Origin of the sequence: Thermus composti (assembly GCF_014647535.1) — a bacterium.
GTDB classification, from domain to species: domain Bacteria; phylum Deinococcota; class Deinococci; order Deinococcales; family Thermaceae; genus Thermus; species Thermus composti.
In genome coordinates this window covers 1-50018 of the sequence record NZ_BMPJ01000015.1, presented here as the reverse complement: position 1 = coordinate 50018, position 50018 = coordinate 1, and the positions used below count along the sequence as shown (strand labels likewise).

Here is a 50018-nt window from a genome sequence, read left to right as displayed (position 1 = left end):
TACCAGATACGGGCTGCGCCCGCAAGGGGAGATTTACCACGAAACGGAGATGTGGGTAAAGTCCTGGTCCAGAAGGGCCCTTTTTCGGAGTCGGCACGGAGTTTAGCGGGCCCGGCGGATGGGGGCCACCAGGAAGGCCCCGAGGAGAAAGAAGCCGCCGGCCAAGAGGAAGAGGACCAGGTACCCAAGGCCCGCCTCCTGGGCGTTTAGGAGGTCCAACGGCCTCCCGAAGGCCCCGGCCAGCACCTGGGGCACCACGATGGCGGTCTGCCAGAGGCCCATGTCCGTGGCGTGGGCCTCGGGGTCCTTGAGGACGTCCGCCACCAAGGCCCAGTCCACCGCCAGGTAGACCCCGTAGAAAAGGCCGAAGAGGAGGGCGAGGGAGAGGAGAAGGTCGTAGCGGGGGAAGAGGAGGATCAAGGGCATAAGAAGGCCAAGCCCTACCCCCGAGAGGTAGATGAGGGGCTTCCGCCCCAGCCGGTCCGAGGCCCGCCCCGCGGGGACGCTGGCGAGGGCAGCCCCCAAGGAGATGAGAAGCCCTAGGAGGGCCACCGCCTGGAAGGGCGCTTCCGTGAGGGTCCTTCCCAGGGCCTGGAAGGTCTTCACCACGTCGGCCAGGTAGTACTGGAGGTAGGTTTGGGCCAGGTAGAAGCCCAGCATCACCAGAAAGCGGGTGAGGTAGACCAAAAGAAAGTCCCGATCCTGCCAGGGGGCGGCCATGGCCCTGAGAAAAGGCCTCGGGTTGGCCCTGGGAAGGCGGTCGGGGACGAGGGAGAGGCTTAGGGCCGCCCCCAAGAGGTTGAGGAGAGCGGCCAGGTAGGCCTGGGGGGCGAGGGGAAGGAGGAAGCCCACCGCGCCCGCCAGAACCTGCCCCAAAACCTGGAGCACCCCCATGTACCCGGAGGCGGTCCCCCGCTCCCCCTTGGGCACCAGGTCGGGGATGAGGGCGCTATAGGGCCCCGTGGCCAGGTCGTCCGCCACCTGGAGGAGGAGGTAGGCGAGAAGAAGCGCTCCGTAGCTCGGAGCGTGGACCAAAAGGAGAAGGGCCAAGGCGGTGAGGAGGCTTCCCCAAAGGAGAAAGGGCCGCCTCCGGCCGAGGCGGTCCGAGAGGTAGCCCATAAGGGGCGGTCCCAAAATGGCCATCACCGCTCCCAGGCTGAAGAGGAAGCCGAGCCTTGTGGCCTTCTCCTCGGGAGGGGAAAGCTCGGCCACTTTGGCTGGGAGGAGGACCAGAAGGACCACAAACCACTTGAAGCTGGTGGCGAACCAGTAGGCGGAAAGGCGCAGAAACCAGCCCGGTCCGTGGCGCATGGGGCCTACCTTACCAGACCGTGGCCTCGGGGACGATAAGGAGGGGAAGCTCCGCATGCTTTAAGGCCCCCTCCACCATCTGCCCCAGGCGGTGGCGCCAGGTGCTCTTGGCCTTGGAGCCCAGAACCAGAAGGTCCACCTGGACCCGCTGGGCTACCTCCAGGAGGTCCTCCGGGTTTTCCCCCTTGAAGACCTGGACCCCGGGGTACCGCCCGCTCAGGTGGGCCTCCGCCTGGGCCAGGACCTGGGCCAGGCTAAGGTTTTTGGGGTCCAGGTAGGTGGGGTAGCAGCACCCTCCTTCCCCGCTCACCAGGTGGAAGGCCTGGACCTCTGCCCCAAGCCGCTTCCCCCAGGCTTCGGCCAGGCGGAAGGCGGCCAGGGCGGCGTCGCTTTCGTCCACCCCCACGCCGATCCTCCGCACTTGGGTGAGGGGCTTCTCGGCGGGGACCAGAAGGACCGGCGCCTCTCCCCGGTGGAGGAGGTAGCGGGCGATGCCACCCCGGGCCAGGCGCTCCAGGGGAGCTTCGCCCACCTGGCCCAGGATCACCAGCTTGGCCCGGTGGGCTTCCCCGCCTACCACGAAAGCGGGAAGCCCCCTCAGGACCCAGGCCTTAAGCCCCGTGGCCCTAAGGGCTTCCTCCACCCGGGCTTCCACCTGGGCGAGGACTTCCTGGAGGGGCTTCTTCAGCTCGGGAAAGTGCCGGGCGAGGCCTTGGAAGTAGGGGTCGGGGACCACGTGGAGGAGGAGGGGTTCTAGCCCCAAGGCTTCCCCCAAGGCCTTGGCCGTGGCCACCACGCTCCCGTGGGTGGCTCCGAAATCCACCGCCGCCAGAAGCCGCATAAGGCCACTATAATCCAAGGCGTGCTACGGCTAGACGGCAAGGTCTTCTCCCTGGAACGCCCCCTCCTTATGGGGATTCTCAACCTCACCCCGGATTCCTTTTCCGACGGGGGGCTTTACCTGGACCCGGAAAAGGCTTTGGAGCGGGCCCGGGAGATGGTGGCGGAGGGGGCGGACATCCTGGACCTCGGGGCCGAGTCCACCCGCCCTGGGGCGGACCCCGTGCCCGTGGAGGAGGAGAAGCGGAGGCTTCTTCCCGTCCTCGAGGCGGTCCTCTCCTTGGGGGTGCCGGTGAGCGTGGACACCCGCAAGCCCGAGGTGGCCGAGGAGGCCCTAAAGATGGGGGCCCACCTCCTGAACGACGTCACCGGGCTTTGGGACGAGCGCATGGTGGCCCTGGCGGCCCGCTACGGGGTGCCGGCGGTGGTCATGCACATGCCCGTGCCCGACCCCAAGGCCATGATGGCCCACGCCCGCTACCAGGACGTGGTGGCCGAGGTGAAGGCCTTCCTCAAGGCCCAGGCGGAAAAGGCCCTTGGGGCGGGGGTGCCCCAGGTGGTCCTGGACCCGGGGTTTGGCTTCGGCAAGCTTTTGGAACATAACCTCGCCCTCCTCCGCCGCCTGGACGAGATCGTGGCCTTAGGGCACCCGGTTCTGGTGGGGCTTTCCCGCAAGCGCACCATCGGGGAGCTTACGGGGGTGGAAGACCCCGCCCAAAGGGTCCACGGCTCCGTGGCCGCCCACCTCTTCGCCGTCCTCAAGGGGGCGAGGATCCTCAGGGTCCACGACGTGCGGGCCCACCGGGAGGCTTTAAGGGTCTGGGAGGCCCTCTGGGGGTGAGGGGTGGGGACCATCGCCCTTTTGGGGTTGGAGTTCTACGGGCGCCACGGGGTGATGCCCGAGGAGGGGCGGCTTGGGGCTCGGTTCGTGGTGGACCTGTGGCTTTCCGTGCCCTTTGAGGGGCGGGGAGACCGGTTGGAGGAGACCGTGGACTACGCCGCCGTCTACGCCCTGGTGGAGGAGGCGGTGCGTCACCGCCGCTTTTACCTTATAGAGGCCCTGGCGGACCACCTGGCGGAGGAGCTTTTGAAGGCCTTCCCCAGGCTTCAGGCCGTGCGGGTCCGGGTCCACAAGCCCCACGCCCCCATCCCCGGGGTCTTCCGCGACGTCTACGCCGAGGTGGAAAAGGTCCGGCCTGGGCCTAAGGGAAACCTTTAACCCGGCGGGCTTGACAGGGCCTCGAGGGGTGCTTTAGGCTTGGGGCCATAGGCGCCTCAGGGAGGAAGCATGATGCCTATAGGAAGAGCGGTTTGGCTTCTAGCAGGGTTTTTGGCTGTGGCCGGTGTGGCCAGCGCCCAGACCTTCGTCTGGCCCCAGAAGTGGACGGTGGCTAAACCCTCGGAGGTGAAGCGGGGGGGTACGCTTAGGAATTACACCCTCTCTGACTTTCGCACCTTTAACCCCTTCCTCACCGCGGAGGCCGGGAGCGTTCCGGAAATCATCTCAGGGGACTACGGCCTCGTCCGCCGCGACCCCACCACCGGGGACTGGATCCCCTACATGGCGGAGTCCTTCACCGTAAGCCCCAACAAGCTGGACATCACCTTCAAGATCCGTCGGGGCATGAAGTGGTCCGACGGCCGGCCCATCACCGCCGACGACTGGGTCATGACCTGGCGGATCCACACGGACAAGGCGGTGGGCTCCAACAGCTACGATTCCTTCTTCCTTGACGGCAAGCCCATCGTGGTGCGGAAGCTGGACGACTACACCCTCCGCATCTCCTACCCCAAGACGGACGCCGAGGCCTTCGCCGTGGCCAGCTTCACCCCCTGGCCCGCCCACATCTTCGGTCCCGTGTACCAGCGGGAGGGGGCCGAGGGCATCAAGAAGATGTGGACCCTGAACGAGAGGCCCGGGAACATCGTCTCGGGCGGGCCCTGGCTCATTGAGAGCTACCGCCCCGGGGAGCGGCTGGTGCTTAAGCGCAACCCGGCCTTCGGCGAGTGGAACAAGGACGAGGCGGGGAACCCCCTGCCCTACCTGGACCGGTACGAGATCCGGATCGTCAAGGACGTGAACGCCGCCTTGGCGGAGTTTTTGGCGGGGAACATTGACGTCTTCGCCCCCAGCACCGTGGACCACATCTCCCAGATCCGCCAGGCCATCCAGCAGGGCCGCCTGGACGCCACCCTGAAGCTCAACGCCTCTCCCGTGGCCAGCAACCAGTTCATGGTCTTCAACTGGAACAAGGCCTCGGACCCCTTCAAGCAGAGCCTCTTCCGCTCGGATAAGTTCCGGAAGGCCATGAGCCACCTGGTGAACCGCCAGGCGGTCATAGACATCGTCTACGGGGGCCTGGGCACCCCCATGTACACCAGCGTTTACCCGGTGTTCACCCAGTGGCTGAACCCCAAGGTGCCCAAGTACGAGTACAATCCCCAGCAGGCGGCAAAGCTTTTGGCCGAGCTGGGCTTCACCCGGAAGGACCGGGAGGGCTACCTGGTGGACGCCAGGGGGCGGCGGCTTGAGTTCAACCTCGCCACCAACGCCGGCAACAACCAGCGGGAGCAGATCGCCAAGCTCTTCGTGGACGAGGCCAAGAAGGTGGGGGTCAAGGTCAACTTCCAGGCCATTGACTTCAACACCCTGGTGGGCCAGCTCCTCTCCTCCGGTCCCGACCGGCCCTTTGACGCCATCATCATCGGCCTCACGGGTGGAGGGTTGGACTGGCCCTTCGGCTCCAACGTGGTGCCCTGCAAAGGGAACCTTCACATGTGGAACAAGTCCGGCCAGTGCTTAGACCCCAGGGAGACCCAGCTGGACGCCCTCTACTCCCGGGGCCGCACGGAGCTGGACTTCAAGAAGCGGGTGGAGATCGGCTACCGCATGCAGGAGATTGAGGCGCAACTCCTTCCCATCATCTACATCGCCGGCCCCAACTACCACCCCGCCTGGAACAACCGCCTGGGCGGCGAGCACCCCGACGCCATCATCTCCAGCATCTGGGGCGCTAGGGAGCTGGAGCTCACCTTCATCAAGAAGTAGCTCCCCCGCCTTTCCCCCCTGGGCGAAAGCCCAGGGGGGATTTTGGAGGCCCATGACCGCCTATATCCTTCGCCGGATCCTCTACCTCGTCCCCACCTTCTTCGGGGCCACCTTCCTGGCCTTCCTCATCATCCAGATGGCCCCTGGGGACTACCTCACCCAGCTGGAGCTAGACCCCAAGGTAACCCCCGAGACCATCGCCCGGCTCCGGAACCAGTTCGGCTTAGACCGCCCCTTTCACGAGCAGTACCTTCTCTGGATGCACAACCTCCTTCACCTCAACCTGGGGTACTCCTTCGCCTACCAGGCCCCGGTGCTGGAGATCGTCTGGCCCAGGGTCCTGAACTCCATGGTTCTGGTGGTTCCCTCCACGATCCTTCTTTTCCTTATCGCCGTGCCCGTGGGCGTCTACGGGGCTTTGCGCCAGTACTCCTTGGGGGACCGGGTGGTCTCCTTCCTCGCCTATTTGGGCCTCGCCATCCCCAACTTCTTCCTGGCCCTCATCCTCATGTACCTGGTGCTCCAGGTCTACTTCCGCACGGGGGTTATGGTTTTCCCGGTCTCGGGGATGACCTCCAGCGGGTTTGAGCAGTTTTCCTTCTGGCAAAAGGTGGTGGACGTGGCCTGGCACGCGGTTTTGCCTATTCTGGTGCTCACCACCAGCGACATCGCTGGCTTTTCCCGGGTCATGCGAGGCCAGATGTTGGAGGTCCTCACCCAGGACTACATCCGCACCGCCCGGGCCAAGGGGCTGGCCGAAAGGGTGGTGGTCTACAAGCACGCCCTGAGGAATGCGGTGATCCCTTTCGTGGCCAACATCGGGGGTATCCTGCCCACCCTGATCTCGGGGGCCGGCCTTGTGGAGGTGGTCATGGCCTGGCCTGGGATCACCCCCCTTCTCCTGGACGCCATCTCCCAACAGGACCTCTACGTGGTCGCGGGCTTCCTCACCATGGGCTTGGTGCTCCTTATGATCGGCAACCTACTTTCGGACCTGCTTCTCGCCTGGGTGGACCCCAGGATCCGCTACGAGTGAGCTATGACGGTCCAAGCGTCTTCCCAAAGTCAGTTCCAGATCGCTCTGCGCCAGTTTCGCAAGCACCCTTTGGCGGTTTGGGGTCTGCGCATTCTCTTCGTCTTGTACACGGTGGCCGCCTTCGCCGGGTTCTTCAGCCCCTACGACCCCAACTACTACGAGCTTTACCCCCCGAAGGGGTACCACCCGCCCACACGGATCCACTTCGTGGACCCGGAGACGGGCGGGCTTTCCCGTCCCTTTGTCTACGCCACCCGGCGCACCCTGGACCCGGTCTCCCTCCAGCCTAAGTACGAGGAGGACCCTTCCCAAGGAAAGTTTTACATTCGCTTCTTCGTGCGCACGCCGGACCAGCCCTACACCCTCTTCCGCGTCTTCCGCTCGGACCTACGCCTTTTCGGGGTGGACCCCCCGGCCAGGATCTTCCTCATGGGGACCGATAACTTCGGGCGGGACCTTTTTAGCCGTTTGATCTACGGGGCCCAGGTATCCCTCACCATCGGTATCCTTTCCGCCTTGGTCTCCTTTGTCCTGGGGATGGTCCTCGGGGGAATCGCCGGGTACTACTCGGGCCGACCCTTCACCCTCTCCTTGCCCCTTAGGGCCTGGCGGGGCCTAGGCCTTCTCTTGGGCCCCCTTTCCTGGGCCTTATGGGGAGGGCTTGGCCTTGGAGCCTTGTACCTGGCCTGGAGCTACTACCGGCTCACGGGGCTCGGTTTTTTCCAGGTTCTGGCCTTTTTGGCGGCGGCGTGGGTGGGGGTGCGCCTGGTTCTGACCCTCCCTTTCCGCCCCATCCGGATTGACGCCGATGACCTGGTGATGCGGGCCGTGGAGATCATCGCCGCCATCCCCACCCTTTTCCTCCTCATCTCCTTGCGGGCCGTTTTCCCCACCAACGTGGACCCTCTTACCACCTTCTACCTGGTGGTGGGGCTTCTCGGCTTCATCGGCTGGGGCGGGCTTGCCCGGGTGGTGCGGGGCATCGTGCTTTCCGTGCGGGAGATGGACTACGTCCAGGCGGCGCGGGCCATGGGGGCCTCGGACGCCCGGATCCTCTTCCGACATGTTTTGCCGGCCACAGCCAGCTACGTCATCGTGAGCCTTTCCCTAACCATCCCCGGCTTCATCCTGGCCGAGTCGGGCCTGTCTTTCCTTGGCCTTGGGGTCACGGAGCCCTACACCAGCTGGGGCCTCCTTCTTCAAGGGGCGCAGCAGGGGGGGTTTGCCAGCTTTGTGGACCGCCCCTGGGTGCTCTGGCCGGGGTTTTTCATCTTCGTCTCCATCATGGCCTGGAACTTCGTGGGTGATGGCCTGCGGGATGCCTTGGACCCCAGGCGCCGGCGGTAGACCCTTCTCTTTTGCGGGGGTATGGCGTATAACGGTTGAGGTGTCTTAAGGGCAGCGCCCGAAGGAGTGCTCATGGACGAGAAGCGGCTACTGGAGGTGAAGGACCTCAAGGTCCACTTCTTCACCGACGACGGGGTGGTGAAGGCGGTGGACGGGGTCTCCTTCCACGTGAACCGGGGGGAGACCCTGGCGGTGGTGGGGGAGTCGGGGAGCGGGAAGAGCGTGACCTCCCTGGCCATCATGCGGCTCATTCCCTCGCCGCCCGGCCGGATCGTGGGGGGGGAGATCCTCTTCCGTGGGAAGGACGGGAAGGTTCGGGACCTCACCAAGCTCTCCGAACAGGAGATGCGGCGGATCCGGGGGAACGACATCGCCATGATCTTCCAGGAGCCCATGACCTCCCTGAACCCGGTGTACACGGTGGGGGACCAGATTGCCGAGGCCATCATGCTCCACCAGGGGAAAAGCCGCAAGGAGGCCATGGAGCTTGCCGCCCACATGCTGGAGCTGGTGGGGATCCCCGAGCCCAGAAAGCGGCTTAGCAACTACCCTCACCAGATGTCGGGCGGGATGCGCCAGCGGGTGATGATCGCCATGGCCCTCTCCTGCAACCCCTCCCTGCTCATCGCCGACGAGCCCACCACCGCCTTGGACGTGACCATCCAGGCGCAGATCCTGGAGCTCATGAAGAAGCTCCAGGAGGAGCTGGGGATGGCCATCCTCTTCATCACCCATAACCTGGGGGTGGTGGCGGAGATGGCGGACCGGGTGGTGGTGATGTACGCCGGGCGGGTGGTGGAGCAGGCGGACGTGGTGCCCCTCTTCCAGGAGCCCTTGCACCCCTACACCCGGGGGCTCCTCCGCTCCGTGCCCCGGCTGGACCTGGCGGCGGAGCGCAAGGAGCGCCTCGAGGCCATCCCCGGCAACGTCCCCAACCCCCTCTACCTGCCCCCGGGGTGCGCCTTCCACCCCCGGTGCAAGCACTTCGTGGCGGGGCTTTGCGACGCCGAGGTGCCCCCCTTGGAGGACGCCGGGGACGGGCGGCAGGTGCGGTGCGTGCGCTGGCGGGAGATCCGGGAGGTTAGGGCATGAACGGGGTTCTCCTCGAGGTCAAGGACTTAAAGAAGCACTTCCCCATCCGGGGCGGGGTGCTCTCCCGGGTGGTGGGGAGCGTGAAGGCGGTGGACGGGGTTTCCTTTTCCATCCGGAAGGGGGAGGTATTGGGGCTTGTGGGGGAGTCGGGAAGCGGCAAGACCACGGTGGGCCGCACCGTGCTCCGCCTCATTGAGCCCACGGGGGGGCGGATCCTCTTTGACGGGCAGGACATCACCGAGCTTCCCCGGGAGAAGCTCAGGCCCTTCCGCCGCCGCATGCAGATCATCTTCCAGGACCCCTTTAGCTCCCTGAACCCCCGGATGACCGTGGGGGACATCATCGCCGAGCCCCTCCTTATTCACGGGATCGGCAAGACGCCCAAGGAGCGCACGGAGCGGGTGGCGGAGCTTTTGAAGCTGGTGGGGCTTTCCCCGGACCACATGCGCCGCTACCCCCACGAGTTCTCCGGCGGGCAGAGGCAAAGGATCGGCATCGCCCGCGCCCTGGCCGTGGCCCCGGAGTTCATCGTGGCCGACGAGCCGGTCTCGGCCCTGGACGTTTCCATCCAGGCCCAGGTGGTGAACCTCCTCCAGGACCTCAAAGAGGAGCTCGGGCTCACCCTCCTCTTCATCGCCCACGACCTGGCGGTGGTGGAGTACATCTCCGACCGGGTGGCGGTGATGTACCTGGGGAAGGTGATGGAGCTCGCTCCTGCCCGGGAGCTTTACCGCAACCCCAAGCACCCCTACACCGAGGCCTTGCTTTCGGCGGTGCCCATCCCCGACCCCACGGTGAAGCGGGAAAGGATCGTCCTCCAGGGGGATATCCCTTCCCCCATCAACCCGCCCTCGGGGTGCGTCTTCCGCACCCGGTGCCGCTACGCCCTGCCCGAGTGCGCCCAGGTGGTCCCCGAGCTCAAGGAGGTGGCCCCGGGCCACTACAAGGCCTGCATCCGGGACGACATCCTCTGACGCCGAACGTCCTAGGGCCCCGAAAGCCGGGGCCCTTTCGCCGTATACTGGGCCCATGCTGGTAAAGGACGTGATGAAAAGCCCCGTCCTCACCGTGGGGCCGGAGACGACCCTCGAGGACGCTTACCGCTTCCTCCTGGAAAAGGGGATCCGGCACCTCCCCGTGGTGGAAGGGGAAAGACTTGTGGGGATCATCACCGACCGGGACATCCGCCTGGCCACAAGCCACCTGAACCCCCAAGGCCCCTGCCCCACCTGCGCCCCGGTGGCCGAGGTGATGACCCGGGGGGTGGTCACCGCCCACCCCCTAGACCCCGTGGAGGAGGCGGCCCGCCTCATGCGGGAGCGGAAGATCGGGTGCCTGCCCGTCTTGGAGGACGGGCGGCTCGTGGGCATCGTCACGGGGATTGACCTCCTGGACGCCCTCCTTAGGCTCACGGGGGTCACGGAGCCCTCGGGCCGCCTCGAGGTGCGCCTCCCCGACCGCCCGGGGGAGCTCGCCCGGCTCACCGGGTTTCTGGCGGGGCGGGGGGTGAACATCCACTCCCTCCTCTCCTACCCCGAAGAGGAGGAGGCCGTGCGGGCGGTGGTGCGGGTGAAGACCATGGAGACCCATCTCCTGGCGGAGGCCCTGCGGCGGGAAGGGTTTCAGGTCCTCTGGCCCCCCAAGAAGCCATGGTGATCTACCGCGAGGAATACCGCCTCTACAACTTCGGCCCCCACCACCCCTTTAGCCCGGTGCGCCTGGAGATGCTTACCTCCCTCCTCCAGGCCCTCGGGGTGTGGAAAGCCCCCCTTTCGCCCCCGGAGGCCACCCGGGAGGAGGTGCTCACGGTCCACTCCGAGCGCCTGGTGAAGCGGGTGGAGGCGGCAAGCCGGGGGGAGCTTTTCCCCGACCTGGAGCACTACGGCCTGGGCACGGGGGACACCCCCGTCTTCCCCGGGATGGACCGGGCGGCCCGGATCCTGGTGGGAGGGACTTTGGAGGGGGCGCGCAGGATCCTCGCCGGGGAGAAGCGGGTCTTGCAGCTTGGGGGCGGCCTCCACCACGCCCAGTACGACCGGGCCTCGGGGTTTTGCGTGTACAACGACCTTTCCGTGGCAATCCGCCACCTGACGGGGGCCGGGCTTCGGGTGGCCTACCTGGACATGGACGTCCACCACGGGGACGGGGTCCAGTGGATCCACTACGAGGAGGGGGAGGTCCTCACCCTAAGCCTCCACGAGTCCGGCCGCTACCTCTTTCCCGGCACCGGGCACGTCCACGAGATCGGCCGGGGGGCGGGCCTGGGCAAAAAGCTCAACCTCCCCCTGGAGCCTTTCACCGAGGATGAAAGCTACCTCGAGGTCTTTGAGGCCCTGGTCCCCTGGGCCCTTCAGGCCTTCCGCCCCGATGTCCTGGTGGTCCAGGCGGGGGCGGACGCCCACTTCCTGGACCCCTTGGCCGACCTCCTCCTCACCACCCGGGCCTACGAGCGGCTTTTCCGCCTTATCCTGGAGTACGCCGAGGCCTATGCGGGAGGAAGGGTCCTCTTCACCTTGGGGGGCGGGTACAGCCTGGACGGGACGGTGCGGGTCTGGGCCCTCCTTTACCACATCTTCCACGGGCTTCCCCTGCCAGAGCGCCTTCCCGAGGGGTGGCTTAGGGCCTGGGAGGCGCGGCTTGGAAAGCCCCTCACCCCCACCCTCCACGACCCCGAGGGGGCCTACCCGGAGATCCCGAGACGGGAGGAGATCGCCAAGCGAAACCGCCTAACCCTAGAGAGGCTCACGGAGCTCTTGGCCCCCCACCTGCTACACTAGCGGGGTGAAGGTGATTCTGCGCCTGCCCGAGCGCAAGGAGGTGGAGGTCAAGGGAAACCGCCCCTTGCGGGAGATCCTGGCCGAGCTTGGGCTCAACCCGGAGACGGTGGTGGCGGTGCGGGGCGAGGAGCTCCTCACCCTCGAGGACGAGGTGCGGGAGGAGGACACCCTAGAGGTCCTCTCCGCCATCTCGGGAGGCTAGCATGCGCTGCAAGGTCTGCGGAGAAAAGGCCCAGGTGGAGGTGCGCTCCCGGGGGCTTGCCTTCTGCAAGGCCCACTACCTGGACTGGTTCGTCAAGGAGACGGAGAAGGCCATCCGCCGCAACCGGATGCTAAACCCTGGGGAAAGGGTTTTGGTGGCGGTCTCTGGAGGGAAGGACTCCTTGGCCCTTTGGGATGTGCTAAGCCGCTTGGGCTACCAGGCGGTGGGACTCCACATTGAGCTTGGCATCGGGGAGTACTCCAAAAGGAGCCTCGAGGTCACCCAGGCTTTCGCCCGGGAAAGGGGCCTAGAGCTTCTCGTGGTGGACTTGAAGGAGGCCTACGGCTTCGGGGTCCCGGAGCTCGCCTCGCTTTCCGGGCGGGTGGCCTGCTCGGCTTGCGGCCTTTCCAAGCGCTACATCATCAACCAGGTGGCGGTGGAGGAGGGTTTCCGGGTGGTGGCCACGGGGCACAACCTGGACGACGAGGCCGCCGTCCTCTTCGGGAACCTTTTAAACCCCCAGGAGGAGGCCCTTTCCCGGCAGGGGCCCGTCCTGCCGGAAAAGTCCGGCCTCGCCGCCCGGGTCAAGCCCTTCTACCGCTTTAGCGAAAGGGAGGTCCTCTCCTACACCCTCCTTCGGGGGATCCGCTACCTCCACGAGGAGTGCCCCAACGCCCAAGGGGCCAAAAGCCTCCTCTACAAGGAGGCCCTGAACCGGGTGGAGCGGGAGATGCCCGGGGCCAAGCTCCGCTTCCTGGAGGGCTTCCTGGAGAAAATCCAACCCCGCCTCAAGGCCGAGGAGGAGGTGGCCCTAAGGGAGTGCGAGCGCTGCGGCTACCCCACCACGGGGGGCGTCTGCTCCTTCTGCCGCATGTGGGAGGCGGTCTACCGCCGGGCCAAGAAGCGGCGGCTTCTCCCCGAGGAGCGGGTTTTCTCCCCTAAGGTCCCTGTGGCCCGGGGGTAGCCTTGGCTTTTTCCCGCCAGCGCTCCAGGATCCGCCGCCGGGCGGGCTTTTCCTCCCGGTGGAGCTGGGCCTCGGCCCAGGCGACCATGGCCTCGGGCCAGCCTTCTTCCGAAAACTCCAGGGCGGTGTCCCGGTAGGCGGAAAGGAGGGCCCCTTCCACCAGGAACTGGGCCGCAAGCCCGGGAAGCTCCGGGTGGGCCCCTTCCAGGTCCTCCCAGGCCAGCTCCACCGCCCGCTCCAGGTCGTAGGCCAGCCGGGCTAGGTCCATGAGGGGGCTTCCTTCCTCCTTGGGCCCCAGGGCCAGCAAATAGACCTCCCCCTCCAGGGCCAGGAAGGCCCCAAGCCCTCGGTTGAGGAGGGAAAAGCCCCCTTCCACCTCGGCCAGGCTGCGGTGGAGGAGGGCAAGCCGCACCCCAAGAAGCCGGGCCAAGGCCTCCAGCTCCCTCAAGGCCTCGGCCAAAAGCCCGGGGCTCAGCCCCTCCGGGGGGTGGCCCTGGAGCCGGGAGAGCCCCTCGGCCGCCAGGGCCTGGGCCAGGGCGAAGGCCTCCTTGGGCTCCCCTTCGGGGAGGTCCCCCGTGAGGGCCAGGACCCGCCGCTCCTTGCCCCGCTCCCAAAGGAGGCGCCCCTTGGGGGGGAGGACCCAAGGGAGGTCCAGCCGGGGGAGGACCTCCAGGGTCCGGTCCAGCCCCCCGTCCTGGACCAGGCCCACCTGGAGCCAGACCCCCTCCCCGGCGGCAAGCCCCGGGCGCAAGAGGGTGAGGTTTTGGGGCAGGGGCCCGGGGTGGCTTCCCCGGTAGTAGGCCTTGAGGCTTCGGGCCTCGAGGCCCTCCTTGAGGCGTTTGAGGAGGTAGGCGTAAAATCCCGGGTCCTGGGAGAGCTCGTAGAGGTAGCCTTCCCGGGGGCGGGTGCGGGCGAAGAGGCCTGGGGCCTCCTCCCGCCTGGGGCTGTAGCGGATGGGCAAGAGGGCGGTGCGCCGGGTGTGGTTTTCTAGCTCCAGGAGGGTGAGGTAGAGGGGCGGGTCCTTCTCCAGGCGGATGGCGTCCAGAACTTCTACCCGCTCGGGCTTTAGGGGAAGCCAGCTCCGGTCCCGGAGCACCTGGGCCAGGGCCCGGAGGAAGGCCCGCTGGGCCCTTTCTTCCTTCATGGTTTCCACGAAGAGGACCTCGGGGCCTTCCTCCAGGGGGACCAGGGGCACCTCCTCCGGGGGGGCCTCCTCCGCCCAGTCGGGGGTCTGGACCCGGATGGCCTCCTTGGGGGTGAGGGCGAAGAGGGCGAAGCCGTGGGGGCCTAGGGTGAGGCGGTAGGGGCCCTCAACGGGGGGAAAGGGGCTTTGGGAGAAGAGCTCCACGGGGACGAGGCCTTGGGCCTCCTCCAAGGGGAGGTCCAGGGCCTGGGTGTAGCGGGAAAGGTTGGCCACCACCAGGATCCTTTCCCCCTCGTGCTCCCGGAGGTAGGCCAGGATCCTGCGGTTCTCCACCGGAAGAAGCTTCAGGCTTCCCCGGCCGAAGGTCTTGGCGTGCCGCTGCCGGATGGCCAGGAGGCGGCGGACGAAGTTCAGGTGGGAGTGGGGGCTTTGCTCCTGGGCCTCCACGTTGACGAAGTGGTAGCTGTAGGGCCCCTCGCTCACCGGGGGGAGGAAGAGCCTGTGGTAGGGGGCCCGGGAGAAGCCGGCGTTGCGGTCGGCGGACCACTGCATGGGGGTCCGGACCCCGTTCCGGTCCCCCAGGAAGGGGTTGTCCCCCATGCCGATCTCGTCCCCGTAGTAGAGGATGGGGGTGCCCTTGAGGGTGAAAAGGAGGGCGTGAAGGAGCTCAAAGCGCCTGCGGTCCCCGCCCAAAAGGGGCATGAGGCGGCGGCGGATCCCCAGGTTGATGCGGAAGCGGGGGTCGGGGGCGTAGACCTCCCAGAGGAACTCCCGCTCCTCCTCGGTGACCTTTTCCAGGGTGAGCTCGTCGTGATTGCGGAGGAAAAGGGCCCACTGGGCGGTCTCGGGGATCCCCTCCGTCTCCTTGAGCATGGTCTCAATGGGCCCCCGGTCCTCCCGCCTCAGGGCCATGAAGATCCGGGGCATGAGGGGGAAGTTGTAGGCCATGTGGACCCCGTCCCCGTCCCCGAAGTAGGGGAGGGTCTCCTCGGGCCACATGTTGGCCTCGGCGAGGAGGACCTTGCCGGGGCCGTAGCGCTCCTCCAGGGCCTTTCTCAGGCGCTTCACCGCCTCTATGGTCTCGGGGAGGTTCTCGCAGGAGGTCCCCTCCCGCTCGTAGAGGTAGGGGATGGCGTCCAGGCGGAAGCCGTCCACCCCGAGGTCGGCCCAGAAGAACATGACCTGGTGCATGGCCTTTTCCACCTCGGGGTTGTCCCAGTTGAGGTCGGGCTGGTGCCAGTAGAAGCGGTGCCAGTAGTAGGCCCCGGCCACGGGGTCAAAGGTCCAGTTGGAGGTCTCAAAGTCCTGGAAGATGACCCGGACCCCCTTGTACTTCTCCGGGGTGTCGCTCCAAACGTAAAAGTCCCGCATGGGGCTATTGGGCTTCCGGGCCTCCTGGAACCAGGGGTGGTCTATGGAGGTGTGGTTCAGGACGAGTTCAATGATCACCTTCATCCCCCGGTCGTGGGCCTCGTCCAGGAAGCGCTTGAAGTCCTCCAGGGTCCCATGGACGGGGAGGATCTGGTAGTAGTCCGAGATATCGTACCCGTCGTCCCGCAAGGGGGACTGGAAGAAGGGCATGAGCCAGAGGGTGTCCACCCCCAGAGCCTCGAGGTAAGGGAGCTTCTGCCTTAGCCCCTCAAAGTCCCCGTAGCCGTCGTTGTTGGCGTCAAAGAAGGAGCGGACGTGGAGCTGGTAGATGACCGCGTCCTTGTACCAAAGGGGGTCCACGGCCTAAAGGCTAGAGGGTCGGAGGTAAGTTTTCAAGTAGGTCAAGACCTCCTCCACGTCCCTAAGCCGGCCTTGGGCTGCCGTGGGGCCTTCCCCCACCTTGAAGGTGAGGCCCTGCCCCCTTAGGGCTTGGAAGGCCGCCTCGTCGGTGGTGTCGTCCCCGATGTAGATGGGGGTGTGGCCCGGGTGGCGCTTTAGGAGCCTGAGGACCGCCTGGCCCTTGTCCACCCCTTTGGGCTTGAGCTCCAGGACCTTCTTGCCGGGGAGGGCCTCGAGGCCTAGGGCCTTAAAGAGCCCCTCCGCTTTCTTAAGCCAGGCCTCGAGGCAGGCCCGGGCCTTCTCCTCGTCCTCCGCCCCCCGGTAGTGCAGGGCCAGGGCGAAGCCCTTGTCCTCCACCCGCACCCCGGGGCAGGAGGGAAGCCTTGCCCGCAAGGGGCCTAGGTCCACGGGGAAAAGGGGCCGCACCTCCCCGAAAAGCGTCCCTTCCTCCAGGCCGTGCCCCCCCACCACCCGAAGCCCGGGGAGGGGGAGGAGGGGCTCGAGGTCCTTCACCCTTCTTCCCGTGACCACGTAGACGGGGTGGCGTTCCATGAGGGCCCGGAGGACCCTAAGGGCCTCGGGGTGGGGGAAGGCCGACTCGGGCCTTTCGGCGATGGGGGCCAGGGTGCCATCGTAGTCCAGGAAGAAGACGGGGTTTTCCGCCCTCATCCTTCCTCCAAGGAGGCCAGGAAGCGCTCCGCCCAGCCCTGCACGTTCAAGGCCTCAATGCGGGCCTTCAGGGCGGAAAGCCTTTCCCGGCGTTCCCCCTCCGGCATGCGCAAGGCTCGGTCCAAGGCCTGGGCCATCCCGTCCAGGTCGTAAGGGTTGACCAAGAGGGCCTCCTTGAGGTACTCCGCCGCCCCCGCCAGGTTGGAAAGGACCAGGACCCCGTCCTCCGTGGTGTAGGCGTACTCCATGGCCACCAGGTTCATCCCGTCTCTCAAGGGGGTGATGAGGGCCACATCCGCCGCCCGGTAGAAGGCGGCCAGCTCCTCCTGGGTGTAGGTCTGGTAGAAGTAGCGCAAGGGTACCCAGTCCTCCCGGAGGAAGCTTCCCATGATTCGCCCCACCACCTCGTCCACCCGGCGCTTGAGCTCCCGGTAGGCGTGCACGCTGGTGCGGCTCGGGGTGGCGATCTGGAAGAAGGCCACCCGGCCCCGCCACTGGGGGTAGGACTGGAGGAGGCGCTCGTAGGCCAGGAGCCTTTCCAAAATTCCCTTGGTGTAGTCCAGACGGTCCACCCCCAGGATGAGGCGCTCCGCCCCGGCGAGCCGCTTGAGGGCCCGGGCGTGGAGGCCGATATGGGGGTCCTGGGAAAGCTCCCCGAAGCGCCCCGTGTCTATCCCCAAGGGGTGGGCCTCCACCCGCACCCACCTTTCCCCTACCCGCACCCGGTTCCCTTCCACTTGGTAGCCGTAGTAGGCGGCAGTCCTCAGGAAGTTCTCCACATACTCCGGGGTGTGGAAGCCGATGAGGTCGGCTCCCAAGACCCCCTCCACCAAAGCCCGGCCCCAGGGCAGGATGCGGAAGACCCCGCTGGAGGGCCAGGGGATGTGGAAAAAGAAGCCGATTTTGGCCGCGATCCTTTCCCGGAGGAGGCGAGGGAGGAGGAGCAGGTGGTAGTCCTGGACGAAGACCGTGTCCCCCTCGCGGAAGACCTCGGCCACCCGCTCGGCGAAGCGGCGGTTGGCCCGCTGGTAGTCCTGGTAGAACTCCCGCCTTAACTCAACCCTTTCCAAGAAATAATGGCAGAGGGGCCAGAGCACCCGGTTGGAAAACCCCCCGTAGTAGCCCTGCCACTCCTTCTCCGGAAAGAAGACCTGTTCCAACCGCACTTGGCTTTCCCGGGGGGTGGCGGCTTGGCCCTTCTCCCGCCACTCTCCGGCCGCCACCCAGACGCCGTGGCGCCTCTCCAGGACCGGGAGAAGCGCGGTGGCGAGGCCACCCACCGCGGGGACCAGCCCCTCGGGGGTCAGGCGGAAAGGCGCCCGGTTGGCCACGATAATGAGCCCCATTCTCTTCCCAGGATAGACCTTGGGGGCAGGGTGGGGGCTTTATAAGAACAAAATTAAGCACTTTTAACATAAACTCATTTAGCTATAATCCCGTGGAAAAGCCCCTTCCGGGCCTTCCCTGCCTTTGAAGCTTCCTTGGGAGAATGACGGCCCTTCGCCCCTTGGCTTCATAAAAGGTTCACCCCCACTCCTTAGAGTGCACCGAGGAGGTGATAGCGTGCGCAAGGCTCTCATGACGCTGGCGCTTCTCGCTTTGGCGGGCCTGGGTCTGGCCCAGAAGTGCGAGACCAACCGGACCCTCGTCTTCGCCGACTACGACTGGGAAAGCGCCCGGGTCCATAACCGCATCGCCCAGTTCATCCTGGAGAAGGGCTTTGGGTGCAAGACCGATGCCCTCCCGGGCACGGCCATCCCCCTCAACACGGGGCTTGGCCGCGGGGACATTGATGTCTCCATGGAGATCTGGTACAACCTGAGCCGGGACGTCATTGACAAGCTGGAAAGCGAGGGCAAGATCCAGCGCATCGGTGTGAACTTCCCCGACGCCGTCCAGGGCTGGTTCGTGCCCACCTACGTCATCAAGGGGGACGAGAAGCGGGGCATCAAACCCATGGCCCCCGACCTCAAGTCGGTCTTTGATCTGCCCAAGTACAAGGAGCTCTTCCGCGACCCCGAGGAGCCCAGCAAGGGCCGGTTCTACAACGGGGTTCTGGGCTGGTTCGCCGAGAAGGCGAACACCAAGAAGCTCCAGGCCTACGGGCTGGACCAGCACTACACCAACTTCCGCCCCGGCACCGGCGACGCCCTGGTGGCCGCCATCGCCTCCGCTTACGAGCGGGGCCGGCCCATCGTTTTCTACTACTGGGGCCCCACCTGGGTCTTGGGCAAGTACGACCTCACCATGCTGGAGGAGCCGCCCTACGACCCCGAGGTGTGGAACGAGCTCATTGAAAAGGAGAACCCCACCCGGGCCTGCGCCTTCCCCTTGGAGACCGTCTACATCGCGGTGAACACCCGCCTCATCAAGGAGGCGCCCTCCGTGGTGGAGTTCCTGAAGAAGTACCGCACCTCCAACGAGCTCACCAGCAAACTCCTCGCCTACATGCTGGACAACCGGGCGAGCGAGGAGGAGACCGCCCTCTACTTCCTGCGCAACCACCAGGACGTCTGGACGAAGTGGGTGCCCGCCGAGGTGGCGGAGCGGGTGAAGAGGGCCCTTTAGGCGGGGGCATGGGCTAGGGGCGGGGCCCTCTCGAGGCCCTGCCCTTTCCCTGCCGGGGCCGTTAATCTAGTTCTAGAAAGGAGTGAAAGTCCATGGAAATACCGCTTGGCGAATGGGTCAACGCCTTCATCACCTGGCTTGTTCGGAACTACGGGGACTTCTTTGAAGGCCTTGCCAACGCCCTCCTCCAGTTCATCCTGGTCTTTGAGGGCTTCTTCCGGAGTCTCTCCTGGCCCTGGGTGGCGGGGGTGGCCGCGCTTCTCGGGTGGCTTTTCGCCCGGAGGGTCTTCTTCGCCCTGGGGATGGGCTTCGCCGTGTGGCTCATAGAGGCCTTGGGCCTTTGGGACAAGGGGATGCAGACCCTGGCCTTGGTCCTGGCCTCCGTGGTCATCTCCGTGGTCCTGGGGCTCCCCTTGGGGATCCTCATGGGGCGGAGCGACCGCTTCCGCGGCTTCATGCTCCCCATCCTGGACGCCATGCAGACCATGCCCAGCTTCGTCTACCTGATCCCGGCCCTCCTCCTTTTCGGTCTTGGAAAGGTGCCCGCCCTCATCGCCACGGTGATCTACGCCGTGCCCCCCATGATCCGCCTCACGGATTTGGGCCTGAGGCTCGTGAGCCGGGAGGTGGTGGAGGCGGCGGAGGCCTTCGGGGCCACCTCGTGGCAGCGGCTCTTCAAGGTGGAGCTTCCCCTGGCCCTCCCCAACCTCATGGCGGGGGTGAACCAGACCACCATGATGGCCCTGGCCATGGTGGTCATCGCCTCCATGATCGGAGCCCGGGGGCTTGGGGAGGAGGTGCTCCTCGGCATCCAGCGCCTGGACGTGGGTAGAGGCGCCGAGGCCGGGGTGGCCATCGTGGCCCTGGCCATCGTCATGGACCGCCTGACCCAGGCGGCGGGCCAGCGGGTGATGCGCCGCTACCGGGAGGAAGCATGAGCTACATCCGCATAGAGGGCGTCTACAAGATCTTCGGGCCCCGGGCGAAGCAGGTTTTGGAGGAGGTGCGCCGGGGAGCCGGGAAGGAGGAGGTCTTCCAGAAGACCCGGCACGTGGTGGGCCTAAAGGACGTGAACCTGGAGATCCAGCGGGGGGAGCTTTTCGTCATCATGGGGCTTTCCGGTTCCGGGAAGTCCACCCTCCTTCGCGTGGTGAACCGCCTCATAGAGCCCACGGCGGGCCGGGTCTACGTGGGGGAGACCGAGGTCACGGCCTTGAAGCGCCGGGACCTTTTGCGCTTCCGCCAGGAGACCTTTGGCATGGTCTTCCAGCACTTCGCCCTGCTGCCCCACCGCACCGTGCTGCAGAACGTGGCCTTTCCCCTGGAGCTCAAGGGAGTCACGCGGAAGGAGCGGGAGGAGCGGGCCCGGGTGTGGCTGGAGCGGGTGGGCCTTGCGGGCTACGAGCAGAACTACCCGGTGCAGCTTTCCGGCGGGCAGAAGCAGCGGGTGGGCCTCGCCCGGGCCCTCTGCGCCGATCCGCCCGTTCTCCTCATGGACGAGGCGTTTAGCGCCTTGGACCCCTTGATCCGCCGGGAGATGCAGGACGAGCTCCTCCGCCTCCAGGGGGAGCTTAAGAAGACCATTCTCTTCGTCACCCACGACCTGGACGAGGCCCTCCGCATCGGCGACCGCATCGCCATCATGAAGGACGGCGAGGTGGTCCAGGTGGGGACCCCGGAGGAGATCCTCGCCCGCCCGGCCAACGCGTACGTGGCCGCCTTCGTGGAGGGGGTGAACCCGGCCATGGTCTACCGGGTGGAGGGGCTCATGCGGGAGGCGGTCACGGTCACCCTGGGCCGGGAGGGCCTGCGGGCCGCCTTGCGCAAGATGGGGCAGGCGGGGGTTGCCTCCGCCTACGTGGTGGACCGGAACCGGCGCTTCCTCGGGGTCGTGCGCGCCGAGGTTCTGGCCGAGGCCCTGAAGAAGGGGGACGGCCAGGACCTCACCCCCTACCTCGAGCCCCTGCCCACCCTCCGGCCGGACCAGACCCTGGAGGAGGCCCTGCCCTTCTTCAGCGAGACCCCCCTGCCCCTCCCCGTGGTGGACGGGGAGGGAAGGCTCCTCGGCATCGTGACCCGGGGGAGGCTGCTTGCCGCCCTGGCGGGCCGCTACACGCCCGAGGTGCCCCAAAGCGGTGTAGACTCCGGATCATGAGCTGGTGGCGCGAGGCAGTCATCTACCAGGTCTACCCCCGGAGCTTCCAGGACACCAATGGGGATGGGGTGGGGGACCTCGAGGGGGTGCGGCAAAGGCTTTCCTACCTCAAGGCCTTGGGGGTGGACGCCCTTTGGCTTTCCCCCTTCTACAAAAGCCCCATGAAGGACTTCGGCTACGATGTGGCCGACTACTGCGACGTGGACCCCCTCTTCGGGACCCTTCAGGACTTTGACCGCCTCCTGGAGGAGGCCCACGCCCTGGGGCTAAGGGTCCTCATTGACCTGGTGCCCAACCACACCTCCAGCGAGCACTCCTGGTTTTTGGAGTCCCGGTCTTCCCGGAATAGCCCCAAGCGGGACTGGTACATCTGGGCCGACCCCGCCCCCGGGGGCGGCCCCCCCAACAACTGGCAGAGCTTTTTCGGCGGCCCCGCCTGGACCCTGGACGAGAAGACGGGCCAGTACTACCTGCACCTCTTCCTCCCCGAGCAGCCCGACCTCAACTGGCGCAACCCCGAGGTGCGGGAGGCCATCAAGGAGGCGATGCGCTTCTGGCTCAGGCGGGGGGTGGACGGGTTCCGGGTGGACACCCTCTGGCTTCTGGCCAAGGACCCCCTCTTTCGGGACGAGCCGGGAAGCCCTCACTGGCGGCCCGGCCTGCCCGATCGGGCCCGGCACGAGCACCTCTACACCGAGGACCAGCCCGAGACCTACGCCTACGTGCGGGAGATGCGCCAGGCCCTGGACGAGTTCTCCGAGCCCGGGAGGGAGCGGGTGATGGTGGGGGAGATCTACCTGCCTCTTCCCCGCCTGGTCCGCTACTACGCCGCCGGCTGCCACCTGCCTTTTAACTTCAGCCTCATCACCGAGGGGTTTCCCGACTGGCGGCCCGAAAACCTCGCCCGGCTCGTGGAGACCTACGAGGGCCTCCTCACCCGCTGGGACTGGCCCAACTGGGTCCTGGGGAACCACGACCAGCCCCGCCTCGCCTCCCGCCTGGGGGAGGAGGGGGCCCGGGTGGCGGCCATGCTCCTCTTCACCCTAAGGGGCACCCCCACCTGGTACTACGGGGACGAGCTCGCCCTGCCCAACGGGGAGATTCCCCCGGAAAAGGTGCAGGACCCCGCGGCCCTGAGGCAGAAAGACCGCACGCCCACCGCCTACCACACCTTAGGCCGCGACCCCTGCCGCACCCCCATGCCCTGGGACGCTTCCCCCTACGCCGGGTTTTCCACGGTGGAGCCCTGGCTTCCCCTGAACCCCGACTGGAAAGAGAGGAACGTGGCGGTACAGGAAAAGGACCCCCGCTCCATGCTCCACCTGGTGCGCCGCCTCATCGCCCTGAGGAAGGACCCGGAACTCCTCTACGGGGCCTACCGCACCTACCAGGCGAGGGCCGGGGTCTACGCCTATTTCCGGGGGGAGGGGTGGCTCGTGGCCCTGAACCTCACGGATAGGGAAAGGGACCTGGCCCTGCCCAAAGGGGGGAGGGTGGTCCTCTCCACCCACCTGGACCGGGAAGAAGGGGTGGGGGAGAGGCTCCTTTTGCGCCCCCAGGAGGGGGTGGTGGTGCGGCTAGACTAGGGGCGTGGACCCCTTCGCTGGCCTTGCCGAGTCCTACGAGGCCTGGTATGAGACCCCCTTGGGGGCCTACGTCGTCGCCGAGGAGGAACGGGCTTTAAGGGGGCTTCTTCCCGAGGGGAAAGCCTTCTGGAAATCGGGGACGGGACCGGGTACTGGCTTAGGCGCCTCGCCTACCCCAAAAGGGTGGGGGTGGAGCCCTCCGAGGCCATGCGGGCCGTGGGCCAAAGGAGGGCCCCGGAGGCGGCGTGGGTGGCGGGCCGGGGGGAGGCCCTGCCCTTTCCCGATGGGAGCTTTGCCCTCGCCTTCTTCGGCCTCGCCCTCCACCACCTAGACCCTGTCCCCGCCCTAAGGGAGGCTTCCCGGGTGGCCCGGCGCGTGGCCGTTTTGGAGTGGCCTTACCGTGAGGAGGTGGGGCCGCCCATTGTGCGGAGGCTTTCCCCGGAGGCCCTGGAAGCCCTTTTCCGGGAGGCCCTGGGAAGCCCACCCCGCCTTCTTTTGGAAAGGGACTACGTCCTCGCCCTTTGGGACAAAGGATAAAGGCCCCCAGAGGGGCCTTTTGGTGCCGGGGGCGGGACTCGAACCCGCACGTCCTTGCGGACAGCAGATTTTGAGTCTGCCGCGTCTACCAATTCCGCCACCCCGGCGGACGCACCCTAAGGATAAGGCCCAGGAGGCAAAGCGTCAACGCCACCCCCACCGCCCAGTCCCCGAAGCGGGCGTAGGGGGTGAGGCCTTCCCGGAGGGCGTAGGGGGCGAGAAGAAAGCCCTCTTGGTGGGGCGGGATTTCCGCCACCACCCGGCCGAAAGGGTCAATGCTGGCGGTGATCCCGTCGTTGCCCGCCCGGAGGAGCCAGCGCCCCGTCTCCACGGCCCTTAGGCGCCCCAAGGCGAAGTGCTGCCTGCCCCCGAAGGAGGGGCCGAACCAGGCGTCGTTGGTGAGGAGGACGAGGACCTGGGTTCCCTTCCTCGCCAGATCCCGGGCCACGGAGGGAAAGACGGATTCATAACAGATAAGGACGCCATAGGGTCCGATTGGAGCCACCTTCTCCCCGAGGACGCGGTCTTCCAGGTTTCCAAGCCCCATGGCCTGGAAGAAGAAGGCGTAGACCCCGCCCAGGGCTTCCCGGAAGGGGAAGCGCTCCCCGAAGGGGACGAGGCGGGTCTTGTCGTAGTGGCCGAGGACCCTGCCCTCCTGGTAGAGCACCGCCCGGTTGGGGCCGAAGAGGTTGAGACCGCTCACAAGGGGGCGGCCTTGGAGGAGGGCCTCCGCCTCTTGGGGGATGCGCCAGACCGCGGTCTCCGGCCAGACCACCAGGTCCGCCTCGAGGTGGGCCCGAAGCCCCGCCGCCGTGAGCCTCAGGTAGACCGCCTCGTCCAGCTCCCCCTGGAACTTCTTCAAGGGGTTAATGTTTCCCTGGACCAGAAGGGCCTTTCCCTCAGGGTGGGCCTCGGGGAGAGGAAGGAGCCAGAGGAGGGCCCAGGGGAGGAGGACCCAGAACCGCCTTGCCCAAAGGCCCCAGGCGGTGAGGAGGACCAGGAGGGAGAGGAGGTAGACCCCGCCCCAGGCGGCGAGGATGCGGCCCGGGGCCTCCACCAGGGCGTAGCCCAGAAACCCCCAGGGGAAGGCGAGCTCGCCCTGTTCCGTGAGCCACTCCAGCACCACCCACCCCCCGATGCGCATGGGGGCATTGGGGGTGAGGGCGAAGAGGAGGCCGAAGGAAAGGGCCTTTATGAGGACCAGGGGCAGGAAGGGCACCGCCCCCCAGGGCCCGAAGTTCTGGGCGAAGCTTTGCGGGAGCCAGACCAGGTGGAGCCCCCAAAACCCGAGGCCCGCCCAAAAACCCTCCCGGAAGCCTCCCCGGAGGAGGAAGGCGAGGACCAGGGGGGCGAGGAAGCCCAGGGGGAAGGGAGGAAGGGTGAGGGCGAGGAGGAGGCCTAAGAGGAAGGCCCGCACCCTTCTACCCTAAGGGCCTTTCATGAGAGTTGCCCAGGGAGCGTGGCAGAATGGGCCCATGCGCCTTGGGGTGATCTCCGACATCCACGCCAACCTCCCCGCCTTGGAGGCGGCCCTCGAGGCCCTCCGCCAGGAGGGGGTGGACGAGGTCTTGGTCCTCGGGGACCTGGTGGGCTACGGCCCCCACCCCAGGCAGGTGGTCCAGCGCCTCATGGAGGAGGGCCTTCCCGCCCTTCTCGGGGCCTGGGACCTGCGGGTGGCCTACCCCTTGCCGGGCGCCCTGCCCCAGGGCGTGGGCTGGGCCACCCTGGCCTGGACCCGGGCCCAGCTTACCGAAAAAGAACTGGCCTACCTGCGAGGCCTCCGGGCCTCCTACCGGCTGGCCCTTCCGGCGGGCCGCTTCCTGGGCTTCCACGGAAGCCCCAAGGGCCCCGAGGAGCGCCTGGACCTCATGGCCCCCATGAAGGACCTGGTGGCCCTCCTGGAGCGGCTAAAGGCCTTGGGGCTTTTCCTGGGGGGCGGCCACGTGCCCCTTTACCGCCGGGTGGGGGCGGGCTTCGTGGCTGACCCCGGGAGCGTGGGCCTAAGCCTTTCCGGGGAGCCGGGGGCGGACGTCATGGTCCTGGACACGGACATCCTAAAGGCCCGCTTCCTCAAGGTGCCCTACGACCTAGGCCCCCTCCTCTTTGACCTCAGGGCCTGGGGGCTCCCTTCCGTCCTGGAGAAGGTCTACCGTACGGGGCGCTTCTCCCAGGAGGGCCAAGGCCTCGGCGCGGACTAGGGGGTCTGGGTCCTTTAGGAAAGCCTCCACGGGCCTTCCCGCCCCGAAGAGGGCGTGGAGGGCGGTGCGCCGCACCAGGGGGCTTGGGTCCTGGGCCGCCTCCAGGAAGAGGGCCTCCCCCAGGCCCAGGTTGAAGAGGACGATGAGGGCGTTCCGGGCCATGCGGGGCCTTCCCGCCCGGAGGAAAGCGGTGCCCGCGTACTTCCTCTGGAAGGCCCGCCCCGAGAGGCGGAAGAAGTCCAAAAGGTCCGGGTGGGCGAGCTCGGGCTCGGGGCGGAAACCTTTCCAGACCTTCCCGAACCGCTCCCACGGGCAGGCTTCCCCGCAGAGGTCGCAGCCGAAAAGCCAGTCCCCGATCCCGGGCCAAAGGGAGGGGGGGATAAAGCCCTTGTGCTCAATGGTGAGGTAGCTTATGCACCGCCTGGCGTCCAGGGTGCCGTCCCCGAGGAGGGCGTGGGTGGGGCAGGCGGGGAGGCAGCGGGCGCAGCGGCCGCAGCGGTTAGGGTGGGGGGGCGGGGCCTCCACCTCCAAATCCGTGAGGAGGACGCCTATGAAGGCGTGGACCCCGAAGGCCTGGGAGAGGAAGTAGCCGCTTTTTCCGATCCAGCCCGCCCCGGAGAGGGCGGCCAGGGTGCGCTCGGGAAGGGGCCCGTGGTCCACGTAGCCTTTGGCCCTCACTCCAAGGCCTTGGGCCAGGACCTCAAGGCGCCTAAGCTCCTCGCCCAGAAGGAGGTGGTAGTCCCGCACCCAGGCGTAGCGGGCGACCCGCCCCACCCGAAGCCCCCCTTGGGGCCGGCCGGGGTCGGGGTAGGCGTAGGGGGCGAAGAGGAGGAGGGCGCTTTGCGCCCAGGGGAAAAGGCTTTGGGGGTGGAGGCGGGCCTCGGCCTGGCGCTTGAGGTAGGCCATCTCCCCGTGGTGCCCCGCCTCCAGCCACTCCAGGAAGCGCCGCCTCGAGGCCTCGGGGATTTCCAAAGGGGCCCAGGCCACGAGGAGGCCAAGCCCCCGCGCCCGTTCCTCCAGGAGGTCCTTCACCAAGGGGTTTCCACGCCGAAAGCGCGGAAGGCGCGGTGGGGGGTGGGGAGGACGAGGCCTTCCGCCAGGCTCTGGGCGGCCAGGGTGCGGTCAAAGGGGTCCCGGTGCCCCAGGCGGGAGGGGTGGGTCTTGGCCCGGCGCACGGCGAAGGCTTTCATGGACTTAGCTTAGCGAGCTTAGGCTAGAAGGCGCAACAAGTATAATCCCCCACATGGAAACCTTAACCCTCGCCCTCCTGGGAGGCGGCACCGTGGGAAGCGCCTTCTACGCCCTGGTCCAGGAGCGCCTGGAGGAACTCCACGCCCTCGGGTTTTCCCCGAGGTTTCTGGGCGTTTTGGTGCGGGACAAGAAAAAGCCCAGGGCTATCCCGGAAGACCTCCTTCGGGTGGAGCCCTTTGACCTTTTGGAGGCCGATGTGGTGGTGGAGGCCATGGGGGGGGTGGAGGCTCCCTTAAAGCTCGTCCTTCCCGCCCTCGAGGCGGGCATCCCCCTCATCACCGCCAACAAAGCTCTTCTCGCCGAGGCCTGGGAGGCCCTGCGCCCCTTCGCCGAGGAGGGGCTTATCTACCACGAGGCCAGCGTGATGGCAGGCACCCCCGCCCTCTCCTTCCTGGAAACCTTGCGGGGAAGCGAGCTTTTGGAACTTCACGGCATCCTGAACGGCACCACCCTCTACATCCTCCAAGAGATGGAAAAGGGCAGGACCTACGCCGAGGCCTTGGCCGAGGCCAAGCGCTTAGGCTACGCCGAGGCCGACCCCACCCTGGACGTGGAGGGGATTGACGCCGCCCACAAGCTCACCCTCCTGGCCCGGCTTCTCATAGACCCCGGCTTCCCCTTCGCCCAGGTGGAGGCCCAAGGCATCACCCGCCTCACCCCGGAGGACCTTAAGGCGGCGAGGGACCGGGGGGAGAGGGTGCGCCTTTTGGCGAGCCTCTACGGGGAAGGGGGGAGGTGGCGGGCGGTGGTGGCCCCAAGGCGGCTTCCCCTGAACCACCCCCTGGCCCAGGCCCGGGGGAACGCCCTTTGGGTCAGGGCCCGGCCTTTGGGGGAGGCCTTCGTCACGGGGCCTGGGGCCGGGGGTGGGGCCACGGCGAGCGGGCTTTTCGCCGACCTCCTCCGCCTCCTCTCCGGGGCCCCGGGGCACCTCCCCGCCCCCCGGGCGAGGCCCCCTTTGGCGGAAGGGAGCCCCTGGCCGGGGGTAGAATGAGGCCGTGCCCCTTTTGGACCTCCTGCGCCCCGTGAGCGATGAGGAGCTCCGCGCCCTTTCCGAACGGAACCCGGGCTGGCAGTTTGAACGCCTGGCCGACGGGAGGTTGGTGGTGTCCCCCACGGGCGGGGAAAGCGGACGGATCAGCGCCGCCGTCCTAGGGCAGCTTTACCGTTGGAACGAGGCGCGGGGCCTGGGGGTGGTCTTTGACGCCTCCACGGGGTTCAAACTCCCCGACGGCTCGGTCCTCGCCCCGGACGCCGCTTTCCTCCTGGCCGAGCGGTGGCAGGCCCTCTCCCCAGAGGCGCGGGAAGGGTTTCCTCCTCTGGCCCCGGACGCGGTGTTTGAGGTGCGCTCCCGAAGCCAGGGCCTCGAGGAGCTCCGGGAGAAGGCGGCCTGGTACCTGGCGAACGGGGTGCGCCTCGTGGTCCTCCTGGACCCTTACCTCCACCGGGTGGAGGTCTTCCGCCCGGGAGGGGTGGAGGGCCACCAGGGACCGGAACGGGTGCCCTTAGGCCCCGAGCTTCCCGGTTTTGTCTTGGAAACCCGGGGCCTTTTCCTCCCTTGACGGCGAGGCCCTAAGGCCGGAGCATGGGGCCATGCGGCCGCCCCTCATAGAGCGCTACCGGAACCTCCTCCCGGTCTCGGAGAAGACGCCGGTGATAAGCCTCCTGGAGGGCTCCACCCCCCTTATCCCCCTTAAGGGCCCGGAGGAGGCGCGGAAGAAGGGCATCCGCCTCTACGCCAAGTACGAGGGCTTAAACCCCACGGGAAGCTTCAAGGACCGGGGGATGACCCTCGCCGTCTCCAAGGCGGTGGAAGGGGGGGCCCAGGCCGTCGCCTGCGCCAGCACCGGGAACACCGCCGCCTCCGCCGCCGCCTACGCCGCAAGGGCCGGGATTTTGGCCATCGTGGTCCTCCCCGCGGGGTACGTGGCCTTGGGCAAGGTGGCCCAGAGCCTGGTGCACGGGGCGAGGATCGTCCAGGTGGAGGGGAACTTTGACGACGCTCTCCGCCTCACCCGAAGCCTCACGGAGGCCTACCCCGTGGCCCTGGTGAACTCCGTGAACCCCCACCGCCTGGAGGGCCAGAAGACCCTGGCCTTTGAGGTGGTGGACGAGCTCGGCGACGCCCCCCACTACCACGCCCTCCCCGTGGGGAACGCGGGGAACATCACCGCCCACTGGATGGGCTACAAGGCGTACCACGCCCTGGGCAAGGCCAGGAGGCTTCCCAAAATGCTCGGCTTCCAGGCGGCGGGGGCGGCCCCCTTGGTCCTGGGCCGCCCGGTGGAGCGCCCCGAGACCCTGGCCACCGCCATCCGCATCGGCAACCCGGCGAGCTGGCAAGGGGCCGTGCGGGCCAAGGAGGAGTCGGGGGGGCTCATAGAGGCGGTGACGGACGAGGAGATCCTCTTCGCCTACCGCTACCTGGCCCGGGAGGAAGGGGTCTTCTGCGAGCCCGCAAGCGCCGCCGCCATGGCGGGGGTCTTCAAGCTGTTGCGGGAGGGTAGGCTTGAGCCGGAGAGCACCGTGGTTCTCACCCTCACGGGCCACGGCCTCAAGGACCCGGCCACCGCGGAGAAGGTGGCAAAGCTTGCCCCGCCGGTTCCCGCCACCCTCGAGGCCGTGGCCGCGGCCGCGGGGCTTTTGTGATAGCCTTGGGGCATGGCCGAGCGCGCCCGCAAGAAAGTCCCCGAGCCTTTTCCCGGGGCCTACTACCTGGCGGGGGCCATCACCATCGCCCTCATGCTCCTCTTCCTGGCCCTCGGGGCGAGCCTTCCTCCGGGGGTGGCGGGGTTTTTGGTGGCCTTCGTCCTGGGCCTCACGGTGAGCCCTAAGTACGTGCCCTTCTTCCTGGTGGCCGGGGTCTTCTCGGCGGTCATGGGTTTTTTGGGACGTGAGCCGCAGGTGGCCTGGGGGGGTGTGGCCCTAGCGCTCTCCCAGCTCCTGGTGAAGCGCTTCGTCAAAGACTGATGGACGCCAACCGCCTGGCGCAAGCCCTCTCCCTCCTGGGGGTGGCGGGCTACGCCTACTTCCTCTGGTTCCGGCCGAGCCAGGAGGGCATTGCCCTCACCCTGGGCCTCGCCCTCGGGGGGGCGGCGGTGGCCTACGGGGAAAGGCCCTTCCTCGTCCCCCTCTTCGCCGTGCTTTACGGGGGGATCCTCTTCCTCCAGCTCTTCTACGGCCACCCCTGGGCCTTCCTCCTCGGGGGGCTTTTGGGCGCCGGGCTTCCTTACGCCTTTTACCGCCTGCGGAAGCCTAGGAGGTAAAGGAGGAGGCCGAGGCCGAGCCCGTCGGTGAGGCCGGGGAGGTAGGGGAGGAGTTCTCGTACCTGGAGCTTGGCGTAGAGGAGAAGGGGCCAGGGGAGGAGGCTCCAGGCGAGGGGGGGCTCCCCGTAGCCCGCGGCGAGGAAGAGGCCCACCCCGAGGCCCCGCAGGTAGGTGAGCCAGCCCGAGCCCCACTCGTTCTGGTAGACGAACCAGAGGAGGTTGGCCCAAAACCCTAGGGCGAAGAGGGGGGCGAGCCGCCTCAGGCGGAAGGCCACGGCGAGGAGGAGGGGGAAGAGGAGAGGCTCAAGCATGGGCCTCCTCCAGCCTCTGCCCCTGGGCCTCGAGGTAGGCCACCAGGACCTCCAAAGCCTTCTCAATCCCCTCGTCCAGGTCCTCCCCCGGGATCACGGGGATCCCCTCCTCCCGGGCCCAACGCAGGAGGTGGTTTTGGATGAGGCGGATCTCCTCAAAGTGCTGGAGGTAGCGCTCCTTGGGCCGGGCGTGCCCCGTCTCCCGGTCGCGGAGGAGGAAGCGGTCCCGGTGCAGGTTCTCGTCCTGCACCGCCACGAGCATGGGGATGGTGAAGACCCGGTCCTGGTAGGGGTGCTGCAGGAAGCGGGGCACCACGTGGACCCCTTCCAAGACGATGGAGGTGCCCTCCAGGGCGCTCCTCTCCTGGATGGCCTTGAGGCCCACGGCCACCTTGGCCACCTGGTCTAAAAACCCCCGCATCACTTGGACCTCGTAGCTTTCCCCCTCGAGGCCGAGCCCGGGGGAGAGGGCGCGCCAGGCCTCAAAGGTGGAGAGGTGGAGGGTGGGGAGGAGGTCCTTGGAGAGGGAGGCGCGGAAGACCTCCCTGACGGCGTCCGAGGGAACGATGTGGGTGATGCCCAGGCGGTAGGCCAAGGCCGAGGCGAGGACGCTCTTGCCCACCCCCGTGACCCCCCCGATGAGGATGTGGACGGGCCGGGGTTGCTTGCGCAGGCTCCGCAGGATCAGGTAGCGGCGGGCCATCTCCTCCCCCGCCTCCCGCAGGAGGGCCTGGTGCACCCGCCGCCTCAGCTCGTCCCGGCGGATGACCTGGACGCCTTCCCGGTGGAGGGCCACCTCCATCTCCCGCGCGAGCCGGAAGGCCCGGTCGGGGGAGAGGCCGATAGCCATGAGGGACTGGGCCAGGATGCCTTTGGAAAAGGGGACCCTGGGCGCCCCCGGGGCCTCCTCCACGAAGAGCTCCCCGGCGTAGAGGAGGCGGGCCCGGTAGCGCTCCCCCGCCTCGGGGCCGTAGAGGCGCCGGGCTTCCTCGGCCACCACTTTCTCCAGCCGCTTGGCGGGGATGCGGCGGACGCCCTCCAGGCGGAGCCGCCTTTCCACGGCCTTGGCCAGCTCGTGCGCCTCCCTGAGGGAGAAGCCCGCATCCTCGAGGCTCCGGGTGAGGAGGCCCTTGGAGAAGGGGCGTTGCTTTCTGCCCTCCACCACGAAGATCTCCTCAAAGGGAAGGGTCTGCTTGGCGAGGAGGCGGGCCTTCTCCGGCCCAAGCTCCCGCTCCACCTCCTCCAGGAAGATCCGCCTCAGGGTCCGGGGCGTCACCCCGCCCTTGCGCCTGAGGCGCTTGAGCCGCTCCTCCACCGTGTGGGCCAGGGCGTGGGCCACCTCCGTGGGGACCCCCAGGGGAAGGAGGGCTTCCACCAAAAGCCCCTTGGAAAGGGGCCAGCGTCCGCGGCGCAGGCGCACGAAAACCTCGTCCACTAGAGGCCATGATACCACTTTTCTCGCTGGCAACGGATTTTTCTTGACACCCTTTGGGGCTTCGTGCTACCATACCTTACGGCTTGGCGCCGTAGCCAAGTGGTAAGGCAGAGGTCTGCAAAACCTCCATTCGCCGGTTCGAATCCGGCCGGCGCCTCCAAAAGCGCGGGCGCGTAGCTCAGGTGGCTAGAGCACTACCTTGACACGGTAGGGGTCGGTGGTTCAAGTCCACTCGCGCCCACCAAGGTGCCCCGGGGGCCGCCCCGGGGCCTTATACTTGAGCCATGAGCGCGTCTTCCGAGCGCGAACTCTACGAGGCCTGGGTGGAGCTCCTCTCCTGGATGCGGGAGTACGCTCAAGCGAAGGGCGTGCGCTTTGAGAAGGAGGCGGACTTCCCCGACTTCATCTACCGCATGGAGCGTCCCTACGACCTCCCCACCACCATCATGACCGCCTCCCTTTCCGACGCCTTAGGGGAGCCCTTCCTTTTGGCCGATGTCTCTCCCCGCCACGCCAAACTAAAGCGGATCGGCCTCCGCCTGCCCCGGGCCCACATCCACCTCCACGCCCACTTTGAGCCGGGCAAAGGCCTGGTGACGGGGAAGATCCCCCTCACCAAGGAGCGCTTCTTCGCCCTGGCGGATAGGGCCCGGGAGGCCCTGGCCTTCGCCTAGGCCTTGCTGATGGTCCCCTGGCCCAAGGCCACCAGGCGGCTTTCCCCGCCCTCTTCGCAATAGACCTCCCCCAGGACCACGGCGAGGCGCTTCCCGGCGTGGACCACCCGGCCTAGGGCCTTTAGCCTTTGGCGGGGCGGAGGAAGTTGACCTTGAACTCCACCGTGAGCACTTCCGCCCCCAGGACCGTGCCCCCGGCGAAGGTGAGGGCGTTGTCCAAAAGGGCGGTGATCACCCCGCCGTGGGCCACCCCCAGGTGCTGGTAGAACTCGGGGCGGACCTCCAGGGCGAAGGCCACCTCCCCGGGCCGGGCCTCGAGGAGTTCGGCGCCCAGGTGCCGGGTGAAGGGCTGGGCCTGGGCCACTTTTTGGGCAAGGGCGTTGAGGTCCATGGCCACCTCCTTTTGAACTCGGTCAAAGCTTAATCCCCAAAGGCCAGGGGGTCAAGGGCTTCCCATAGCTCCAGGACCACCCGGTGGAGGAGGGGGAAGGCCTTGGGGGTGGGGAGAAGCCTTTTCCCCTGGACCCGGAGGAGGCCTTCTTGGGCCAGGCCCTGGGCCGCTTCCTGAAGGAAGGGAAAGAGGCTAAGCCCCGTCCTCGCCTCCACCGCCCCCACATCCACCCCTTCCTTAAGCCTTAGGCCCAGCATGAGGCTTTCCTTGGCGTGGTCCAGGGGGGAGATGACCTCCTCCCTTGGGGGCTCCCCCTGGAGCCAGCGGGGAAGGGGCGGGCCCGTGCGCCTTAGGGCGTAGGCCTTGCCTTCCCCGGGGTACTGGCCCGTGGCGGCGGGGCCTAGGGCGAGCCAGAAACCGTTTCGCCAGTAGACCAGGTTGTGCCGGGCCTCTTCCCCCTCCTTGGCGAAGTTGGAGACCTCGTAGCGGAAAAGCCCCGCTTCCCCCAAAAGGGCCTCCGCCCGCTCCATGGCCCAGGCCTCCCGTTCGGGGTCTTCCCTTAGGCCCAGGAGGGCGAAGGGGGTGCCCTTTTCCACCTGGAGGGTGTAGGCGGAGACATGCCCCACCCCTAGGCTTGCCGCCTCCTTTAGGTCCTTCTCCACGTCCTGCATGGGAAGGCCCAGGATCAGGTCTATGGAGACGCGAAAGCCCGCCTCCAGGGCCATCCCCACCGCCTTAAGGGCTCCCTTCCTCCCGTGGGCCCTTCCCAGGAAGCGGAGCACGGGGTCTTGGAAGCTTTGCACCCCTAAGGAGAGGCGGTTCACCCCCAGGTCCCTCAGGAGCTTTAGGCGGCTTGGGGAGAGGGTGCCGGGGTTGGCCTCGAGGGTCACCTCCGCCCCTTCCGCAAGGGGCCAGGGGAGGGCCTGGAAGAGGGCCACGAGCTCCCGGTCCCTTAGGTAGCTTGGCGTCCCCCCGCCCAGGTAGAGGGTGCGTAGGGGCTCAGGGTAGCTTTCGTGAAGGGCTTGGGCCTCTTCCTTGAGGCGCCTTAAGTAGGCCTCCACCCACTCCGGCCCCCGGCGCACCACGTGGAAGTCGCAGTAGGGGCACAGGGTGGGGCAGAAGGGGACGTGGACGTAGAGGCTCGCCAACCCTTATAGTCTACACAAGGGCTTGCCGTGCTAACCTGAGGGTGCGCATGGTTTTGCGGGAGGTTATCCCCTTGGCCCAAAGCGAGACTGGGGAGCTCTACGTGGAAGGGACCCGGGTCTTCCTGGAGGACCTTTTGGAGGCTTACGAGAGGGGCCTTTCCCCGGAGGAGATGGTGCTCGCCTATCCTAGCCTCCGCCTCGAGGATGTGTACCTGGTGTTGGCCTACGCCCTGCGCCACCCCGAGGAGGTGGAGGCCTACCGGAGGCGCCAGGAAGCCCGGGCTAGGGAAGCGGAGGCCCAGGCCAGAAGGTTTCTTCCCCGAGAACTTCTTTCCCGTTTGGGCAAGGTGTGAAGCTTCTCCTAGATGAAAACGTGGAGACGGCGCTTTTGAGGGGGCTTTTGCGAAGGCGCCCGGGGACGGATGTCCTGCGGGTGGTGGACGTGGGCCTGGGAGGGCGGTCGGACGCCGAGGTGCTGGCCTGGGCGGCGGAGAGGGGGCGGGTGGTGGTCTCCAAGGATAGGGCTACCATGGGCCTCGAGGCCATCCGGCGACTGGAGGCAGGGGCGCCTATGCCCGGCCTTATCCTGGTGCGCCGGGGTGCGGGGTTGGGTCAGGTGTTGGAGGACCTCCTTCTCATCCTGGAGGCAGCGCAGGAGGGGGAGCTAGAGGGGCGGATCCTTTACATCCCCCTTTGAGCCTTCATCCCACGAAGAGGAGGCGAAAATCGTTCAGGTTGGTCCCGGTGGGGCCGGTCTTCAGAAGGGTTCCCGCCTCCTGGAAGAAGCCGAGGCTATCGTTTTCCTCCAGGAAGGGCCTGGGGTCTAGGCCCTTTTCCCACACCGCCGGGGTGAGGAGGGCCCCGGCGGCGCCGCTATTCCCGTCCAGGCCGTCGGAGTCGGCGGCCAGGGCGTAAAGGGGGGCTTGGAGGTGGGCGTAGAGGGCGAGCAAAAACTCCAGGTTCCGCCCGCCGCTCCCCTTGCCCACCACCTTTACCTGGGCCTCGCCCCCCGAGAGGAGGAAGAGGGGCTTCCGGAAAGGCACCCCGTGGGCGCGGATCGCCCCGATGAGCTCGGCGTGGAAGCGGGCGAGGGCCCGTGTCTCCCCTCCGAAGCGGTCGGAGAGGACCACCGCCCGGAAGCCCTGGGCCCGCAGGAACCGCTGCGCCGCCCGGAGGAGGTGGAGGTTCGTCCCTGTGAGGCGGAAGGAAAGCCGCCTTAGGGCGGGGTCTTGGGGCTTTAGGGTCTCGGGGAACTCTCCCCTGGCCCCCCTTTCCAACACCCGCCGGGCCTCGGGGAAGGCGAGGCCATAGCGGTCCAAGACGGCGAGGGCCTCGGCGTAGGTGGTGGGGTCGGGGTGGAAGGGCCCCGAGGCGATGACACTGGGGTCGTCCCCCGGAACGTCGGAGAGGAGAAGGGCGTGGACTTGGGCCTGGGTGGCGAGGAGGGCCCTTCCCCCCTTGATCCGGGAGAGGTGCTTGCGCACGGCGTTTACCTCGTGGATGCTGGCCCCGCTCTTTAGGAGGGCTTCGGTGAGGGCCTGCTTCTCCTCCAGGGAGACCCCCAAGGGGGCGCACCAGAGGGCGCTTCCCCCGCCGGAGACCAGGGCCAAAACCCGCGCCTTTGGGGAAAGGCCCTTAAGGAGCCCAAGGACCTCTTCCGCCGCCCTTAGGCTTTCCCCGTCTGGCACCGGGTGGCGGGCGAGGACCGCCCTAAGCCCCTTTGGGTCTTGGCCCTTGGGGAGGGTGAGGTGGTAGGGGATTTCCCCGTACCGGTCCAGGGCGGCCTCGAGCATGGGGGCCGCCGCCTTCCCCACCGCCAGGACGAGGTCCGGCCTCCAGGGGGGAAGGTGCCTCGCCGTGAGGCGGTGGGGGTCCGTGGCCCTTAGGGCCTCGAGGAAGGCTTCCTTCAGGAGGGCTTCCACGCTAGGTCGGTTTGGTCAAAGTCTTGGCCCTTGTAGAGGAGGGGCTCCCCTTCGGCGCGGGCCAGGGCGTAGCTTAGGCAGTCCCCCAGGTTGAGCCGGGCGGGGTGGCGGCCCTTGCCGTACCGGGCGTAGGCCCGCACTGCTTCCCGGAAATGGCTTTCGGTGAAGGGGACGATCTCCAGCCCGAGAAACCGCACCAGATCTTCTACCAGATGCACGTGCTCAAAGCCCACCTTGCGGCCAAAGGCGATGGCCGCTTCCGCCAGGGTGGGGGCGCCCACCTTGGCCCCGGGATTTTTCTCGATAGCTTCCAGATAGATCGGATAGTCGGGCTCCCGGAGGAGGATGGCCAGAAGCGCCGAAGCGTCCACGAACACCTTAGTCCTCCCAAAGCTCGTCCATCTCTTCCTTGGAAATGCCCTGGCCTAGGAGAGCCGGAGGGATCTTGGGCCAGACCTCCTCCTCCAGGAAACGGATCACCTGGTTTTGCTTCCGCTTGCCCTTAAGTTCCCTGAGGCGCATCGCCAGGGCTTTCCTTATGGCCTCGGTCTTGGTCTCCCCGGTGAGGCGGGCCACCTCCTCCACCAAGTTCTCCACCTCCTTGTTGCGGATGGTGAGGGCCATGCTTTAAGTATGGCTGCAACCTGGTATGCATGTCAAGCTAAACCCTCCTCCAGGGCCTTGGGGTCTAAGGGGTCCTTCCCCGCGTAGAGGAGGGCCAGGAGTTCTGCGGTGTGGAGCACGGGAAGGTCCAGGTAAGCCTGGATCTGGGTGAGGCAGCCGATGTTGCCGGTGGCCACCAGCTCTGCTCCCGTGGCCTTCAGGTTTTCCGCCTTGCGGCGGCCTAGGGCCTCGGCGATCCCGGGCTGGAAGAGGTTGTAGGTGCCGGCGCTCCCGCAGCAGATTTCCCACTCCTTGGGCTCCAGCACCTCCACCCCCGCCGCCTTGAGAAGCCTTCTCGGGGCCTCCCGCACCCCTTGGGCGTGGGCCAGGTGGCAGGCGTCGTGGTAGGCCACCCGCAAGGGGGTTTTGGGAGGTGGGGGCGGGGTGAAGCCCAGCTCGTCCAGGAGGGCGGTGAGGTCCTTGACCTTGGCGGCGAGGGCTTTGGCCTCCTCTTCCTCCTTTTCCCCCAGGAAGAGGAGGGGGTACTCCTTCATCCCCGAGCCGCACCCGGCGGCGTTGGTCACCACGTAGTCCACGTCCCGGAAGGCCTTTAGGTTTTTCCGGGCGAGGGCCCTCGCCCCCTCCTTGTCCCCGGCATGGAGGTTTAAGGCCCCGCAGCAGGCCTGCTCCCGGGCCGCCACCACCTCGAGCCCGTTTTCCTGGAGGACCCTCAGGGTGGCCTGGTTGATGGAGGGGCGGAGGACCCGCTGGGCGCACCCCAAAAGGAGCCCCACCCGGGCCTTCCTTTCCCCTTTGGCGGGGTAGACCTCCTGGTAGGGGGCTTCCCGGGGCAGGCGGTCCGGGAGGAGGGCCAGGGGGGCTTTGAGGGGCTTGGGCAGGGGGAGGGGCTTGAGGAGGGGCTTGAGGCGGGTCCCAAGCTCCGCCAGGGGCCGGAAGCGCTCCGGGTAGGGGAGGGTGCGGAGGAGGCCTAGGCGGTAGGTCCTTTCCAAGGGGAAGCGGTGCCGTTTTCCCTCGCTCCAAAGGCGGAAGGTGGCGATGAGTTCCCCATAGGGGACGCCGCTTGGGCAGGCGGTGACGCAGGCCTGGCAGGCCAGGCAGCGGTCCAGGTAGGGAAGGGCCTCCTCCAGGGGGAGGCTACCTTCTAAGACCTCCTTCATGAGGAAGATCCGCCCCCTGGGGGAGTCCATCTCCTCTTGGAGGACCAGGTAGGTGGGGCAGGTGGGGAGGCAGAAGCCGCAGTGGACGCAGGCCTCTATGGCGTGGGCCATCACCTCCCCTTCCTTGCCCAGCTTGTCTAGGGGGATTTGGTGCTGCATGCTCTCACCCTAAGGGAAAGCGGCCCGAAGGGTCCAGGGCCTCTTTGACCTTGGCGAAGAAGGCCTCTGGGGGTGGGGGGAAGAGGGGGTCTTGGGCCCCCTTGAGGACCAGGTGGGGAAGGCCCGCCTGCCTCAGGGCCAAGAGGCCTTCCCCGTCCATCCCGGCGAAGAGGACCTCCCCCCCGTCCAGGTAGCGCCTAGGGCCCAAGGGGAGGGCCTCTAGTTGGGGGATCCTTTGGGGCTTGGCGGGGATTTTGGCCCAGATGGGGCTTCCCTCCAGGAAGCGGAGGTCCCGCACCGCCTCCCAGTGGGCCTCGTCCTCCTCCAGGACCTCCTTTTCCCCTTCAAGAAGGGCTTGAAGCCTTTCCAGCCGGGCCTTCACGCTTTGGGGGAAGCCCCCAAGCCGGATCTCCAGGGTGGCCGGGGGCACCAGGTCCAGGGCCAGGAGGTCCAAGGGGAGTAGCCTTAGGCGCCTAAGGGCCTCCAGGGCGGCCTCGAGGCCAGGAAGCCGCACCCGGAGGGTCTTGGTGCTTGGGGGAAAGGGGAAGACCTTGAAGGAAAGCTCCACCAAGACCCCAAGGCTTCCCAAGGCCCCCACCATGAGGCGGTGGAAGGGGAAGCCCGCGGCGTTTTTCACCACCTTTCCCCCGCCCCGCACCACCCTCCCCTCCCCGTCCACGAAGCGCACCCCCAAGAGGAAGTCCCTAAGCCCCCCGTAGCGGTGGCGCAAGGGCCCGGAAAGCCCCGCCGCCACCGTCCCCCCCAGGGTGGCCCCCCGGCCCTTCAAGGGCGGGTGGAAGGGGAGGTACTGGCCGTGGGCCTTCAGGGCCTCCTCCACCTCGGCGATGGGGGTCCCGGCCAAGGCGGTGAGGACGAACTCCTCGGGGTGGTACTCCAGGATGCCGGAAAGCCCCCCTAGCTCCAAGGGGACCTCCCCTTCCCGGGGTGTGGAGAGGGCGGGCTTGGTGCCTCCCCCTTTGGGCCGAAGCCGGGGGTAGGCCCTCACCGCCTCCACCACCTCGGCCAGGCGCCGCGCCTCAGGCATGGGCCACCTCCGGCAGGACCTTGCCCCGGTTGGCGAGGCCCTTGGGGTCCAGGGCCCTTTTGACCCGCTCCATGGCCTCGAGGTCCTCCGGGGCGAACATCTCCGGCATGTAGCCCTTCTTCTCCACCCCGATGCCGTGCTCCCCCGTTAGGGACCCCCCAAGGCGCACGCAAAGCTTTAGGATTTCTCCGGCCAGGGCCTCGGCTTTCTCCAGCTCCCCAGGCCGCTTCCCGTCGTAGAGGACCAGGGGGTGGAGGTTCCCGTCCCCGGCGTGGAAGACGTTGGCCACCCTAAGGCCGTACTCCCGGGAGAGGCGCTGGATCTCCCTTAAGGCCTCCCCAAGCCGGGAGCGGGGCACCACCCCGTCTTGCACCAGGTAGTCCGGGGAAAGCCGCCCCACGGCGCTAAAGGCCGCCTTCCTTCCCTTCCAGATGGCCTGGCGCTCGGCCTCGCTTCGCGCGACCCGGATCGTTAGGGCTCCGCTTTCCTCAAGGATCGCCTCCAGGACCTTGGCCTCCTCGGCCACCTCCTCCTTGGGGCCCTCCAGCTCCACGATGAGGAGCCCTTCCACCAGGGGGTAGCCCGCCTTCACCGCCTTCTCCGCGGCCTCTATGCTCAGGCGGTCCATGATCTCCATGGCCCCGGGGAGAAGCCCCTTGCGGATGATGAGGCTCACCGCCTCCCCCGCCTTCTCCAGGCTCTCGTAGGCGGCGAGGACCGTGTGGTAGGCCTCGGGTTTGGGGAGAAGCCTTAGGGTGATCTCCACCGCCACCCCCAAAAGCCCCTCCGTGCCCACGAAGAAGCCGTGGAGGTCGGGGCCCACGCCCTCCAGGCTCTCCCCCCCAAGGCGCACCACCTCCCCCGTGGGGGTGACCACCTCGAGGCCCAGGACGTGGTTCGCCGTCATCCCGTACTTCAGGCAGTGGGCCCCCCCGGAGTTGAAGGCCACGTTGCCCCCGAGGGTGGAGACGGGCTGGCTGGAGGGGTCCGGGGCGTAGTAGAGGCCGAAGGGGGCCGCCTGGCGGGAGACCTCCAGGTTCACCACCCCGGGCTCCACCACGGCGATCCTGGCCTCGGGGTCTAGCCTTAGGATCCGGTTCATCCGGTTTAGGGCGAGGACGATCCCCCCCTCCACGGGCAAGGACCCCCCGCTTAGGCTCGTCCCGCTCCCCCGGGCCACGAAGGGGACGCCGTACCGGTGGCAAAGCCGCACCACCCCGATGACCTCTTCCTTCCTTTCGGGCAGGACCACCGCCAAAGGCCGTTTGCGGTAGGCGGTGAGGGCGTCGGACTCGTAGGGGGCAAGCTCCGCCTCCCTTGTGAGGACCCTTCCGGGAAGAAGGGCCTTGAGCTCCTCTAAAAACCCCACGCTTTCCCTCCTTTCCCCCTCACTTTAGGGCAAAAGGCGGGGGAAGTCCCCCGCCCTTCCCTTCCTTGGCCCTAGTCAATGTAGTCGTAGGCCACCAAGGTCAGGAACTCAATGAACTCCTCGGAGAGGACGAGCCGGTCCAGGATCTCCTCCGCCTCCTTGTAGCGGCCCACCTCCCTACCCCCAAGCTTTTGGAGCTCCTCCTCCTTGACCTTTTGGTAGAGCTCGGGGGTGATGGTGCGGCCGTCTTCCAGCTTGGCCTCCCGGTGGATCCACTGCCAAAGCTGGGCCCGGCTGATCTCGGCGGTGGCGGCGTCCTCCATGAGGTTGAAGATGGCGGCGGCCCCGTTGCCCAAAAGCCACTGGTTCAGGTACTGGAGGGCCACGGAGATGTTGTTCCGGAGGCCTGCCTCCGTCACCTTCCCGCCGGGGACCTCAAAGTTCAGGAGGTCTTGGGCGCTCACCTGGACGTCCTCCCGCTTCACGTGCTTCTGGTGGGGCTTGTCCCCCAGGTAGCGGTCAAAGACCTCCATCGCCACGGGCACCAGGTCGGGGTGGGCCACCCAGGTGCCGTCAAAGCCCTGGGAGGCCTCCCGTTCCTTGTCGGCCCGCACCTGCTGGAAGGCCCTCTCGTTCACCTCCGGATCCTTGCGGCTAGGGATGAAGGCGGCCATGCCCCCGATGGCGTGGGCCTCGTGGATGTGGCAGGACTTCACCAGAAGCTCGGTGTAGGCCTTCATGAAGGGCACGGTCATGGTCACCTGGGCCCGGTCGGGGAAGATGGGGGCGGTGGTGGCGAACTTCTTGATGCAGCTGAAGATGTAGTCCCAGCGGCCGGCGTTGAGCCCGGCGGCGTGCTCTTTCAGCTCGTAGAGGATCTCCTCCATTTCAAAGGCCGCCAGGATGGTCTCAATGAGGACCGTGGCCCGGATGGTGCCCCGGGGGATCTTCAGGTAGTCCTGGGCGAAGTTGAAGACCTCGTTCCAGAGGCGGGCCTCCAGGTGGCTTTCCATCTTGGGGAGGTAGAAGTAGGGCCCGCTTCCCCGCTTTAGGAGCTCGTGGGCGTTGTGGAAGAAGTAGAGGCCGAAGTCAAAGAGGCTCGCCGAGATGGGCTCCCCGTCCACGTAGACGTGCTTTTCCACCAGGTGCCAGCCCCTGGGGCGCACCACCAGGGTGGCGGTCTTTTCCTTGAGCTTGTACGCCTTCCCCTCGGGGGAGACGAAGTCAATCTGGCGGCGGACGGCGTCTATGAGGTTTTTCTGCCCCTGGATGACGTTGTCCCAGGTGGGGGAGAGGGCGTCCTCAAAGTCCGCCATGAAGACCTTGGCCCCGGAGTTTAAGGCGTTGATGATCATCTTCCGGTCCACGGGGCCCGTGATCTCCACCCGGCGGTCCAAAAGGTCCGGGGGGGCTTCCGCCACCTTCCAGTCCCCGCCCCGGACGAAGGCGGTCTCCTGGAGGAAGTCCGGCTTCTCCCCGGCCTTGTACTGCTCCCAAAGCTCCTTGCGCCGTTCCAGGAGGGCCTTGCGCACCGGGTTGAACTCCCGGTGGAGGGCCACCACGAACCTCAGGGCCTCCTCCGTCAGGACCTCCTTGAGGAGGGGGTGGTCTTTGCGGATCTCCACGCCCTTCATGGTGGTCCGAGCTTACGGGAGGCGGGGCGGGATTGTCAAGAAGCAGAAAGGTTTTTTGTATGTTGAAAAACTAGGCCGTCCCCGCTAGGCTAAAGGGCATGGCGCGTCCTCGGGAGAAGCCACCCCAGGCGGTGAAGACCCTGGAAAGGGGGCTTCGGGTCCTCGAGGCCCTGGCCCAGGCGGGGGAAAGCCCCTTGGGCCCCTTGGCCGAGCGGGTGGGCCTTTCCAAGAGCACCCTCTACCGCCTCCTCAGGGCCCTGGCCCAGGCGGGCTTCGTGGAGGAGGAGGACGGGGTCTACCGGGTGGGGCCCAGGGCCTTTGCCGTGGGCCAGGCCTACCCCAAGCGTTCGCTTTCCCAGGCGGTCCGCCCCGAGATGGAGGCCTTGGCCAGGGAGACGGGGGAGAGCGTGAACCTGGCGGTGCCCCTGGGGCGGGAGGCCCTCTACCTGGACCAGGCGGAGGGGACGAAGCTCGTCCGCCTCTTCACCGCCCCCGGCTCCCGGACCCCCCTCCACGCCACCGGGGTGGGGAAGGTCTTCCTGGCCTACCTGGGGGTGCCCGAGGGGCTTAGCCTCACCCCCTACACCCCCCACACCCTCACCCGGCTTCCCGACCTCCTTCGGGAGCTTGAGGAGGTGCGCGGCCGGGGCTACGCCCTGGACAACGAGGAGAAGGAACTCGGGGTGCGGTGCGTGGCCGCCCCCGTCTTCGGGCCCACGGGGGAGGTGGTGGCGGCCCTCTCCCTCTCCGCCCCCTCAAGCCGCCTCTCCCTGGAGGAGGCCCACCGCCTGGCCTCCCGGGTGGTGGAGGCAGCGCGGAAAGCTTCCTTGCGCCTGGGGTTCGCAGGGGGGGTATAATGAAAAATGGTAGGTGGGCTTAGCGGGAGGAGCTTAGGGCCTATGGACAAGGACCGTCCCGTGTACGTGATCAGTGTGGCGGCGGAGCTTGTGGAGATGCACCCGCAGACGCTAAGGCTTTACGAGAGGAAGGGTTTGATCAAGCCGAAGCGGTCTAGCGGGAAGACGAGGCTTTACTCGGAGCGGGACATTGAGAAGCTTAGGGAGATCCGCCGTCTGACGCAGGAGCTAGGGGTGAACCTGGCGGGGGTGGAGGAGATCATGCGGCTTCGCGCGGAGCTCGAGGCCCTCCAGGCCCGCTTTGAACAGGAGGTGGCCCGGCTTAAGCGGGAGCTTGGCGACCGTTTCCAAGAGCTTGAGCGCAAGGCCCTCCCGCCCCCCAAGGAGGCGGAGAAACCCTCCCCCAAGGACCGCCCCGTCTACGTGATCAGCGTGGCGGCGGAGCTTGTGGAGATGCACCCGCAGACGCTAAGGCTTTACGAGAGGAAGGGTTTGATCAAGCCGAAGCGGTCTAGCGGGAAGACGAGGCTTTACTCGGAGCGGGACATTGAGAAGCTTAGGGAGATCCGCCGCCTGACGCAGGAGCTAGGGGTGAACCTAGCAGGGGTGGAGGAGATCATGCGGCTTCGCGCGGAGCTGGAGGCCTTGCAGGCCCGCTTTGAGGCCGAGGTCACCCGGCTTAAGCTCCTCCTTCTGGAAGAGGGCAAGGCCCTGGCGGAAGAGGGTAGCATGGGGGCATGAAGGTCTTAGAGCCCCTACTGGAGTTTCTGTCCATCCCCTCGGTCTCCACCGACCCCGCCCGCAAAGGCGAGGTGCGCCGGGCGGCCCTTTGGCTTGGGGAAAGGCTCAAGGCCCTGGGCTTCGCCACCGAGCTCCACGAGACCCCCCTTCACCCCATCCTCTACGCGGAAAGGATCGTGGAGGAGGGGGCCCCCACGGTCCTGGTCTACGGCCACTACGATGTCCAGCCGGAAGACCCCCTGGAGCTTTGGGAGACCCCGCCCTTTGCCCCGGTGGTGAAGGACGGGCGGCTTTACGCCCGGGGGGCCTCCGACGACAAGGGGCAGCTTTGGGCCCACGTGGCGGCTTTGGAGGGCCTTTCCGCCCGGGTGAACGTGAAGTTTTTAGTGGAGGGGGAGGAGGAGATCGGAAGCCCCCACCTTCCCGCCTTCGTGCGGGAAAACCGGGAGAAGCTCCGGGCGGACGTGGTCCTCATCTCCGACGGGGCCATGTTCGCCCCCCACACCCCCACCCTCACCTACGGCCTAAGGGGGCTTTGCTACCTGGAGGTGCACCTTAAGGGGGCGAGGCGGGACCTGCACTCGGGGGCCTTCGGGGGCGTGGCCCCGAACCCCATCCAGGCCCTGGGGTGGCTCCTCGCCCGGCTCAAGGACGAGAGGACGGGGAAGATCCTGATCCCGGGCTTTTACGAGGGGGTGCGCCCTCCCTCGGAGGAGGAAAGGAGGCTTTGGCCCTCCTTGGACGAGGAGGCCTTGAAGCGGGAGCTTGGGGTGGAGGTCCTGCCGGGGGAAGAGGGCTATTCCCCTCTGGAAAGGCTTTGGGCCCGGCCCACCCTGGACCCCAACGGCATCTGGGGCGGCTACCAGGGAGAGGGCTCCAAGACGGTGATCCCCGCCGAGGCGGGGATGAAGCTTTCCATGCGCCTGGTGCCGGACCAGGACCCGGAGGCGGTGGCAGACCTGGCGGAGGCCTACCTGAAGGCCCTCTGCCCTCCCGGCTATCAGCTTGCGGTGAAAAGGCTCCACGGGGGGAAGCCCGTCCTCACCGATCCCCATAGCCCCCCCATGCGCCTCATGGCCCGGGCCTTGGAGGAGGTCTGGGGGAGGCCTCCCGTTTACACCCGGGAGGGGGGGACGATCCCCGTGGTGGCCGAGCTCAAGGAGGCCCTGGGGGTCCCCATCGTCCTTTTGGGCCTGGGCCTTCCCGACGACAACCTCCACGCCCCCAACGAGAAGCTGGACCTGGTCAACCTGGAAAAGGGGATCGCCGCCATCCGGCGCTTCCACGAGCTTTTGGCCCAAGAAGGCCTCTAAGTACCCCGAGGGGGTCTCTCGGATTAGGTCTGGCCGGGCAGGGCCCGCTTGAAGACCAAGGCCGCCCCCACCCGTCCCGAGAGGAGGGGGACGGTGGGGGCCTTGGCCACCTGGGCGCAGAAGGGGATGTCGGCCTCGAGGCCCACTCCCTTCAGGGCCAAGGCGGCGGCGGAAAGGCTTAAGGCTTCCAAGGGGTCCTGGTAGGCCCGCTTCACCGCCAGGGCGATCCGGGCCCCGTCCTCGGGCTCCACCTCTCCCAAAAACCCCAGGTACTCCGCCAGGACCCCGGCGGTGTAGAGGTCGTCCAGGCCCGCCCGCCCCTCCTTCCCGGCGCAGAGGATGGCCACCTCCTCCGTGGCCAGCTCCCTCGCCAGGCGGGCGGCGGCGTGGGCGTTGTAAAGGGAGGCCAAGAGGACGTGTTTGGCGCTCCGGGCGGCCAGGTGGGCGGCCTTGGTGCCGTTGGTGGTGCTCATCACCACGATCTTCCCCCCCACCGGGGCCTCGAGGGCCTCCCTGGGGGAGTTCCCCAGGTCAAACCCCGCCGGTCTAAGCCCTCCCACCTCCCCGGCCAGGACCACGTCCTCGTCCTTGAAGGCCTTGGCGGTCTCCAGGTCCGCCACCCAGTAAAGGGCCTCCGCCCCCGCCTCCAAAAAGCAGGCGGCGGTGGTGGTGGCCCGGATCACGTCCACCACCAACACCACATCGGGGTAGGCCGCTTCCGCCGTGGGTAAGAGGTCAACGCGCAGACGCACCCTTCCTCCTTACAGCAGCCCGAAGGCCACCTCCTCCAGGAGGGCCGGGTTTCCCACCCATACCCTTCCCGGGGCCAGGTTTACGATCCCAAGCCTTTGGAGCTCGTGGAGGACCCGGGTCACGGTCTCCCGGCTCGCTCCCGCCAAGGCGGCCAGGTCCTGGTGCCTAAGGGCCAGTTCGGGTCCCAAGCCCTGCTTGAGGAGCTTCAAGAGGGCGTAGGCCACCCGGCTTTGCGCCTCCTCAAAGGCCAGGAGGTCCATTTCCAGGTTGGCTTCCCTTAGGCGCTGGGCCAGGATCCGGGCCAGGTTGTGCCCCACCAGGGGAAGGCGCTGGAGGAGGGCGAGGTAGGCCTCCCGGTAGAGGGCCAAAAGGAGGCTATCCTCCTCGGCGACGGCGCTGGCGCTCCTTTCCCCTTCCTCCAGAAGGGCCATCTCCCCGAACACCCCCCCAGGGCCCATGAAGCCTAGGGTCCGTTCCTGCCCTCCTAGGTGGAGGCGGTAGAGCCGGATGCGGCCTTGGGCCACCAAGTAGAGGGCCTGGCCCAGGTCCCCCTGCTGAAAGACGAGCCGTCCCTTGGCCAGGGGCCTTTCCTGGAAGTAGGAAAGGGCCAACCGGACCTCCTCTGGCCTCAAGCCTTGGAACAGGGGGGAGGGCACCATCGGTTTAACTCTAACCTAACCTTCATCTTCTGCCTAGACCATGAGAGGATGCGGCCGGTGCTGGAGGCCAGGGACCTGGGCTTCGCTTACGCCAACAGCCCCCTCTTTCGGGGGCTTTCCTTCGCCTTGGGGCCGGGGGAGGCCTTGGCCGTCCTGGGCCCCTCAGGAAGCGGCAAGACCACGTTGCTTCACCTTTTGGCGGGGCTTCTGCCCTTGCAGGAGGGGGAGGTGTTCTGGGAGGGGAGGCCCATCCGGGGCCTTGGGGAGGGGGCCTTGGCCCGGCTCCGCCTGGGCTTCGTGGGCTTCGTCTTCCAGCACCACTTCCTCTTCCCCGAGCTCACCGCTTTGGAAAACGTCCTGGCCCCGGGGTACCTCCTGGGCCGGGTGGACCGAAGGTGGGCCCTTTCCCTTCTGGCGCGGCTTGGGCTTGAGGAAAGGGCCCACTTCCTCCCCCAGCGGCTTTCCGGGGGGGAGAGGCAGCGGGTGGCGGTGGCCCGGGCCCTTTACCCGAGGCCACGGCTTCTCCTGGCGGACGAGCCCACGGCGAGCCTGGACCGCCGCCAGGCCCGGGAGGTTTTGGGCCTTTTCCTGGGCCTTGCCCGGGAGGTGGGGGCGGCTCTCCTCCTCGCCACCCACGACGAGGCCTTGGTGGAAGGCCTTCCGGCCCTCAGGCTGTAGTATCCTTAGACGGTATGAGTCCCATCCACGTGCGGGCTAGGCCGGGGGACGTGGCGGAAAGGGTCCTCCTTCCCGGGGACCCGGGGCGGGCGGAGTGGATCGCCCAGAACTTCCTGGAGGAGCCCGTCCGCTACAACACCCACCGGGGGCTTTGGGGGTACACGGGGCGGTACAAGGGGGTGCCCGTCTCCGTCCAGACCACGGGGATGGGGGCCCCTTCGGCCAGCATCGTGGCCGAGGAGCTGATCCGGCTTGGGGCCCGGGTCCTCCTCCGGGTGGGCACCTGCGGGGCGGTGGACGAGGCCTTGGCCCCGGGCGATTTGGTCATCGCCCAAGGGGCGGTGCCCCTGGACGGGGCCACCCGCCAGTACCTGGGGGGGCTTCCCTACGCCCCCGTGCCCGATCCCCTGCTTTTCCGCGCCCTTTGGGCCCAGGCCGAGGCCAAGGGCTACCCCCACCACGTGGGGCTCATCGCCACCGAGGACGCTTTTTACGCCACCACCCCCGAGGAGGCCCGCAAGTGGGCCCGCTTTGGGGTCTTGGCCTTTGAGATGGAGGCTAGCGCCCTCTTCCTCCTGGGAAGGATGCGGGGAGTGCGGGCGGGGGCCCTTCTTGTCGTTTCCAACCAGATCGGGGCTTCGGAGCTTTACCCGCAGGAGGTGCTCCAGGAGGGGATACGGCGTATGGTGGAGGTGGCCCTCGAGGCCGTCCTGGAGGTTTGAACCATGGAGCACGAGCACGAGTTCGTCCTGGAGATCCCGGAGTTTCAGCACCTGGCTTACGAGGTGGAGGAGGGCATCGCCCTAGTCACCCTGAAGCGCCCCGAGGCCTTGAACGCCCTGTCCCGGGAGGTCTTGGAGGAGCTCGCCCAGGTGGCCGAGGTGATCGCCCAAGACCCCGAGGCCCGGGTGGCCATCTTCCGGGGCGAGGGGCGGGCCTTCGCCGCCGGGGCGGACCTTAAGGAGATCGCTGCCCTGAAGGACCCCTTCACCGCCCGGGAGTACGCCCTTTTGGGCCAGCAGGTCTTTGCCGAGATCGCCGCCCTGCCCATCCCCACCATCGCCGCCATCCACGGCTACGCTCTGGGCGGGGGGCTAGAGCTCGCCCTGGCCTGCGACCTCAGGGTGGCGGCCAAGGGGGCCAAGCTGGGCCTGCCTGAGGTGGGGCTTGGCCTCATCCCCGGCTTCGGGGGCACCCAGCGCCTGCCCCGCCTCATCGGCCGGGGGCGGGCCTTGGACCTGATCTTCACCGGGCGGCACGTGGACGCGGAGGAGGCCCTCATGCTGGGACTGGTGAACCGGGTGGGGGAGGACGCCCTGGAGGAGGCCAAGAAGCTCGCCCAGAAGATCCTGAAAAACGCCCCCATCGCCCTGGCCCTGGCCAAGGAGAGCGTGGTGCGGGGGGAGGGGCTGGACCTGGCCGAGGCCTTGGAGATTGAGGCCGACCTCTTCGGCTACGCCGCCGCCACGGAGGACATGAAGGAGGGGGTGCGGGCCTTCCTGGAGAAGCGGCCGCCGGTGTTCAAGGGGGAGTGAGGTTCCTTTTTCTTTCCGGCCCTGGGGTAAGGTGAGGGTGCCCATGACGGGAGAACGCGTGGTCCACGTAGCCAGTCCCAAGGCCAAGCTCTACGCCGAGGCCGACCAGGCCATCCGCGAGCGGCTTAAGGCCTTCCCCAAGGCCCTCAAGGCCTACGAGCTCCTCGTCCAGGACCCGGAGGCCCGCGCCGGTTGGAACATGGCCAACTACATCACCATGCGCAAGCTGGGCTACAACGACCACGGCCGGGTCCACGCCCTCCTCACCGGGGCGGCCAGCGTGGCCATCCTCCAGCTTTTGGCCGAAGCAGGGGTGCGGCTGGACACCCTGGAGTCGGGGGCCGGGGATCTGGAGGACGCCCACGTGGTGGTCCTCCTTTCCACCATGCTCCACGACCTGGGCAACCAGGTGCACCGGGAGGGGCACGAGGCCTTTGGGGTCGCCCTGGCCCTCCCCATCCTGAACCGCATCCTGGACAAGCTCTACCCCGATCCCGAGCAGCGCACCGCCCTCAGGGCCCTGATGCTTCACAGCATTTATAGCCACGACCTCTCCCCGGAGCCCTTGACCATTGAGGCGGGGATCACCGCCGTGGCGGACGGGACCGACATCACCAAGGGCCGGGGCAGGAAGGCCTTCGCCCTGGGGAGTATAGACATCCACTCCATCAGCGCCTTGGCGGTGGACGAGGTGCGGATCCTCAAGGGGGAGAAGGTGCCGGTGGAGATCCAGGTCACCATGAACAACTCCGCCGGCATCTTCCAGGTGGAGGAGACCCTGACCAAGAAAGTTCTGAGGAGCCCTTTGCGCCCCTACGTCACCGTGGTGGCCATGACGGAGCCAGGGGGGAACCAGGACCAGCGCATCGTCCACCGGGTGCGCCTCCACGAGACGGAGGACCGCTTCGTCCTGGACTAAGTGCCCCACCGTGTTCGCCACGGTGGGGGCCCCAAAGAGGGTATGCGCATGATCTAGGGCACGGGCTCGGTGTGGAAAGCTTAAGGGGTGGGCGCTTAGCCTTGGGGCCAGAGGGCGCGCAGCTCCTTGGGCAGGAGGCCCAGGATGTCCTCTAGCTCCCCTTGGGAGATCTCCCGGGAAAGGACCTTGAAGACAGCCCTTACTGCGGCCTCCGGGTCCACGGCGGGGCCGGAAGGGGTCTTGAGCTCCTGGGCCACATGGGCCAGGAAGGCCTCCTTGTGCCGCTCCTTCAGGGGCTTGCCCGTGGGGTCCCAGCCCTCGTAGTAGAGGCCCCGGATCAGCATGGGAAGCTGCGCCCCCAGCTGGGCCACCTCCTCCACGGTGAGCCGGTCGCGCAGGGCGTGGAGCACCGCCCTCAGGGCCATGTAGGCCTTGTGGCGGTCCTCGGTGCCCAGCTCCTCCATGATGGCCTTGAGCCAGGCGTGGGTCTTGTGGAGGGTCCGGTCAAAGACCTCCAGCCCGGTGGCGCTCATAGGCTTCACCTCCCATTTTCAGGGTAGGAGTCTGAGCCCAATGTTGTCAAGCCTATTGCTTGTTTTGGAGAAGTTTACCTACTCCTCTAAGCGGAACCCCACCTCCAGGACCACCTGGTACTCCTTCACCCCACCCTCGCCGACGGTGCCCCGGATCTCCTTCACCTCAAACCAGTCCAGGTGGCGCAGGGTCTTCTGCGCCCGCGCCAGCGCGGTCTGGATGGCGGCCTCGAGGCCCTCCTCGCTCGTACCCACCAGCTCCACCTTCTTGTAGACCTTGCCCATAGGTCCATCCTACCGCTTGGGCTGGACCTCCCGGGTGAGTTCCCGCTTCAGGATCTTCCCCACGCTGGACTTGGGGAGGCTTTCCCGGAACTGGATGATGCGGGGCACCTTGTAGGC

Annotated in this window: 54 protein-coding genes, 3 tRNA genes and 1 pseudogene; 34 read left to right on the top strand and 24 right to left on the bottom strand. The window is 67.3% G+C overall.

The features are described 5' to 3' along the window. Positions 1-102: 102 nt before the first annotated feature. Entirely contained in the window at positions 103-1311 is a 1209-nt protein-coding gene (locus IEX93_RS07365) for an MFS transporter (protein ID WP_188847568.1), read from the bottom strand. A gap of 10 nt (positions 1312-1321) precedes the next feature. After that, positions 1322-2152, bottom strand: coding sequence for a universal stress protein (locus IEX93_RS07360; protein ID WP_188847567.1), 831 nt, complete (start codon positions 2150-2152; stop codon positions 1322-1324). A 69-nt stretch (positions 2153-2221) separates the two neighbouring features. On the opposite strand from IEX93_RS07360, the gene folP reads away from it, so the two are divergent. The 11 genes from folP (at position 2222) to ttuA (ending at position 12618) form a co-directional block, all read left to right on the top strand. Continuing rightward, positions 2222-2992, top strand: a complete 771-nt coding sequence (gene folP, locus IEX93_RS07355; protein WP_188847571.1) for a dihydropteroate synthase — start codon at positions 2222-2224, stop codon at positions 2990-2992. A gap of 3 nt (positions 2993-2995) precedes the next feature. Then, entirely contained in the window at positions 2996-3370 is a 375-nt protein-coding gene (gene folB, locus IEX93_RS07350; RefSeq protein WP_188847566.1) for a dihydroneopterin aldolase, read from the top strand. Between the two features lie 72 nt (positions 3371-3442). Beyond that, on the top strand, positions 3443-5200 hold the full coding sequence (locus IEX93_RS07345) for an ABC transporter substrate-binding protein (protein WP_188847565.1): 1758 nt from the start codon (positions 3443-3445) through the stop codon (positions 5198-5200). Between the two features lie 52 nt (positions 5201-5252). Further along, positions 5253-6236: an ABC transporter permease gene (locus IEX93_RS07340; RefSeq protein ID WP_188847564.1), complete on the top strand. Its 984-nt coding sequence runs from the start codon at positions 5253-5255 to the stop codon at positions 6234-6236. Positions 6237-6239: 3 nt separating this feature from the next. Further along, entirely contained in the window at positions 6240-7583 is a 1344-nt protein-coding gene (locus tag IEX93_RS07335; protein WP_188847563.1) for an ABC transporter permease, read from the top strand. Between the two features lie 72 nt (positions 7584-7655). Then, entirely contained in the window at positions 7656-8675 is a 1020-nt protein-coding gene (locus IEX93_RS07330) for an ABC transporter ATP-binding protein (protein WP_188847562.1), read from the top strand. Continuing rightward, positions 8672-9649 (top strand): ABC transporter ATP-binding protein, encoded by a 978-nt coding sequence (locus IEX93_RS07325; RefSeq protein ID WP_188847561.1) that lies wholly within the window; start codon positions 8672-8674, stop codon positions 9647-9649. The genes IEX93_RS07330 and IEX93_RS07325 overlap by 4 nt, the downstream gene beginning before the upstream one ends. A gap of 55 nt (positions 9650-9704) precedes the next feature. Continuing rightward, a complete protein-coding gene (locus IEX93_RS07320; RefSeq protein WP_188847560.1) occupies positions 9705-10331 on the top strand; it encodes an acetoin utilization AcuB family protein in 627 nt (208 codons plus the stop codon). Further along, entirely contained in the window at positions 10325-11452 is a 1128-nt protein-coding gene (locus IEX93_RS07315; protein ID WP_188847559.1) for an acetoin utilization protein AcuC, read from the top strand. The genes IEX93_RS07320 and IEX93_RS07315 overlap by 7 nt, the downstream gene beginning before the upstream one ends. Before the next feature lie 4 nt (positions 11453-11456). After that, positions 11457-11654 (top strand): sulfur carrier protein TtuB, encoded by a 198-nt coding sequence (gene ttuB, locus IEX93_RS07310; RefSeq protein WP_188847558.1) that lies wholly within the window; start codon positions 11457-11459, stop codon positions 11652-11654. A 1-nt stretch (position 11655) separates the two neighbouring features. Next, entirely contained in the window at positions 11656-12618 is a 963-nt protein-coding gene (ttuA, locus tag IEX93_RS07305) for a tRNA-5-methyluridine(54) 2-sulfurtransferase (RefSeq protein ID WP_188847557.1), read from the top strand. Here ttuA and treS read toward each other — a convergent pair. Genes treS through otsA form a run of 3 tightly spaced genes read right to left on the bottom strand, consistent with a single transcriptional unit; the run spans position 12593 to position 17547 of the window. Then, a complete protein-coding gene (treS, locus tag IEX93_RS11755; protein WP_188847556.1) occupies positions 12593-15493 on the bottom strand; it encodes a maltose alpha-D-glucosyltransferase in 2901 nt (966 codons plus the stop codon). The two genes, ttuA and treS, sit on opposite strands and share 26 nt — an antisense overlap. Before the next feature lie 3 nt (positions 15494-15496). Next, a complete protein-coding gene (gene otsB / locus IEX93_RS07295; RefSeq protein ID WP_188847555.1) occupies positions 15497-16201 on the bottom strand; it encodes a trehalose-phosphatase in 705 nt (234 codons plus the stop codon). Beyond that, a complete protein-coding gene (gene otsA / locus IEX93_RS07290; RefSeq protein ID WP_188847554.1) occupies positions 16198-17547 on the bottom strand; it encodes an alpha,alpha-trehalose-phosphate synthase (UDP-forming) in 1350 nt (449 codons plus the stop codon). Before otsA ends, otsB begins: the two co-directional genes overlap by 4 nt. Before the next feature lie 217 nt (positions 17548-17764). Between otsA and IEX93_RS07285 the strand changes: the two genes are divergently transcribed. From IEX93_RS07285 to IEX93_RS07265, 5 genes and pseudogenes are all read left to right on the top strand, one after another. Next, positions 17765-18769: an ABC transporter substrate-binding protein gene (locus IEX93_RS07285; protein WP_188847553.1), complete on the top strand. Its 1005-nt coding sequence runs from the start codon at positions 17765-17767 to the stop codon at positions 18767-18769. 92 nt (positions 18770-18861) lie between these two features. Beyond that, the gene (locus IEX93_RS07280) at positions 18862-19707 is read left to right on the top strand and encodes an ABC transporter permease (RefSeq protein WP_188847552.1); all 846 of its coding nucleotides are present in this window, start codon (positions 18862-18864) and stop codon (positions 19705-19707) included. Continuing rightward, complete coding sequence (locus IEX93_RS07275) at positions 19704-20924, top strand: quaternary amine ABC transporter ATP-binding protein (RefSeq protein WP_188847551.1); 1221 nt, start codon at positions 19704-19706, stop codon at positions 20922-20924. Before IEX93_RS07280 ends, IEX93_RS07275 begins: the two co-directional genes overlap by 4 nt. Then, positions 20921-22510 carry an alpha-amylase family glycosyl hydrolase gene (locus IEX93_RS07270; protein ID WP_188847550.1) on the top strand — a complete coding sequence of 530 codons (1590 nt, stop codon included), beginning with the start codon at positions 20921-20923 and terminating at the stop codon, positions 22508-22510. The genes IEX93_RS07275 and IEX93_RS07270 overlap by 4 nt, the downstream gene beginning before the upstream one ends. Before the next feature lie 4 nt (positions 22511-22514). Then, positions 22515-23047, top strand: a pseudogene (locus IEX93_RS07265) (class I SAM-dependent methyltransferase). Positions 23048-23067: 20 nt separating this feature from the next. Here IEX93_RS07265 and IEX93_RS07260 read toward each other — a convergent pair. Both IEX93_RS07260 and lnt read right to left on the bottom strand, forming a co-directional pair. Beyond that, positions 23068-23154: transfer RNA gene (locus tag IEX93_RS07260), tRNA-Leu, on the bottom strand. Continuing rightward, positions 23133-24464, bottom strand: coding sequence for an apolipoprotein N-acyltransferase (lnt, locus tag IEX93_RS07255; RefSeq protein WP_188847549.1), 1332 nt, complete (start codon positions 24462-24464; stop codon positions 23133-23135). Before lnt ends, IEX93_RS07260 begins: the two co-directional genes overlap by 22 nt. Before the next feature lie 58 nt (positions 24465-24522). Here lnt and IEX93_RS07250 point away from each other — a divergent pair, with 58 nt between their 5' ends. Beyond that, complete coding sequence (locus IEX93_RS07250; protein ID WP_188847548.1) at positions 24523-25245, top strand: metallophosphoesterase family protein; 723 nt, start codon at positions 24523-24525, stop codon at positions 25243-25245. On the opposite strand, the gene queG is transcribed toward IEX93_RS07250, so the two are convergent. Then, positions 25135-26280, bottom strand: coding sequence for a tRNA epoxyqueuosine(34) reductase QueG (gene queG / locus IEX93_RS07245; protein WP_188847547.1), 1146 nt, complete (start codon positions 26278-26280; stop codon positions 25135-25137). The genes IEX93_RS07250 and queG overlap by 111 nt on opposite strands. Next, positions 26274-26435, bottom strand: coding sequence for a PIN domain-containing protein (locus IEX93_RS07240; protein WP_188847546.1), 162 nt, complete (start codon positions 26433-26435; stop codon positions 26274-26276). The genes queG and IEX93_RS07240 overlap by 7 nt, the downstream gene beginning before the upstream one ends. Positions 26436-26488: 53 nt before the next feature. On the opposite strand from IEX93_RS07240, the gene IEX93_RS07235 reads away from it, so the two are divergent. The 5 genes from IEX93_RS07235 to IEX93_RS07215 are packed head-to-tail and all read left to right on the top strand — an operon-like array spanning position 26489 to position 29759. Beyond that, positions 26489-27487, top strand: a complete 999-nt coding sequence (locus IEX93_RS07235; RefSeq protein WP_188847545.1) for a homoserine dehydrogenase — start codon at positions 26489-26491, stop codon at positions 27485-27487. 4 nt (positions 27488-27491) lie between these two features. Beyond that, positions 27492-28055 carry a Uma2 family endonuclease gene (locus IEX93_RS07230; RefSeq protein ID WP_188847544.1) on the top strand — a complete coding sequence of 188 codons (564 nt, stop codon included), beginning with the start codon at positions 27492-27494 and terminating at the stop codon, positions 28053-28055. A 31-nt stretch (positions 28056-28086) separates the two neighbouring features. Continuing rightward, the gene (gene thrC / locus IEX93_RS07225; protein WP_188847543.1) at positions 28087-29142 is read left to right on the top strand and encodes a threonine synthase; all 1056 of its coding nucleotides are present in this window, start codon (positions 28087-28089) and stop codon (positions 29140-29142) included. Positions 29143-29154: 12 nt separating this feature from the next. Then, on the top strand, positions 29155-29463 hold the full coding sequence (locus IEX93_RS07220; protein WP_188847542.1) for a hypothetical protein: 309 nt from the start codon (positions 29155-29157) through the stop codon (positions 29461-29463). Further along, a complete protein-coding gene (locus IEX93_RS07215; RefSeq protein ID WP_188847541.1) occupies positions 29463-29759 on the top strand; it encodes a hypothetical protein in 297 nt (98 codons plus the stop codon). Before IEX93_RS07220 ends, IEX93_RS07215 begins: the two co-directional genes overlap by 1 nt. On the opposite strand, the gene IEX93_RS07210 is transcribed toward IEX93_RS07215, so the two are convergent. Next, on the bottom strand, positions 29732-30070 hold the full coding sequence (locus IEX93_RS07210; RefSeq protein ID WP_188847540.1) for a hypothetical protein: 339 nt from the start codon (positions 30068-30070) through the stop codon (positions 29732-29734). The genes IEX93_RS07215 and IEX93_RS07210 overlap by 28 nt on opposite strands. Next, a complete protein-coding gene (locus IEX93_RS07205; RefSeq protein WP_060384671.1) occupies positions 30063-31505 on the bottom strand; it encodes an ATP cone domain-containing protein in 1443 nt (480 codons plus the stop codon). Before IEX93_RS07205 ends, IEX93_RS07210 begins: the two co-directional genes overlap by 8 nt. 85 nt (positions 31506-31590) lie before the next feature. On the opposite strand from IEX93_RS07205, the gene IEX93_RS07200 reads away from it, so the two are divergent. The 3 genes from IEX93_RS07200 (at position 31591) to IEX93_RS07190 (ending at position 32179) form a co-directional block, all read left to right on the top strand. Beyond that, positions 31591-31665, top strand: a tRNA-Cys gene (locus IEX93_RS07200). Between the two features lie 7 nt (positions 31666-31672). Beyond that, positions 31673-31749 (top strand) — tRNA-Val (locus IEX93_RS07195). Between the two features lie 40 nt (positions 31750-31789). Beyond that, positions 31790-32179: an NADH-quinone oxidoreductase subunit 15 gene (locus IEX93_RS07190; protein WP_008631775.1), complete on the top strand. Its 390-nt coding sequence runs from the start codon at positions 31790-31792 to the stop codon at positions 32177-32179. A 121-nt stretch (positions 32180-32300) separates the two neighbouring features. Here IEX93_RS07190 and IEX93_RS07185 read toward each other — a convergent pair whose 3' ends face one another. Together IEX93_RS07185 and hemW are read right to left on the bottom strand one after the other, a co-directional pair. Continuing rightward, positions 32301-32570, bottom strand: a complete 270-nt coding sequence (locus IEX93_RS07185; RefSeq protein ID WP_229906119.1) for a PaaI family thioesterase — start codon at positions 32568-32570, stop codon at positions 32301-32303. A gap of 29 nt (positions 32571-32599) precedes the next feature. Next, a complete protein-coding gene (gene hemW / locus IEX93_RS07180; RefSeq protein ID WP_188847539.1) occupies positions 32600-33718 on the bottom strand; it encodes a radical SAM family heme chaperone HemW in 1119 nt (372 codons plus the stop codon). A 47-nt stretch (positions 33719-33765) separates the two neighbouring features. On the opposite strand from hemW, the gene IEX93_RS07175 reads away from it, so the two are divergent. Together IEX93_RS07175 and IEX93_RS07170 are read left to right on the top strand one after the other, a co-directional pair. After that, positions 33766-34071: a DUF433 domain-containing protein gene (locus tag IEX93_RS07175; protein WP_188847569.1), complete on the top strand. Its 306-nt coding sequence runs from the start codon at positions 33766-33768 to the stop codon at positions 34069-34071. Next, the gene (locus IEX93_RS07170) at positions 34068-34415 is read left to right on the top strand and encodes a DUF5615 family PIN-like protein (protein WP_188847538.1); all 348 of its coding nucleotides are present in this window, start codon (positions 34068-34070) and stop codon (positions 34413-34415) included. Before IEX93_RS07175 ends, IEX93_RS07170 begins: the two co-directional genes overlap by 4 nt. Before the next feature lie 4 nt (positions 34416-34419). Here IEX93_RS07170 and IEX93_RS07165 read toward each other — a convergent pair whose 3' ends face one another. From IEX93_RS07165 to aceB, 7 genes are all read right to left on the bottom strand, one after another. Continuing rightward, a complete protein-coding gene (locus tag IEX93_RS07165; RefSeq protein WP_188847537.1) occupies positions 34420-35640 on the bottom strand; it encodes a glycerate kinase type-2 family protein in 1221 nt (406 codons plus the stop codon). Next, on the bottom strand, positions 35625-36017 hold the full coding sequence (locus tag IEX93_RS07160; RefSeq protein ID WP_188847536.1) for a type II toxin-antitoxin system VapC family toxin: 393 nt from the start codon (positions 36015-36017) through the stop codon (positions 35625-35627). Before IEX93_RS07160 ends, IEX93_RS07165 begins: the two co-directional genes overlap by 16 nt. A 1-nt stretch (position 36018) precedes the next feature. Next, the gene (locus tag IEX93_RS07155; protein ID WP_188847535.1) at positions 36019-36264 is read right to left on the bottom strand and encodes a type II toxin-antitoxin system VapB family antitoxin; all 246 of its coding nucleotides are present in this window, start codon (positions 36262-36264) and stop codon (positions 36019-36021) included. A gap of 32 nt (positions 36265-36296) precedes the next feature. After that, the gene (locus tag IEX93_RS07150) at positions 36297-37580 is read right to left on the bottom strand and encodes a (Fe-S)-binding protein (protein ID WP_188847534.1); all 1284 of its coding nucleotides are present in this window, start codon (positions 37578-37580) and stop codon (positions 36297-36299) included. A 4-nt stretch (positions 37581-37584) separates the two neighbouring features. Beyond that, complete coding sequence (locus IEX93_RS07145; RefSeq protein ID WP_188847533.1) at positions 37585-38625, bottom strand: FAD-binding protein; 1041 nt, start codon at positions 38623-38625, stop codon at positions 37585-37587. Further along, positions 38618-39994, bottom strand: a complete 1377-nt coding sequence (locus IEX93_RS07140) for an FAD-linked oxidase C-terminal domain-containing protein (RefSeq protein WP_188847532.1) — start codon at positions 39992-39994, stop codon at positions 38618-38620. Before IEX93_RS07140 ends, IEX93_RS07145 begins: the two co-directional genes overlap by 8 nt. 71 nt (positions 39995-40065) lie before the next feature. Beyond that, positions 40066-41628: a malate synthase A gene (gene aceB, locus IEX93_RS07135; RefSeq protein WP_188847531.1), complete on the bottom strand. Its 1563-nt coding sequence runs from the start codon at positions 41626-41628 to the stop codon at positions 40066-40068. Between the two features lie 98 nt (positions 41629-41726). Between aceB and IEX93_RS07130 the strand changes: the two genes are divergently transcribed. The 3 genes from IEX93_RS07130 to IEX93_RS07120 are packed head-to-tail and all read left to right on the top strand — an operon-like array spanning position 41727 to position 44539. Beyond that, complete coding sequence (locus IEX93_RS07130; RefSeq protein WP_188847530.1) at positions 41727-42485, top strand: IclR family transcriptional regulator; 759 nt, start codon at positions 41727-41729, stop codon at positions 42483-42485. Positions 42486-42527: 42 nt separating this feature from the next. Continuing rightward, positions 42528-43226, top strand: a complete 699-nt coding sequence (gene hspR / locus IEX93_RS07125) for a heat shock protein transcriptional repressor HspR, fused homodimer type (protein ID WP_188847529.1) — start codon at positions 42528-42530, stop codon at positions 43224-43226. Next, positions 43223-44539 carry a dipeptidase gene (locus IEX93_RS07120; protein WP_188847528.1) on the top strand — a complete coding sequence of 439 codons (1317 nt, stop codon included), beginning with the start codon at positions 43223-43225 and terminating at the stop codon, positions 44537-44539. Before hspR ends, IEX93_RS07120 begins: the two co-directional genes overlap by 4 nt. A 23-nt stretch (positions 44540-44562) precedes the next feature. Here IEX93_RS07120 and IEX93_RS07115 read toward each other — a convergent pair whose 3' ends face one another. Both IEX93_RS07115 and IEX93_RS07110 read right to left on the bottom strand, forming a co-directional pair. After that, the gene (locus IEX93_RS07115; RefSeq protein WP_188847527.1) at positions 44563-45291 is read right to left on the bottom strand and encodes a 2-phosphosulfolactate phosphatase; all 729 of its coding nucleotides are present in this window, start codon (positions 45289-45291) and stop codon (positions 44563-44565) included. Positions 45292-45300: 9 nt separating this feature from the next. Next, positions 45301-45951 carry a Crp/Fnr family transcriptional regulator gene (locus IEX93_RS07110; protein ID WP_188847526.1) on the bottom strand — a complete coding sequence of 217 codons (651 nt, stop codon included), beginning with the start codon at positions 45949-45951 and terminating at the stop codon, positions 45301-45303. Positions 45952-45999: 48 nt separating this feature from the next. On the opposite strand from IEX93_RS07110, the gene IEX93_RS07105 reads away from it, so the two are divergent. Genes IEX93_RS07105 through IEX93_RS07090 form a run of 4 tightly spaced genes read left to right on the top strand, consistent with a single transcriptional unit; the run spans position 46000 to position 49083 of the window. Next, a complete protein-coding gene (locus tag IEX93_RS07105) occupies positions 46000-46629 on the top strand; it encodes an ABC transporter ATP-binding protein (protein WP_188847525.1) in 630 nt (209 codons plus the stop codon). 14 nt (positions 46630-46643) lie between these two features. Beyond that, positions 46644-47351 carry a phosphorylase family protein gene (locus tag IEX93_RS07100; RefSeq protein WP_188847524.1) on the top strand — a complete coding sequence of 236 codons (708 nt, stop codon included), beginning with the start codon at positions 46644-46646 and terminating at the stop codon, positions 47349-47351. Positions 47352-47354: 3 nt separating this feature from the next. Further along, complete coding sequence (locus IEX93_RS07095) at positions 47355-48164, top strand: enoyl-CoA hydratase/isomerase family protein (protein ID WP_188847523.1); 810 nt, start codon at positions 47355-47357, stop codon at positions 48162-48164. A gap of 43 nt (positions 48165-48207) precedes the next feature. Beyond that, positions 48208-49083 carry a phosphohydrolase gene (locus IEX93_RS07090; RefSeq protein ID WP_188847522.1) on the top strand — a complete coding sequence of 292 codons (876 nt, stop codon included), beginning with the start codon at positions 48208-48210 and terminating at the stop codon, positions 49081-49083. Positions 49084-49178: 95 nt separating this feature from the next. Here the strand turns inward: IEX93_RS07090 and IEX93_RS07085 are convergent, their stop codons facing one another. Next, positions 49179-49616: a DUF2267 domain-containing protein gene (locus tag IEX93_RS07085; protein ID WP_188847521.1), complete on the bottom strand. Its 438-nt coding sequence runs from the start codon at positions 49614-49616 to the stop codon at positions 49179-49181. Positions 49617-49694: 78 nt separating this feature from the next. Further along, a complete protein-coding gene (locus tag IEX93_RS07080; RefSeq protein ID WP_188847520.1) occupies positions 49695-49901 on the bottom strand; it encodes a dodecin in 207 nt (68 codons plus the stop codon). Positions 49902-50018 lie beyond the last annotated feature (117 nt).

Bases quoted from the DNA above. Each gene is read 5' to 3' on its own strand.
- IEX93_RS07365 (WP_188847568.1), bottom strand. From the start codon at position 1,311: ATGCGCCACGGACCGGGCTGGTTTCTGCGCCTTTCCGCCTACTGGTTC.
- IEX93_RS07360 (WP_188847567.1), bottom strand. From the start codon at position 2,152: ATGCGGCTTCTGGCGGCGGTGGATTTCGGAGCCACCCACGGGAGCGTG.
- folP (WP_188847571.1), top strand. From the start codon at position 2,222: ATGGGGATTCTCAACCTCACCCCGGATTCCTTTTCCGACGGGGGGCTT.
- IEX93_RS07345 (WP_188847565.1), top strand. From the start codon at position 3,443: ATGCCTATAGGAAGAGCGGTTTGGCTTCTAGCAGGGTTTTTGGCTGTG.
- IEX93_RS07340 (WP_188847564.1), top strand. From the start codon at position 5,253: ATGACCGCCTATATCCTTCGCCGGATCCTCTACCTCGTCCCCACCTTC.
- IEX93_RS07335 (WP_188847563.1), top strand. From the start codon at position 6,240: ATGACGGTCCAAGCGTCTTCCCAAAGTCAGTTCCAGATCGCTCTGCGC.
- IEX93_RS07330 (WP_188847562.1), top strand. From the start codon at position 7,656: ATGGACGAGAAGCGGCTACTGGAGGTGAAGGACCTCAAGGTCCACTTC.
- IEX93_RS07325 (WP_188847561.1), top strand. From the start codon at position 8,672: ATGAACGGGGTTCTCCTCGAGGTCAAGGACTTAAAGAAGCACTTCCCC.
- IEX93_RS07320 (WP_188847560.1), top strand. From the start codon at position 9,705: ATGCTGGTAAAGGACGTGATGAAAAGCCCCGTCCTCACCGTGGGGCCG.
- IEX93_RS07315 (WP_188847559.1), top strand. From the start codon at position 10,325: ATGGTGATCTACCGCGAGGAATACCGCCTCTACAACTTCGGCCCCCAC.
- ttuA (WP_188847557.1), top strand. From the start codon at position 11,656: ATGCGCTGCAAGGTCTGCGGAGAAAAGGCCCAGGTGGAGGTGCGCTCC.
- otsB (WP_188847555.1), bottom strand. From the start codon at position 16,201: ATGAGGGCGGAAAACCCCGTCTTCTTCCTGGACTACGATGGCACCCTG.
- otsA (WP_188847554.1), bottom strand. From the start codon at position 17,547: ATGGGGCTCATTATCGTGGCCAACCGGGCGCCTTTCCGCCTGACCCCC.
- IEX93_RS07280 (WP_188847552.1), top strand. From the start codon at position 18,862: ATGGAAATACCGCTTGGCGAATGGGTCAACGCCTTCATCACCTGGCTT.
- IEX93_RS07275 (WP_188847551.1), top strand. From the start codon at position 19,704: ATGAGCTACATCCGCATAGAGGGCGTCTACAAGATCTTCGGGCCCCGG.
- IEX93_RS07270 (WP_188847550.1), top strand. From the start codon at position 20,921: ATGAGCTGGTGGCGCGAGGCAGTCATCTACCAGGTCTACCCCCGGAGC.
- IEX93_RS07250 (WP_188847548.1), top strand. From the start codon at position 24,523: ATGCGCCTTGGGGTGATCTCCGACATCCACGCCAACCTCCCCGCCTTG.
- IEX93_RS07240 (WP_188847546.1), bottom strand. From the start codon at position 26,435: ATGAAAGCCTTCGCCGTGCGCCGGGCCAAGACCCACCCCTCCCGCCTG.
- IEX93_RS07235 (WP_188847545.1), top strand. From the start codon at position 26,489: ATGGAAACCTTAACCCTCGCCCTCCTGGGAGGCGGCACCGTGGGAAGC.
- thrC (WP_188847543.1), top strand. From the start codon at position 28,087: ATGCGGCCGCCCCTCATAGAGCGCTACCGGAACCTCCTCCCGGTCTCG.
- IEX93_RS07220 (WP_188847542.1), top strand. From the start codon at position 29,155: ATGGCCGAGCGCGCCCGCAAGAAAGTCCCCGAGCCTTTTCCCGGGGCC.
- IEX93_RS07215 (WP_188847541.1), top strand. From the start codon at position 29,463: ATGGACGCCAACCGCCTGGCGCAAGCCCTCTCCCTCCTGGGGGTGGCG.
- IEX93_RS07210 (WP_188847540.1), bottom strand. From the start codon at position 30,070: ATGCTTGAGCCTCTCCTCTTCCCCCTCCTCCTCGCCGTGGCCTTCCGC.
- IEX93_RS07190 (WP_008631775.1), top strand. From the start codon at position 31,790: ATGAGCGCGTCTTCCGAGCGCGAACTCTACGAGGCCTGGGTGGAGCTC.
- IEX93_RS07185 (WP_229906119.1), bottom strand. From the start codon at position 32,570: ATGGACCTCAACGCCCTTGCCCAAAAAGTGGCCCAGGCCCAGCCCTTC.
- IEX93_RS07175 (WP_188847569.1), top strand. From the start codon at position 33,766: ATGGTTTTGCGGGAGGTTATCCCCTTGGCCCAAAGCGAGACTGGGGAG.
- IEX93_RS07155 (WP_188847535.1), bottom strand. From the start codon at position 36,264: ATGGCCCTCACCATCCGCAACAAGGAGGTGGAGAACTTGGTGGAGGAG.
- IEX93_RS07150 (WP_188847534.1), bottom strand. From the start codon at position 37,580: ATGCAGCACCAAATCCCCCTAGACAAGCTGGGCAAGGAAGGGGAGGTG.
- IEX93_RS07145 (WP_188847533.1), bottom strand. From the start codon at position 38,625: ATGCCTGAGGCGCGGCGCCTGGCCGAGGTGGTGGAGGCGGTGAGGGCC.
- aceB (WP_188847531.1), bottom strand. From the start codon at position 41,628: ATGAAGGGCGTGGAGATCCGCAAAGACCACCCCCTCCTCAAGGAGGTC.
- IEX93_RS07130 (WP_188847530.1), top strand. From the start codon at position 41,727: ATGGCGCGTCCTCGGGAGAAGCCACCCCAGGCGGTGAAGACCCTGGAA.
- hspR (WP_188847529.1), top strand. From the start codon at position 42,528: ATGGACAAGGACCGTCCCGTGTACGTGATCAGTGTGGCGGCGGAGCTT.
- IEX93_RS07120 (WP_188847528.1), top strand. From the start codon at position 43,223: ATGAAGGTCTTAGAGCCCCTACTGGAGTTTCTGTCCATCCCCTCGGTC.
- IEX93_RS07110 (WP_188847526.1), bottom strand. From the start codon at position 45,951: ATGGTGCCCTCCCCCCTGTTCCAAGGCTTGAGGCCAGAGGAGGTCCGG.
- IEX93_RS07105 (WP_188847525.1), top strand. From the start codon at position 46,000: ATGCGGCCGGTGCTGGAGGCCAGGGACCTGGGCTTCGCTTACGCCAAC.
- IEX93_RS07100 (WP_188847524.1), top strand. From the start codon at position 46,644: ATGAGTCCCATCCACGTGCGGGCTAGGCCGGGGGACGTGGCGGAAAGG.
- IEX93_RS07095 (WP_188847523.1), top strand. From the start codon at position 47,355: ATGGAGCACGAGCACGAGTTCGTCCTGGAGATCCCGGAGTTTCAGCAC.
- IEX93_RS07090 (WP_188847522.1), top strand. From the start codon at position 48,208: ATGACGGGAGAACGCGTGGTCCACGTAGCCAGTCCCAAGGCCAAGCTC.
- IEX93_RS07085 (WP_188847521.1), bottom strand. From the start codon at position 49,616: ATGAGCGCCACCGGGCTGGAGGTCTTTGACCGGACCCTCCACAAGACC.
- IEX93_RS07080 (WP_188847520.1), bottom strand. From the start codon at position 49,901: ATGGGCAAGGTCTACAAGAAGGTGGAGCTGGTGGGTACGAGCGAGGAG.